This is a genomic window from Microbulbifer maximicatervae (SeqCode) (assembly GCF_052467505.1).
The window spans coordinates 2,569,648-2,627,318 of sequence record NZ_CP174313.1 but is presented as its reverse complement, the minus strand read 5'-3'; the positions used below and the strand labels follow the sequence as shown (position 1 = coordinate 2,627,318).

General features: G+C 46.4%; 47 protein-coding genes (2 of these 47 only partly in view). 21 read left to right on the top strand and 26 right to left on the bottom strand.

The features are described 5' to 3' along the window. Window positions 1-470 carry the start of a DUF3604 domain-containing protein gene (locus ACJJIN_RS11600; protein WP_444898179.1) on the bottom strand. Its footprint begins 1,447 nt before the window's first position, so only the first 470 of its 1,917 coding nucleotides appear in the window; it begins with the start codon at window positions 468-470; the stop codon falls past the left edge of the window. Between the two features lie 178 nt (window positions 471-648). Here ACJJIN_RS11600 and ACJJIN_RS11595 point away from each other — a divergent pair, with 178 nt between their 5' ends. Next, complete coding sequence (locus ACJJIN_RS11595; RefSeq protein WP_444898178.1) at window positions 649-1,698, top strand: AraC family transcriptional regulator; 1,050 nt, start codon at window positions 649-651, stop codon at window positions 1,696-1,698. Between the two features lie 212 nt (window positions 1,699-1,910). Here ACJJIN_RS11595 and ACJJIN_RS11590 read toward each other — a convergent pair whose 3' ends face one another. The 5 genes from ACJJIN_RS11590 to ACJJIN_RS11570 form a co-directional block, all read right to left on the bottom strand. Further along, window positions 1,911-4,466 (bottom strand): leucine-rich repeat domain-containing protein, encoded by a 2,556-nt coding sequence (locus tag ACJJIN_RS11590; RefSeq protein ID WP_444898177.1) that lies wholly within the window; start codon window positions 4,464-4,466, stop codon window positions 1,911-1,913. A gap of 39 nt (window positions 4,467-4,505) precedes the next feature. Then, window positions 4,506-5,609: an AAA family ATPase gene (locus ACJJIN_RS11585; protein ID WP_444898176.1), complete on the bottom strand. Its 1,104-nt coding sequence runs from the start codon at window positions 5,607-5,609 to the stop codon at window positions 4,506-4,508. Then, complete coding sequence (locus ACJJIN_RS11580; protein ID WP_444898175.1) at window positions 5,606-6,850, bottom strand: vWA domain-containing protein; 1,245 nt, start codon at window positions 6,848-6,850, stop codon at window positions 5,606-5,608. The genes ACJJIN_RS11585 and ACJJIN_RS11580 overlap by 4 nt, the downstream gene beginning before the upstream one ends. Before the next feature lie 1,481 nt (window positions 6,851-8,331). Then, window positions 8,332-8,685, bottom strand: coding sequence for a VOC family protein (locus ACJJIN_RS11575; RefSeq protein ID WP_444898174.1), 354 nt, complete (start codon window positions 8,683-8,685; stop codon window positions 8,332-8,334). 1,010 nt (window positions 8,686-9,695) lie between these two features. Further along, window positions 9,696-10,646: an IS5 family transposase gene (locus ACJJIN_RS11570; RefSeq protein ID WP_444895065.1), complete on the bottom strand. Its 951-nt coding sequence runs from the start codon at window positions 10,644-10,646 to the stop codon at window positions 9,696-9,698. 765 nt (window positions 10,647-11,411) lie between these two features. Between ACJJIN_RS11570 and csrA the strand changes: the two genes are divergently transcribed. Continuing rightward, window positions 11,412-11,600, top strand: coding sequence for a carbon storage regulator CsrA (csrA, locus tag ACJJIN_RS11565; protein ID WP_444898173.1), 189 nt, complete (start codon window positions 11,412-11,414; stop codon window positions 11,598-11,600). Window positions 11,601-12,264: 664 nt separating this feature from the next. Here csrA and ACJJIN_RS11560 read toward each other — a convergent pair. The 14 genes from ACJJIN_RS11560 to ACJJIN_RS11495 all read right to left on the bottom strand — a co-directional run bounded on the left by ACJJIN_RS11560 (window position 12,265) and on the right by ACJJIN_RS11495 (window position 26,072). Continuing rightward, on the bottom strand, window positions 12,265-12,738 hold the full coding sequence (locus tag ACJJIN_RS11560; RefSeq protein ID WP_444898172.1) for a hypothetical protein: 474 nt from the start codon (window positions 12,736-12,738) through the stop codon (window positions 12,265-12,267). Between the two features lie 456 nt (window positions 12,739-13,194). Further along, window positions 13,195-13,953, bottom strand: a complete 759-nt coding sequence (locus tag ACJJIN_RS11555; protein ID WP_444898171.1) for a hypothetical protein — start codon at window positions 13,951-13,953, stop codon at window positions 13,195-13,197. Window positions 13,954-14,043: 90 nt separating this feature from the next. After that, window positions 14,044-14,514, bottom strand: a complete 471-nt coding sequence (locus ACJJIN_RS11550; RefSeq protein WP_444898170.1) for a hypothetical protein — start codon at window positions 14,512-14,514, stop codon at window positions 14,044-14,046. A 1,056-nt stretch (window positions 14,515-15,570) separates the two neighbouring features. Then, complete coding sequence (locus tag ACJJIN_RS11545; RefSeq protein WP_444898169.1) at window positions 15,571-15,870, bottom strand: hypothetical protein; 300 nt, start codon at window positions 15,868-15,870, stop codon at window positions 15,571-15,573. 835 nt (window positions 15,871-16,705) lie between these two features. Further along, window positions 16,706-17,476 (bottom strand): alpha/beta hydrolase, encoded by a 771-nt coding sequence (locus ACJJIN_RS11540; RefSeq protein ID WP_444898168.1) that lies wholly within the window; start codon window positions 17,474-17,476, stop codon window positions 16,706-16,708. A gap of 584 nt (window positions 17,477-18,060) precedes the next feature. After that, window positions 18,061-18,306, bottom strand: a complete 246-nt coding sequence (locus ACJJIN_RS11535; RefSeq protein WP_444898167.1) for a VF530 family protein — start codon at window positions 18,304-18,306, stop codon at window positions 18,061-18,063. Between the two features lie 127 nt (window positions 18,307-18,433). Beyond that, complete coding sequence (locus tag ACJJIN_RS11530) at window positions 18,434-18,760, bottom strand: hypothetical protein (RefSeq protein ID WP_444898166.1); 327 nt, start codon at window positions 18,758-18,760, stop codon at window positions 18,434-18,436. Between the two features lie 550 nt (window positions 18,761-19,310). Then, entirely contained in the window at window positions 19,311-19,691 is a 381-nt protein-coding gene (locus ACJJIN_RS11525) for a hypothetical protein (RefSeq protein WP_444898165.1), read from the bottom strand. Between the two features lie 88 nt (window positions 19,692-19,779). Next, window positions 19,780-20,211 (bottom strand): MAPEG family protein, encoded by a 432-nt coding sequence (locus tag ACJJIN_RS11520; protein ID WP_444898164.1) that lies wholly within the window; start codon window positions 20,209-20,211, stop codon window positions 19,780-19,782. Between the two features lie 135 nt (window positions 20,212-20,346). Beyond that, window positions 20,347-20,745 (bottom strand): hypothetical protein, encoded by a 399-nt coding sequence (locus tag ACJJIN_RS11515; protein ID WP_444898163.1) that lies wholly within the window; start codon window positions 20,743-20,745, stop codon window positions 20,347-20,349. A gap of 65 nt (window positions 20,746-20,810) precedes the next feature. Next, window positions 20,811-21,176, bottom strand: a complete 366-nt coding sequence (locus ACJJIN_RS11510) for a hypothetical protein (RefSeq protein ID WP_444898162.1) — start codon at window positions 21,174-21,176, stop codon at window positions 20,811-20,813. A 425-nt stretch (window positions 21,177-21,601) separates the two neighbouring features. Further along, window positions 21,602-22,045, bottom strand: coding sequence for a hypothetical protein (locus ACJJIN_RS11505; protein ID WP_444898161.1), 444 nt, complete (start codon window positions 22,043-22,045; stop codon window positions 21,602-21,604). A 300-nt stretch (window positions 22,046-22,345) separates the two neighbouring features. Further along, a complete protein-coding gene (locus ACJJIN_RS11500; RefSeq protein WP_444898160.1) occupies window positions 22,346-25,330 on the bottom strand; it encodes an anti-phage protein in 2,985 nt (994 codons plus the stop codon). Between the two features lie 148 nt (window positions 25,331-25,478). Beyond that, complete coding sequence (locus ACJJIN_RS11495) at window positions 25,479-26,072, bottom strand: hypothetical protein (RefSeq protein WP_444898159.1); 594 nt, start codon at window positions 26,070-26,072, stop codon at window positions 25,479-25,481. Window positions 26,073-27,046: 974 nt separating this feature from the next. Between ACJJIN_RS11495 and ACJJIN_RS11490 the strand changes: the two genes are divergently transcribed. From ACJJIN_RS11490 to ACJJIN_RS11460, 7 genes are all read left to right on the top strand, one after another. Then, window positions 27,047-28,513 (top strand): AlkA N-terminal domain-containing protein, encoded by a 1,467-nt coding sequence (locus tag ACJJIN_RS11490; RefSeq protein WP_444898158.1) that lies wholly within the window; start codon window positions 27,047-27,049, stop codon window positions 28,511-28,513. Continuing rightward, complete coding sequence (locus tag ACJJIN_RS11485) at window positions 28,510-29,031, top strand: methylated-DNA--[protein]-cysteine S-methyltransferase (protein WP_444898157.1); 522 nt, start codon at window positions 28,510-28,512, stop codon at window positions 29,029-29,031. The genes ACJJIN_RS11490 and ACJJIN_RS11485 overlap by 4 nt, the downstream gene beginning before the upstream one ends. A 98-nt stretch (window positions 29,032-29,129) precedes the next feature. Next, window positions 29,130-29,666 carry a gamma carbonic anhydrase family protein gene (locus ACJJIN_RS11480; protein ID WP_252085074.1) on the top strand — a complete coding sequence of 179 codons (537 nt, stop codon included), beginning with the start codon at window positions 29,130-29,132 and terminating at the stop codon, window positions 29,664-29,666. Continuing rightward, on the top strand, window positions 29,659-29,874 hold the full coding sequence (locus ACJJIN_RS11475) for a DUF1289 domain-containing protein (protein ID WP_444898156.1): 216 nt from the start codon (window positions 29,659-29,661) through the stop codon (window positions 29,872-29,874). Before ACJJIN_RS11480 ends, ACJJIN_RS11475 begins: the two co-directional genes overlap by 8 nt. A 58-nt stretch (window positions 29,875-29,932) precedes the next feature. Beyond that, window positions 29,933-33,451, top strand: coding sequence for a DNA polymerase III subunit alpha (dnaE, locus tag ACJJIN_RS11470; protein ID WP_444894569.1), 3,519 nt, complete (start codon window positions 29,933-29,935; stop codon window positions 33,449-33,451). A 93-nt stretch (window positions 33,452-33,544) separates the two neighbouring features. Beyond that, entirely contained in the window at window positions 33,545-34,501 is a 957-nt protein-coding gene (locus tag ACJJIN_RS11465; RefSeq protein ID WP_444898155.1) for an acetyl-CoA carboxylase carboxyltransferase subunit alpha, read from the top strand. Window positions 34,502-35,029: 528 nt separating this feature from the next. After that, window positions 35,030-36,292: a sugar MFS transporter gene (locus ACJJIN_RS11460; RefSeq protein ID WP_413664876.1), complete on the top strand. Its 1,263-nt coding sequence runs from the start codon at window positions 35,030-35,032 to the stop codon at window positions 36,290-36,292. A 141-nt stretch (window positions 36,293-36,433) separates the two neighbouring features. Here ACJJIN_RS11460 and ACJJIN_RS11455 read toward each other — a convergent pair whose 3' ends face one another. Beyond that, entirely contained in the window at window positions 36,434-37,276 is an 843-nt protein-coding gene (locus ACJJIN_RS11455; protein ID WP_444898154.1) for a LytR/AlgR family response regulator transcription factor, read from the bottom strand. After that, on the bottom strand, window positions 37,273-38,445 hold the full coding sequence (locus ACJJIN_RS11450) for a sensor histidine kinase (protein WP_444898153.1): 1,173 nt from the start codon (window positions 38,443-38,445) through the stop codon (window positions 37,273-37,275). Before ACJJIN_RS11450 ends, ACJJIN_RS11455 begins: the two co-directional genes overlap by 4 nt. A 524-nt stretch (window positions 38,446-38,969) precedes the next feature. Between ACJJIN_RS11450 and ACJJIN_RS11445 the strand changes: the two genes are divergently transcribed. From ACJJIN_RS11445 to ACJJIN_RS11435, 3 genes are all read left to right on the top strand, one after another. Next, a complete protein-coding gene (locus ACJJIN_RS11445) occupies window positions 38,970-40,301 on the top strand; it encodes a sugar MFS transporter (RefSeq protein ID WP_444898152.1) in 1,332 nt (443 codons plus the stop codon). A gap of 385 nt (window positions 40,302-40,686) precedes the next feature. Next, on the top strand, window positions 40,687-43,278 hold the full coding sequence (locus tag ACJJIN_RS11440; protein WP_444898151.1) for a glycoside hydrolase family 3 protein: 2,592 nt from the start codon (window positions 40,687-40,689) through the stop codon (window positions 43,276-43,278). Between the two features lie 798 nt (window positions 43,279-44,076). Beyond that, window positions 44,077-44,826, top strand: coding sequence for an alpha/beta fold hydrolase (locus ACJJIN_RS11435; RefSeq protein ID WP_444898150.1), 750 nt, complete (start codon window positions 44,077-44,079; stop codon window positions 44,824-44,826). A 129-nt stretch (window positions 44,827-44,955) separates the two neighbouring features. On the opposite strand, the gene ACJJIN_RS11430 is transcribed toward ACJJIN_RS11435, so the two are convergent. The 4 genes from ACJJIN_RS11430 to ACJJIN_RS11415 all read right to left on the bottom strand — a co-directional run bounded on the left by ACJJIN_RS11430 (window position 44,956) and on the right by ACJJIN_RS11415 (window position 48,876). Beyond that, window positions 44,956-45,627: a DUF1349 domain-containing protein gene (locus tag ACJJIN_RS11430; protein WP_444898149.1), complete on the bottom strand. Its 672-nt coding sequence runs from the start codon at window positions 45,625-45,627 to the stop codon at window positions 44,956-44,958. After that, window positions 45,624-46,439: a sugar phosphate isomerase/epimerase family protein gene (locus ACJJIN_RS11425; protein ID WP_444898148.1), complete on the bottom strand. Its 816-nt coding sequence runs from the start codon at window positions 46,437-46,439 to the stop codon at window positions 45,624-45,626. The genes ACJJIN_RS11430 and ACJJIN_RS11425 overlap by 4 nt, the downstream gene beginning before the upstream one ends. Window positions 46,440-46,534: 95 nt before the next feature. Continuing rightward, window positions 46,535-48,271 carry a GMC oxidoreductase gene (locus ACJJIN_RS11420; protein WP_444898147.1) on the bottom strand — a complete coding sequence of 579 codons (1,737 nt, stop codon included), beginning with the start codon at window positions 48,269-48,271 and terminating at the stop codon, window positions 46,535-46,537. A gap of 11 nt (window positions 48,272-48,282) precedes the next feature. Then, on the bottom strand, window positions 48,283-48,876 hold the full coding sequence (locus ACJJIN_RS11415) for a gluconate 2-dehydrogenase subunit 3 family protein (protein WP_444898146.1): 594 nt from the start codon (window positions 48,874-48,876) through the stop codon (window positions 48,283-48,285). A gap of 317 nt (window positions 48,877-49,193) precedes the next feature. Between ACJJIN_RS11415 and ACJJIN_RS11410 the strand changes: the two genes are divergently transcribed. From ACJJIN_RS11410 to truD, 9 genes are all read left to right on the top strand, one after another. Further along, complete coding sequence (locus ACJJIN_RS11410; RefSeq protein ID WP_444898145.1) at window positions 49,194-50,423, top strand: AraC family transcriptional regulator; 1,230 nt, start codon at window positions 49,194-49,196, stop codon at window positions 50,421-50,423. A gap of 68 nt (window positions 50,424-50,491) precedes the next feature. Next, the gene (tilS, locus tag ACJJIN_RS11405) at window positions 50,492-51,802 is read left to right on the top strand and encodes a tRNA lysidine(34) synthetase TilS (RefSeq protein WP_444898144.1); all 1,311 of its coding nucleotides are present in this window, start codon (window positions 50,492-50,494) and stop codon (window positions 51,800-51,802) included. 125 nt (window positions 51,803-51,927) lie between these two features. Continuing rightward, the gene (pyrG, locus tag ACJJIN_RS11400) at window positions 51,928-53,562 is read left to right on the top strand and encodes a CTP synthase (protein ID WP_252085084.1); all 1,635 of its coding nucleotides are present in this window, start codon (window positions 51,928-51,930) and stop codon (window positions 53,560-53,562) included. A 55-nt stretch (window positions 53,563-53,617) separates the two neighbouring features. Then, window positions 53,618-54,463, top strand: a complete 846-nt coding sequence (kdsA, locus tag ACJJIN_RS11395; protein ID WP_413664888.1) for a 3-deoxy-8-phosphooctulonate synthase — start codon at window positions 53,618-53,620, stop codon at window positions 54,461-54,463. Window positions 54,464-54,605: 142 nt separating this feature from the next. Next, a complete protein-coding gene (gene eno / locus ACJJIN_RS11390) occupies window positions 54,606-55,892 on the top strand; it encodes a phosphopyruvate hydratase (protein WP_444898143.1) in 1,287 nt (428 codons plus the stop codon). 95 nt (window positions 55,893-55,987) lie between these two features. Then, a complete protein-coding gene (locus tag ACJJIN_RS11385; RefSeq protein ID WP_282931806.1) occupies window positions 55,988-56,275 on the top strand; it encodes a septum formation initiator family protein in 288 nt (95 codons plus the stop codon). After that, a complete protein-coding gene (gene ispD / locus ACJJIN_RS11380; protein WP_444898142.1) occupies window positions 56,272-56,991 on the top strand; it encodes a 2-C-methyl-D-erythritol 4-phosphate cytidylyltransferase in 720 nt (239 codons plus the stop codon). Before ACJJIN_RS11385 ends, ispD begins: the two co-directional genes overlap by 4 nt. Further along, on the top strand, window positions 56,991-57,476 hold the full coding sequence (ispF, locus tag ACJJIN_RS11375) for a 2-C-methyl-D-erythritol 2,4-cyclodiphosphate synthase (RefSeq protein ID WP_202862866.1): 486 nt from the start codon (window positions 56,991-56,993) through the stop codon (window positions 57,474-57,476). Before ispD ends, ispF begins: the two co-directional genes overlap by 1 nt. Continuing rightward, on the top strand, window positions 57,469-57,671 hold the 5' portion of the coding sequence (gene truD, locus ACJJIN_RS11370; protein ID WP_444898141.1) for a tRNA pseudouridine(13) synthase TruD. The gene runs 760 nt beyond the window's last position; only the first 203 of its 963 coding nucleotides appear in the window; the start codon lies at window positions 57,469-57,471; the stop codon falls past the right edge of the window. The genes ispF and truD overlap by 8 nt, the downstream gene beginning before the upstream one ends.

Genomic DNA, 57,671 nt, shown 5'->3' with positions numbered 1-57,671 from the left:
GGGTCGGCGGGAGCTACTGTGTCGAGAGCCTTAGCGGGCAGTAACTCATTGAAAATATCCATACCTTCATTCATAGATACTTTATATCGGATATGCTGCTTGGCAAACCAGCGCATCATCGACTGGTATAAGGACATATCGCTGTCTAGCTCATCTGTCTTATTCACCACTGCCCTCATAACACCCAGCCCTTCAGCGTGATCTGAAACCACGAGAAAATCCAGGGGGGTGTCTATACGTACTTTCGCATGAGTGTAGGGGTGAATAACCGGCTGTCCCTTGGCCCAGCGATAAGCAGTGTCTGGAGTTGCCGAATAATTTTGGCTTAAGAAGGCATCGAACGAATAGGAGGTATGAAGGTGCATATCTCCCCAGAAAACCTGAGTGGGCTCACTAGCAGTAACACTTAGGTGAGCGATGGATAATGTAACCCCTACCAGACGTGCTATTCTTTTTATGGGATTTTTCATATTTCCAATTACCAGCGTCGGCTGGCTATCTTTTAGGCGACTAGATCCTCTTAACATGTCAGGATCGTTAGGATAATCTTGGTAAATAAGGATGTGATTGATTAGATGCTAATCATTTGGCTTTTAGGTTTCTTTGCAAATAAAGCCAATCTCTTGACCAATTAGGACACATTTGTAGATGGCTGAGTATGGACACACGACCATTGCAACTTGGGTATTACCTATTGTTGAGGCCCTAAAACCATTCTGTTCCACCCAAGAAATTTTGCAGCGTGCAGAAATTGACCCCAAATGCATAGTGGATGCAAACCAGAGAATTCCTTTAGAGAATATGAAAAAACTATGGGGGCTCGCTGAATCTATATCAGATGATGATTGTATCGGCCTGCAAGTCACTAAGTATGTGAATCATACAAACCTTCACGCTCTAAGCTATGCCCACTTGGCCAGTAGCTCCATCAGGGAGAGTTTACTAAGATCTGCTCGATTCTCAGAAGTGGTTACCACCGCTATGCGAATCAATGTTCATGATGAACAGAAACAAGTAGTAGTCTCCTGGGAAAAAGTTGATAATTTTTCATATGATCCAAGTATTCATGCTATAGATGCCTTTATGGCTTTGCTAATAAAGTCCATCAGAAAGATATGCCCCGATGTGTATCATCATTTGATTTCTATTAATCTGGAGAGGTCCAGACCTACCACCCTTGAGCGGCATCAATTGATGTATAAGTGCCCAATTAACTTTTCGGCAGACATTTGTGAGATTAGATTTAAACAAGAGTTTGTTGATCGAAAGCTCTCTTCGGGAAACGATGAGCTGGTCAGGGTCAACGAGCAAGCCCTGATTGGTTACTTGGAGCGTTTGCAGAAGAATGACATAGTTAGCATGACCAGTAGAGTGCTTATTGATCTGATGTCTTCAGGTAATTTTTCACAAGAGGTCGTGGCCAAGGAGCTTGGGATTAGTTGCCGTGGTTTGCATAGAAAACTAAAAGAAAGAGGCTCCAGTTATCAGACTGTGCTAGATGAAATACGCCAGCATCAGGCTGTGCAGTATCTTAAGCAAAGTGATACCCCGATCACGTCAATCGCCTACAAATTAGGATTCGGTGATACCAGTAGTTTTTCCAGAAGCTTTAAAAAATGGACTGGGCAATCTCCGCGAGAGTTTCGGGGTAATTATATTAGGGGTAATTCTACTGAAATCCGTGTAGATAAAATTTGAATATATCAATTTATAAATAATGATTGGTTTGATTTGCGCTAATAGTTCTTAGAGTTTGCGAATTGTTGAGGGATTATGTGTTGTGCTAAGTCAAGAACGTGCGATTGCATGTTCTTGACTTAATAGGTTTCAGAGAACTCTGAACCAGGACCAATATATAATTAAGTATGAAATCAGAAAGCTCTAATTATTCGTACGTCTCAAATTGTGTCTTATACTAATATTTCGCAATCCGGTATTGCATTTTTCACCGTCTTCGGGATCGTCAACGGCTTCTGATCATAATCTATACTGCAGTGTCGCAGGTCGACTTTTCTTAGTCGAGGAAGCTTCGTGATATTGGACGGAAATTTCTTGAAATTATTAAAAGATAAATCTAATTCTTCAATTTTCTCTAGCTCCTCGATTTGAGAGCCTAGTGAAGCTAAGTAGTTTGCCGACAAGTCAAGCTTTTTAAGATCCTTAAACAATACCAATTCTTTTGGAAGTGAAGTTAATTTTGTATTATGCAAGTTAACACTTGTTACCGTATGCCACTTTAATACGTCTTTAGGAAAAGAATAGTTTGCTCGATGTGGAAATAGAGTGACATCTTCAGGTCGGGTGTTTTTCCAATTTTTATATCCTAAGCCTGTTGAAAATGCAAAATGCTCTCCTTCCATTAGGAGCGTATACATTCTTTGTAGCCAGCGTTCATTCATAGAACGTTTTTCGATAAGAAAGCGAAGCCCCTTTTTGTAACGTTTATATAGTGCAAGGGAGAGAGTTGCTGCTGAGTCGAAACCAGCCGTTTTTTCAATCTTCTTGAGTTTGTTGTTTATATCTTGCTCTTTGACAGACTCATTGAGATTTTTAAATAGTTGTTTGTCATCAATAAGCAATGCCCACTCTGAAGGCCCTTGCTCAACCAGGACCTTCTTTGCTTGTGCTCGGACTTTTGAATCTGGATTCGATTTGGCAATCATTAATACAGTTTCAAGTATGTCTGCGGGTACTCCTCCCGTCTCGAGCATTTGAAGTCCAATTTTAACATTGACAGGCTCAACATTAGAAAGCAAATCGTTTACAGCGTCCAACGCCGAGGTGTCACCCTGTTGAACTTGCTGCTCTAGAAACTTGGGATTCTGTTGTGACTCAAGGCTAAATACGTCATTCTCTGTTAAATAAACAAATCGATCCGAGTCAAAAACTTTAGGGTTACTTGGTGACTTGCCAATAATTACATGAGTAACATTTTCATCTAAATGTTTACTAAATCCATAGCCAATTGTAGACACTTTTTCTTTAAGTTTTTTGAGAGTGGTATTTGGTTTTCCTTCAATGTAAAGAACTGACTCCTTACTTAAGAGTTCAAGGCCACTATGGCTCTTAACGAAAGTTTGTACATAATCAATTAGCTTGGTTTTGATAGGTTTGAATTGAACGCTTAGTGCTAATGTTAGTAATTCTGGATCTTGTAAAAGAAGATTAATATCTGAACCGTGTTCCCAAACAAAATCTAGTAGTCTTCGTTTATTTTGCTCGCTAAGTCGTGTCTTGGCAAGCGCTGAGCAAAATCCTAGAAGATATTCTATAGATCCTTTGGCACTTGAGAATATAGAATAGCTTTGTTCTATCGGTATTTTTTTTCTATGTAGAAGCACGTAACGGTTTTCAAGTGTGTTTCCATCTATATTGAGCTTTGATAAGTTGGGTAAATCTGAAACGAATGCCAGTGAAGAGAATACCGTATTGTTATTACGAAGAGATAAGTAGCTGAGGTCTATAAGAGCTGACCAGTCAATATCTATTTGTGATATCTTATTATTGGTAAGTCTTAGTGAATTCAATTTTCGAAGTTTGCTTATACACTCTGGGAAAAAGTCTAAACCACCGTCTATCGATATAGACTTGAGGTTTTGACACTGTTCAATATAAGGGCTTATTGAACTGATTGTAGAGTTGCGAATAGACAATTCTGTAAGGTTGGAACAGTTGCCGATATCTTGGGTGATTTCTCCAGATACACCTTCGATGTGAAGTGAACGAAGTTGGGTTGCTTGGGTTAGTTCGGGTAGCTTAAGGCTGCATGTCTTTATTTTTAAGGTATCTATTGTGTCAGATATCGACCACTGAGAAAAATCTAGAGGTTGTGTGGTATAGAGGTTAAAGTATTTTACATGATCAGTTGCGTTGATATTTTTGATAGACTTCAGCTTATCACAGTCTACCGTCAGGCTGCCAACAACAATGTTACGAAAGAAGTTAAAATCGATATGGCTAAGAGCTTTACTTTTCAACTGAAAAGATTGAACACTAGAGGTTATCTCAATAGGCGGAAGCTCCAACAGGTTGTCAATTTCAATAGTGAATCGTGTGTCTCTTTCTGGTAGGCGGATTAAATCTTTACAAGTTTTTTTTAGATTTTTGCATTTGATGAGTATTCTTTTGCACGTATTCGTATAAAGAAATCCTGGCAGCTCATCTATCGAGTCACAGTTTAAAGTAAATGAGGTTATTTGGGCTGGAAGAGACAAGCCCTTTAGGCCTTCAATTTTCTTGCCGACAAGACATATTTCTTGCAAATTTTTTAGTGTGAAAATTTCATCTGGTATTTTCTCTAATTCTGATAGATCAATTCTTAGATATTTAACGTCATTTAAATCGCTTCTACAGCGATTTAGGAATTCTGTGAGTTTACTTGTTTTTAATTCTTTCCCAGAAATATCCAGTCTGCGTATCGACGTTGACTCCGATAGTGTTTTTTCTATATCTTCAAGGGTGTTCATATGTGATGGAACTCTGCTTATTTATCAGATTATCTATGATTACATATTTTTGAGTAGCATCATGCTTACTTCTGGATCAGACATGACCATTTTTAATCTTGTATTGTCTGTATTCATGATGTCTTGAAGGAGGGATAAACGAATATCATTTGGAATTACATCCATCTTGATAAAAGATTGAATATTCTCTATTTGTGGTTTAGTTGGTGCTATCTTATTTATCGTTAAGTAGTTTGACATTCGCGTTGCCAGAGTTGCTAAGATGTCTACACGTAAGACATCTTTCTTTACTATCTTCTCAATAGGCTCCGTAACTTCCTTCTTAAAACTCTTGGCATTTAAGATCTTTTCCGGTTCGATCAGCTCGGTAAGATTTTGCTGAATAAAGGTAACAAATGCAGTAACTGTTTCTTCATCTAGGCACGAAGCAGCGAGAGCTTGAACCAGTGGTAGCTCTTTCTCTAGGTCCCTGATGGAGTTGATACTATTGAAAAATTGGACCAATGAGCGGGGTGTAGTCAGCTCACCAGCTGCTATTTCGGGGTAAATCAATACAAAGTTAATCCCTCTAGGGTCAACCTTTGCTTGTTCAGCCCACTTGGCCCAGACTTTCGCATCAAATTCCATAGTGATATGCATCATGCGTGTCAGCATAGCGTCATCCATTGGCGTCACGGAATAATCACCGCCATCCGGGTTTGCTGTGAGTATAATTTGCCAATTTTTGGGCAATCGCCAACTTACTAATTCAAAATTCTGAAGTAGCTGCATGATGCCACGCAAAATCCGATCGTCCGCGCGGTTAACATCGTCAATGAGCAGAATACCGGGTCCCTCGTCCGTTGGCACCCAACTGGGTGGAACAAAAACCGTTTTATTCCCATCTACCTTGGGCATCCCCAATAGATCTCCCATTTCTTCAAATTGAGCGGGTGCGATATATGTCCATCGGTAATCTAGTTCACTAGCAATTTGTCCGACCAGCTCAGTTTTACCGATCCCATGCCTGCCCCATATGCATACTGGGGTTTTCCTCTTGCCTTCTTCCTCGGCAGTTATATTGGTTTGAAGTATATGTTCAATAAACTCTGTAGCTTCTTTTGAGGAGGATTTAAGCCCATAGGTAAGATAATTTTTACTCACGAATTAATCACCACTGTTTGGCCTGGTAGATGCGACCAGTCACTGTCGCTCATTTGTTCGGGTACGATTACCCAAAGTATTGGGCATCTAGATTTATAGCTTGGTATAGGTGCGCCACCGTCGGTAAAATAAATGATACCATCTGGATGAATTTCCTGGTTGGCTAGCTGTATAGGTGGGTTAAAGCTAGTTCCACCTCGGCCATGCACAAATTCTGGTTTAACTCCTAGATATTTGTAAGTTTTCTGAATGTTGGCATCGCACTCTGTGATAATAACTTCAGCTCCATTTTTCCATATTTGGTGTAGCTCACCAAAAAAAGTATCAAAATAATCTATGGGAACAGAAGCCGATGTATCAAGCGCGACTAGGATTCTCTGATGTCGCCTAACTTTAATTCCTGGTGTGGTTCCGTATCGTTTGGATGGACGCCGTAATGTGTTTTTTATAAAGGTGCTATTGCTAGATGCAGCAAAACGCTTGACTGTACGTTTCCAGTCCACCTGGGGTTTGTATTCTTCTAAAAAGCTCTTTAAATATTCAGTTAGACTGGAAGGCAGGTGTCCAGCTGCCTTTTGGTGGGTGGATAAACGATTCATAACATGCTTCACCTGGCCGTGAAGCTGATACTCCATAACTTTAATTTCAGATGGATTAAGTGCGGAAAATTCTTGCCAGCTTTTATGTTTTTTCTGTTCTTGGTTGTCTTCAGAAATTAAATCTGTAAGCGGAGTTATCTTACCATGTTGATTTTCATAATTAGATATTGGTTTAAAAGGCTCAGCCTTTATCGCATCCATTAACTTTTGGTAGTAGTATTTTGCCGACTTCATTGGTTCAAGTGAGATACCATAAAGAGGACGTAAATAGAAAAATTTATCGAGTGTTATTGCTCCTTTTGGTAGCTGTTCTTGTTTAATGTATTGATTGACGGCAAGATCGGCAGCTATGTTGAATACGGTCTTATTGGAATATTCTCTTTGTGCAAATAAGTGTCGAAAAACAACGTGCAATAACTCATGTTTAATCAAGCCATATTGGTGGTTTTCTGAAAGTGAAGCCCAAAATTGAGGGTTGATTGATAGTTTTATTACCTGTTTATTTATGAGTGATACGCAGGCTGTATCCACGCATTCATCCAGGCTTTTTGGCATCCCAAGCATAAAATGACCATAAAAGGGCTCATGCAATAGGATTTTTGTGCTGATTCTAGTTAATTGTTCGTATTTAGAGGTAGACATAGCGCCTAAAGTAACTAAGGTAAAATTATGGAGAAGTTGAAGCCTAGGTATTTGTCGTTTTTATTTAATGCGAAATTAAATTTTGTGACTGATCTTTGGAGTCAATGACGAAATGTATTATTTAAGCCTATATTTCCCTAACTCACGAAATGAAAACAGATTTCCTTTAGGTACTCGCAATATAAAAGTACTTTAGATTTGCTCTCTTGATCACCAGTTATGATTGCTTTTAGGGAGAAGGTTTCTCATCCTTAGACATTATGTCATTTTCATGACTTGTAACAAGATCGCTATCAATTATATCTCTATTTCTGCATAAATACTGCTATTGATTTTTGGTGCTTGATATGTTGCTGACTCTATCCTTCTTGATGCCTAGTTTACTGAGTACAGATTCATTGCAGCAAGATACTCCCCCCATCTTTTGTACAAGCTCATTGTGAGATGTGATTTCATACATGTCAGAATGATATTTTAGTACTTAAGGGGGAGCTATATGTAATTGTGAGGTTCTTCATCTTCTTTCCTTACCTAAAATGGCTGCTCGGTTGTCATTTTGGTTGGTATTATCCAGATTACCGCTTTAGAATCAATCTGACGCAACTGCTAAAGAATAGTAAACGCAATAGATCATGCGGTTCTGAAACACTCGTATCAAGTAGGAGGCTATGGCGTTAAGAGTTATCCTGGGGTACAGAAAAAATTCACATTCATTGCCTTTAGGATGCTTCCTAAATATTTCGAATATTCTGAAAGGAAGAGCTGAGTCGTTCGAATGCTATTTTCCCAAGGTTTGTATGAATAAATAAGTTTAAGTATTCGGAAATAGTCAAAACCTTCAGTTTTTTAGCAGTGTTAGGTGAAAGCTATATTTGGCAGTTGCTTTCAGTTTCAGGTTTTATTGAAAGCAATAAAAAATGTTCGGGGTGGCCTAAGATTGGAATAAATATCTATTATTTCAATAGAATCTCAGTTTTTATAAGATCACTTGATTAATAATTGTCAAAGGCGATTGGTCGTTTGAAATACTCTTGGAACCATATGTCTAGATAATTCATATTTTTATAACTCGAAGACTCCTTGCTTTCTGGTTTAAAATTCATCGAGCGAAATCTTCATTTCCGATTTCGAATAATTCCAAAACTGCCGACTTCATACTCTGATACCCAGAAATGAGAGAAAGCTATGAAGATTTATAGAGCAGTTTGCTCTACAGCGTGATTGGATAAAACAGGCGATTTGGTGAAAGCTTCTAAAGCACATTAAGGCAACGAGCATTTGTGTAATCAGAGCTAATGGCGACGTGGTGCTGTGTCACTTATGTTGGCAACTTAGGAGCAGATATGGTTGTTCTCTCCCGAATTTGACGTTGAAGCTCCCACCGCGAGCGGATAGGTTGGGCTCCGTCTTTGGAGCCCACAGATCGTTTGTTTTCTGGTCGATAGATGTCGCTACCCAACTGTACACTCAAAGTTCATATATTACTTGAATTCAAGTGTATTACCACTGGGATCTTTTATAAGAAACTTGCCTGACTCATCTTCAGCGTCTTCGTTTTTTATAAGGCTATTTGCTACAAACTCTATATCATTTGATTTACAAACTTCTAATACGGACAGCCATTCCTCTTTGCTTAGAATTGGTCCAAAATGGTCAATTTGGTAGGCCGGCATTTTGTCGGAAGCTTGATGAATTGTAATTTGATGGCCGTAAAATAAAATGTCGAACCAGGTGGAATTGTCACGACCTATAGGGCAACCCAAAATTTCTAAGTAAAAGCGCTTCGCTTCCTCTTTGTCGGGAACCACGAAAGAGAGATGAAATGGATTCAACATAAGTTTCACCTTGTTGTTCGTAAACGTGGGTAAGTCTTAGGTACAACGTCTCTATAACCATTCCTAAATGGGATGATTTTTTGGTATCTACGTAAAATTGATAGTACGCAGAGATTAGGTTAATAGCTTGGTAATGGAATTTAAACATTAATGGAAAAGTACTTTGCTTCCCATACCATACCTTTTTCTATATAGAATTTGTGAGCTTGCTAGCGTTGGACACCAGAAACAAGGCGAACTTGATTGCAGCCTTCAACTTTTGCTTGCTCCAAAATCCAGTCAAAAAGCTTTCCGCCAAAACCACTCAATCTTTTCTCTGCTGAGGTTATAAGACCTTCAATTTCTATTGTCACCCACGGTTAGTTGATTGATAGATTAGCACTTTGATTCTTCCATATGAGCTGATTCACAAGCTCAAACAGTTCAAAGATATGCACTTTCCTTGGGAGCTAATTCTAGACCAAATGGAGGGTCAATTGCAGCCTAGATTCCCACAATAACCGATTCACTTAGCGGTAGTGAAGGAAGCTAGCAGTAGTCAGCTATGCTCCCAGCCAAAAAAACCAGGAATTCCGTGGGAATTATATCAGCTCGCTGTATCTGATTGAGCGGCACCAGATTAGTGTCGTCAATTGATAGGAGTGCTAGTTCCAAACCGTTACTTTATATCTCAATTACTCTACAATCCCACCCCTAGCGAGTTCAATCGATGTGCGTATATTTCGATTTGGGTTCGCTTTCTGAGATACACTTAGAAAATTTATAATTTCACCCTTTGAGTGAAGTGAATTTTTAGGGGTTGTCGCATAAAAAAACCAAATCCCTAAAGGGTATAAAAATAACGCCATTACTATTCCTAGGGACCCTCTGATCAACGAAGCATTTTTCCAGAATTAAGCTGAGCTGCTTGAAAAATTCACTTTATTACGCACAAACGCGTAATTTGCGCGTAATAGTCCACTAATTTTTCATCTGAAACCCTCAATAGGTGGATTTCAGGCGAACCACCCCTAGGCAGCCAAGTATTTTCTCCCTATTATTAAGTTGGTAAAGCCTGCCAGTAAGCACAGCCTCTCAGTATTTTTTACCAGTCCCCGATAGCGGACCTTGTCATAACCAAATACCCGTTTGATGTAGCGGAAGGGGTGCTCGACCTTCGCTCTTATCTGCGCCTTGATCTTTTCCGCTTTACGAAGTGCATCACGCCCTGGAAGAGTTTTTAGCTTGCTCGGCTTCATTGCTATATACCAATCCGCCTCCCGCTCTTTCAACTCTTCACGTTTCTCCGCACCAATGTACCCAGAGTCTCCCCAGATTCTTTTCTCCTCCCCGTGGAGAACTCGCTCTGTAGTTGTGACATCATGCGAATTCGCTGCTGTTGTATCTATGCTATGTATTACTCCGAGCACATCATCAACCCCGATATGCATTTTCATTCCAAAATGCCACTGATTGCCTTTCTTTGTTTGATGCATTTCTGGATCACGTTTTTTCTTTTTATTCTTGGTTGAAGTTGGCGCAGAGATAATAGTGGCATCTACAATCGTACCTTCACGCAGTACCATGCCATTCTCAGCAAGATGCTTGTTGATTTCATCAAAAAGAGCTGCACCTAGCTGATTGAGCTCCAGTAAGTGGCGAAAGTTAAGAATCGTTGTTTCATCGGGAATTGGGCCGCTCAAAGTCAATCCAGCAAAACTACGCATGGATTCAATTTCATACAGTGCATCCTCCATAGCGGGATCACTGAGATTATAAAATAGCTGCATGCAATGAATACGGAGCATGACACTCAATGGATATGGCTGTCGGCCACGTTTGCCTTGTGGATAGCAAGGAGTGATCTGAGCTTCTAGTCGCTGCCATGGGATGAGGGCTTCCATTTGAGAAAGAAACTTCTCTCGGCGAGTTATACGGCGCTTTAGCTTATATTCTGCTTCGGCAAAGGTGACTTGGTGCATAATTCATCGTAGTCTTGATGGGTAGGTGAATATTACCAATATTGGCTTGGAATTATTCAGAGGTTCCCTAGTAGGATGGTTACCTAAAATCCTCAGTAATACATTAAAAATACTAAGAAATTTTGGCTCTAAGAAGTAAGGGGCTTATGGTAAGTGGTAGCACTGGTAATCTATTTTTCTGAGTTCCTTCGAGTGAGCTTAATAAAAGCACCAGGATAAATGGTTTGTTTTGTGAATAACTCAGATTATTCAAAGCATAAAGTTAAAAATATAGGCACAAAAATAATCTTATAGGATTTTATTAAGTTTGTTTTAGTGTCAAAGCTGCGTAAAATCAATGGATACTTATTGGTATTTTGGTCGGCGTTGAGCTGCCTTTTAAAATGTCAGCTACCAAAGAAGTTTAACCAAGTCAATAATTTTCTAAGAATCAGCCCGTCAAAGGAGAGCGGTATTGTGACGTAAAAGCAAGTAAAAGGCGCTGACCCGAGGTGGTGGAACACCAGGGGCCAGCTAACCAAATTGATAAGCAGACTATCAAAATGGCTATATGGATCATACGCTAGAAACCCGCTCGTCTTCAATAAACTGGAGTATATTGAGCAGTTTGGAGAGGTTCTCCAAGCTCTGGGAGCGTAGTGCCCGCCTTTTCTTCTTCTATGCCTACCGTTCTCGTGCACCACCTCATATTTCCTCAAAAAATTACTTACAAAGCCTTCCATTAAGGGTGGCCTACAAATGGTTTGAGTCTTAGAGGAAACAAATATGTTGATCTTAAAGCGCCGGACGGGTCAAAATTTAAGGATTGGAGCAAATGTCTCAATTACCGTATTGGAAGTTAAAGGTAATCAAGTGAAGATAAGCATACTTGCTCCCAAATCCCTGCCTGTTCACCGTGAAGAAATATATATACGTGCACAAAAGGAGCGGGCACTTGGAAGAGGAGATCGTTGATAGCCCCGCTGTGGCTACAGATTTCCCAAAGCATCCATATCAAAACCATGGCGGCAAAGGTTTTGATATAGGGTGCCTTTGCTAGCGCCTCCTATTTGCTGGATGTAATCAATGGGTTAGTGTTGAACTCACCTACCAATAAGCCATAGGTGCCCAATTTGTGGACGCCCAAGATTGTTCCAACTCAAATGAAGAGCTGCTCGACAGTAATGTTGAGTAGAGATTTATTGCTGATTGGGAGCTGCCCATCTCTAACCCGCACTATGGGTGGTGTGGGGGCCGGTAGCTAAAAACTACCGGCTATGTGATCTAGGTTCTGGGCCCATTGTATCTTGACTCATTAATAGACCAGATTACACCTGCCAAGAGAAACCCAACAGCCAAACTACCTATTACTGACCAAAATGTATCCATAGTGAGAATGGGTTGGTTATAGATCATCTGCCTTGATAGAAACCCATTAACAAATAGTAAACAACCGCCCCCAAATAGACCTCTAGTTAAAGTAAAATGAAACGACCCTTTAGATCGAATCTTTTTCCATCTTTCATCAGGCTTCATTATTGATCCGTATATTGTCGGTGCTTAACGCCTTTAGCATAGGCCGAAGGAAGTAAGGTCCTGCCCAGTTACTTTTTTGGCTTGCCGATGCTGGCTAAACTTGTTATGACTTTACTGGCCATATAACAGTCTCGTTGTCCGGCTCAAATAGATAGCTACACTGCATTTCTGCAAGGTAATTGTAATCAAACCAAAACATTATACCTAAACCATCATGAATTAAGCATTTATGATCTGGAAGCTCTTCGGAAGACCAGTCTTCTAGTTTTGCTATCTCTCCAGTATGTTTAGCTATTAACCTTGAAATTTCTTTGATTCCTAAACCGAATAGTTGCTGTTCAAATAATGAATATCCGGCCCCCATAACTGTTATTGTACCTAAGCGAAAGTTATCACTATCATTGAAGATAAATGTTAAGTTTCTATGCGAATACCATAATTCTCTATGCCAATCACCTTTGCCTTCAACATACTCGGATTCCTCAACTCGATCTGGCTTGCCCAAGAAAGAAATGACTTCTTTCTCTATCATGCCGTACCTAATTTTACCTATTCCAATACCCGGTAATATATTCATTTTCTATGGGTCATAACGCCTTTTTATGAGAACCTATGCATTAGGCTGTCCAAGTCGGAGGCGACAACACAAGCTTGTTAAGCATTGTGTAGGCCGAAAAACAAAGTATATGGAATTTCTATAGCCAACACCGTAACCGGAACCCATACTGAATACTTTAGTGATTTTTTTGCTGAATAGCCTAGAATCTTCTTTAAATAGATAAATGGAATAATAAAATATAAGGAATAGGCCGATAAAATAATGATCTCCGAAAAAGCATTTCCTATGACTACTAAGCTGATTATGAATATAAGAATCATAGGTACAAAAACGAAGGTAAAAGCAACCCACCAGTCAATATTTGGATCACTACTTTGTGACTTGTTTCTGTCAATTAGCTTGTAGATGCCTATCAATATCAAAGCAATTATTGCAGCCTGTAACATCTTCCCACCTATTTATACTTAAAACACTTCAATCAACTGATGCGTTAGCGGACGGTTGGATTGATTTGTTAATGTTTTCTAATTCTATTTTAAAAGTGCTTACTTTTTTCTCTAGCTCTTTCCTAATTCTCCTCTTGCCTTCAAGACAGTAGTCCACCATTAAATCAGATATTCTAACGAGTTTACCTGTTTTGCTCTCTGGCGAAGGTGACCATACCTTACCAGCGTAATTCAAGTTTCCAAATATTTTTGCTGAGAAGTGGTAAGTTTGGCCGTCTGCTCCCATAGAAAAATCTCGTGGATACCTTGTTTCATACAGCATTTCTTGCCAAACATACTGAATTTTATCTGCTAACTCTTGACGAATTTCTTTTTTACATCTTATTCGTGGAATTTCTTGGGGAGATTTAGGGTATTTGGACTCTAGTTCTTTAAGCCCTGCTTCATCTTTAACGAATTCACCCTCATCATTCATAACCTTCACAGAACCTTCTTCCATCAAAGGCATCATTTGGTATCCCCATAATTGCATTTTGGGGGACTCAAAAAATATATAATTTTCTTTATCATTTTGCTTTATACCCAAGACGTATTCAGGAGAAAAGGAAGGGAATCCAATAAGCCTTACTATTACATCTTCTTCATATGCTGAACCAAGATAACTTAAGACAAGATGCGTATATCCGCCAAAGAACTCTCTCGAAAATTGAGAGTCCTCAGGTTCAAGGTGTTCACTTGCGAAAGCAGTACTACTTATGAACCATATAATAAAAATTCTTAATTTCACTCTATGCTCCTATTGTGTGTGGTCTTGCTCACATAAAGAAAATTGTCATTCTGTTGTGCTTTGTTAGCACTGTTACCTACCGATTCTAATTTAATAGAATACTGGAATAATTGTTACTCTTTTCACCGGGCCAGTTTTAATTTCTGACTCGATATCCCCCGATTCTGACTCGATCCAGAAAGTAGCTAAACTTCCACTCCTTTTAGCTTTCAACACGTACGATTTTCCAGCCTCTGCCAATAGCTCAGTATTTGACTCAAGGACATAGTGAAATGGGGTTTGAAAACCTATTTTTTGCGCTGTGGTTTTTTCTGGTGTAAATACAACTTTTACCCCAATATCTCTCCGTCCTGGCGCAACTGGAAAGATTGCCTCAATTGGCGCCGTCCATGGTCCGGGATGAAGTTTTTTTCCATCGATTGAAGCAAAAATGAGCGAAACACCGCCATCTGTTTTTTCTCGGCTATTTATGAGTACACCGTTTTCGGTTCTATCAATTACCTTGTTACTAGAGCATCCACAAAGAACAAGTAACACCAGTAAAAGTAATGTCGTTTTCATTGGTTGTCCCAAATTAGTGCTAACGAAAGTGCAGGAAAACTCAGCCCGCTTTTCGTGTTTTCTTTTTATGTGAAAAATAGCCTACTTATCAGTGAAGGCTAAATCAGAATTCAAGTAGAATCACCATTTATGGTTGATATTCGATCCTGCCTGAGGAGGCAAAGACATACATTAGTTTTCTACAGTCTGAACGCCACAAACAATGATAAGGCTGTCCGCTTAATTGATATTGTTAAACATTTACTGCAATAGTTTCCTGGCTATATCTGCTGGCATTTCTCGACCTTCTTTTGATTTCAATATTTTCTTTATTGTTTTAAGGAGCTTCGTGCCAAATGTTTTATACCATATGCCTTTGAGGTAGACCTTTAGATCTGATTAACCTTTATCAATCACTCTTTGTCTTTCCTTTGTGCCTTCAGAGATATTTCCAAACGAGATTCAAGTTCAGCTACTTTTTCATGTGGCTCGTCCAGTCTTGACTTTAAATGACCCTCTTCACTTGGCTCAAAGTATGATTCTTAGTCTTTAGTATTTTCGTCGATCCTGCTCTGAAAATTTTCGGTTAGCTTATCGATAGTTGATCTTACACTGGCTCTAGAAGTTACAAGATCATCTCTAATACTAGAAACCCAGTCGCTCACCCGGATCATCGCGGAATTTATATCATCATGTATCCGTGATTCTTGATTCATATATTCTCCGGGCCTCTTAATAGTTCTATAAACCTCCTATTACTACTCTGATCGGTAGCAGTCAATGCTGAGTCTATTGTTCCACCAGAATGAGTTTCATCTAATACAAAATTGTACCTAGTAGAGGTTTAAAAGTTAACTTCGCCAATGTAGATGAATCATCAGGAAATTGAGTATCAAAGTCTTCTAAACAGGAATCACCATACTCTAGGTAATCGAGTATTTGAGTGATTATCGGATTTCTTAACTTTGGCATACTGTAGATACTTCCTTTAGTGTTTAGCGCCCAGAGCACGGGCGGCCGAGGTGAAGCATAGGCCATCCAGTCCGGGTAATTTGCGGGCGACCGTGCTGCTGTTTGTTATGTTTTTTCACACTTTGCTCTTTCTAGTAAAGCAAACACTTCATTTGCGATCTTTGCTAACTGGGTGTTTAGCTTATTCACCTTATCCTCATCTTCGGCTGCATATTCTGTGAGCAGTAAATCGTCAATATCACAAGTTGGCGCATATTTAATCCAAAGATCTTCTAAAAAGCTAAAGTCGTTACTCTCTATTTTTTTTATTGCCTTTAGCGCTTCAAGTTCCCATGCAGAAATACCGCGAGACCGAAAGTAACTAGCGGCTTCAAACAATGCGATCTTAAGTTCTTCTTCAACCATGATTCAAAATATAATGCCTTGCTCAGCTGATGCCTAAATGGAGCCGCTTTGTGCTAGCGTAGCGTATAGCATAAAGCGTGCGGAGTGTAGGCTGTCGAATGCAGCAACTTGGTACGCCCAGCATGGGCGTGAACTAATGAGGTGGAAGCCTCCTGTATGAGGATCACCGTTTAATGGGTTCCATTAAATGCTAACTACTAGCGAATGGCAACTGCGGACCGTGAGGTTTTGTGGGAGGAAGTCGCTATCAAATCTACGAACTGACGAACAGAAAGATCCTAAAAGGCTGAGCCTGGAGGCGGGGGATAAAGGACACCGAAGCCAGATGATCTAGCGGGCAGAGTCAATGATGTAGTTGTGTATATAAAGTTAACGTCCTTATCTGGAGAGATCTGTTTAGCTTGCTGCTATGAAGCTGTCAGCGTGGCTGCTGACTCATAAGTAGGCCCAACCCGCTAGCCGCCATCGCGGGGATAGAAAAAAGTGGTGGAACACGGCAGCGTCTCGGTCAGAAATGAATAGAGTGATTAAATAGAAGTCAGCTGACGGCATAGTAGCCAAGTGCCAAGATTTATACCTTGAACAGAGTGAAGGCCTGAACCTAAACTCCACGAATTAAAAGACCGGATTTGCCTACCGATATGCTTTCAGTCAGATAAAGTTGAGGTTGGGCACTGTCATGGCACTCAACTTAGATGAGTATCTGCTCGACGCTATCGTTGGGTAGAGATTCAGCGGATAGGGAACCGGCCATTGCGGACCGGCACGATGGGTAGCGTGGGGCAGGTAGCTAGAAACTACCGGCTACCCGATTTAACTGTATGCCACAAAATATTTAAATATTATTTGTATCGTTTACGGTTTCTTCAAGCATCTCTGAAAATTCTTTGGGCTTGGCCCGATAAATCACATGATCACCATTAAATGTACGAATTGTCCATTTCCGCTCTACTGCCCGATGCCAAGAAGGATCTTTAGCTCTATCAGCTTTCGACACCCCCTCAGGAATAAAAGCTACATAAGTGACATTGAGTTTTTTTGCCAGAGGATTCTTATACGATACAGGTTCCGTAAGTGTTTTTAATGGCTGCGTAACATCTCGTGGAAATTCGGAATTAACATCAATCCATGAGAAGTGAACTTGATCATTTACCACTTTATGTTCCGCAGGTATTGGCTGCCCCTCCATCATTGACATGCCATCCTCAGGTACTTTCGCGTCTAAAAATGTAACATGATGAATTCGCTCTGGAATACGATCGATAACTCCGGTGATTACCATGCCACCATAGCTATGACCTACAAGTACCACATTTTTCAATTTTTCAAAAATAATCAGGTTAACGATATCGTTGATATGTGTGGTTAAGTTAATATCAGGAGAGGAAAGATGATGCCTCTCACCTAACCCCGTCAGTGTTGGCCTGTAGACGGTATGACCTTTAGCGCTAAGTTGCTTACCAACCTCTTTCCAGTCCCATCCTCCGCCTGTAGCACCATGTACCAAAACAAAGGTGTGATAATCTTTTTTTGTATCAACTTCTTCAGCAATAGTTTCAAATGTCGTAAATATTAAGAATATTACTAATGAGAATATAGTTTTCAATGAAATTCCTCTTTTTGTATTTTTGACTTTCCACTTGCAAGTAAAATTGCTAATAAAGCAGTTAATGCCTCAAGCTGCGGAGCGGAGCGTCCGATAGGCTTGACTTGGTACGCTCGCCCAGCATGGGAGTGAACTAATGGGGTGAAAGCCCCATATAGGAAGATCACCACTTAATGGGCTCTATTAAATGCTAACTACTAGCGAATGGCAACTGTAACACCATGAGGTCTTGTAGGGAGGAAGTCGCTAGCAAGACTATGAGCTGACGAACAGAAAAATCATATAAGGCTTAGCCTGGAGGGGAGGCGGCCAAGGACACCGAAGCCGCGTGATCTAACCGGCAGAGTAAATTATGCAGTTGTTAAGTGAAAGTTTACGTTCTTATCTGGAGAGATCAGTTTAGCTTGCTGCTATGAAGCTGTCAGCGTGGCCGCTGACTCATAAGTAGGCCCAACCCGCTAGCCACCATTGCGAACTGGCACGATATGTGGTGTGGGGGCCGGTAGCTAAAACTACCGGCTACCCGATTTATGCGCCTGTCCCTGCCTAATCACAGCGACATCTGTGTGGTTACCAAATAGGGCTTATTTACGATTAGCCCACGGAGATTTATTTTCAAAAGTTGAGATATACAGATCCTCGACTTTATCTCGTGCCCACTGGGTTTTGCGTAAAAACTTGAGCGAAGACTTAATTGATGGGTCGCTCTTAAAGCAATTGATATTGATCCTATCTGCCAAACCATCCCAGCCATAATGCTCCTGCAAACGTGTAACAACTTTCTCAAGAGTAATACCGTGTAGCGGATTATTTGGTTGATCTTTACTCATTTTTCAATTAATACTCTATGTTTAATGACGCATAATACCGTGAACATGGGCTGATGAAGCTGGCACGTAATCGCAAATAATTTTAGGTGATAGGTTTGCCAGTCCTTTCTAAAAACTTCTTATGTGTTTAAAGCCCTTTAATAATTATAATTGATATGCTAATAAGTGTGGATATAAGTAATATAGTGATACATTGTTTGAGTCTTTGATTACTTCGTTTTGTTAACCTTTGAGTAAAGGTGGTATCTGTTTCTATAGCATCTTTTAATAGAATATTTGAGCTAGATTGCAATAGTTCACCTATCTTTTCAGCTTCCTCTGGGCTCATTTCAGCCTTCGATGATATTTCAGATATCCTCTGGTGAATCGATGAAAGCTCATTGTATTCAGCCTTGTTGATTTTACCTGACTGAAAAAACTCTTCCTGCTTTTCTCTCAGTGTAGTTACATCCACGATTCTTCCTTACGTATAACACCTTGCACAGGTGCCGCTGGAATGGAGCCGCTTTATGCTAGCGTAGCGTACAGCACAAAGCGAACGGAGTATAGGTGGTGGGATTCAGCAACTTGTTAAGAGCTTACTGGGACCAGTAACCCAATATATGGTATTTGCCAGATTCTTCAGGTTTTATACGAATGCCGAGAGCTCTAAAGCCAGGGCAGGTAAAGAGCATGATTGCTAGCGCTACCATCACCTATTGGTTGTTTGGCATCACCTTCGAGAATGCTGAGGGTGCATAACGAGCTAATGCTTTGCCGCTTGTTGAATTCTGACTTTGTGCTGTTTCCGACGTGAACAAAGCTATCTGTACTCCCTGACTCCAATAGAGATCTGACTGCTGTTGAAAGTGCCTGATATGATAAGGCACTAGAAGATAGAGCAGTCAAAATTAATGCTGCGATTATTTTCATAACTTTTACGCCTTATACACAGGCGAGTGGAACGACGTGTAGCGAGTCCAGCCTGTATCCTATGTGGGCGATTGTGCCACAATTTGCAAGTACTATTTAACAGCATTGATCTGAACTACCGTGACATTAGCAATGCGACCACCGCGCCACCAAGTCCCTTTTGTACCAATCTTAAGTCTTTTATGGTGATACTCACGGCGATCTTCACTTAATATCCACATATTGGCAAAGCCTTCATTAGGAATATTACCTGGAGTAGTATCTCTTATGACTCTGCCATCTTCATCAAGAATTTCTGGCCAGATCATGTGTATACCTTCAACTTGCGGATCATCCCCGTTATATAGAAAATCCACTCTCATTCCTTGTCCCGGCTTGGCATTTTTATTCTCTTCAGATAAGTCTATCATGTACCTGACTACAAAATCCGGCTTTCTTCCAGATCTTTCTTCATAAGGTATATGTGCTTTCATATATTGTGTTAACGCGAAGTTGTGGGGCGCCATAGGCGTCCCTGGCAGTTTGCTGCCGAACGCCGACGTCTTGTTATGCCCACTGGTTTTATTGCATGAATGTGATTCGCACAGCGTTCAATGTTAAGGCTAATAATGGAATGTTTGATAGAGCAAATATTAAAAACCTGATTTCAATTTTGTTGAAAGTTGCTTGCACAATACTATGAATTACTCGAATACCGACATATGTCCATGCCAGAATAAAATTTATGCCATCTCCTGCGCCAAGGACTGCAAGTGATATTGCCAAAGCATAGAAAATAGTTGGTTGCTCCATGAGATGATTATAATTATCAGCTTTCCAACGAACATGGGGAGGCAGGGTTGACATTTGCTCTCCGCGAGGAGCATTCGGATCAAGCTTTAATTTAGCTTTCTTCACTGCAGGCAATCGTGTTGCGTACATCCACAACCACATAACCATTGACCAAGCTATCAAGGCAATTACAGGCTGAATTATTTGGGCACTTTCAATCATCCGTTGATTCCTTTTTATTATTTACTGATGTTAGAGAGCCGAACGCGGGATAACGGCTACAAAAATGGGCTGTTGGAGCATCGCGTAGGCCATCCTGTGAAGGGCCAAAGTCCCGCAGTAATGTGTCTGTGATTGTTAAGCACTTATCTCATTGGCCTCCACCATACTCTGGCGAGGAGCTATGTCCCACAATGCCGGTAACGCTCCAAGAACAAAGCCACAAAATAGCGTTTGAATTTGTACAGGCCAAAATGCAAGCTTCACTCCTACACCGTAAATTGCATATGAATTCAAGGTAACATCTAGCACCATAACTATGGCAGCGAAAATTAAGCCAGCTCTCAATTTAGCTATAAGCAAAACCACCACAAGGAGATCAATTACAGACAATGCAGTCCAGAACACATTAAAACCGAATGGCGCGAAGGTATATGGAAAAGGGCCACCATATACGATATCTGCTACGTGATTAATGCATCCGATCATAAAGCATGCAGCAATCACATAAATATATATTTTTTTTAACCGTGGCACAGATATTTCTCTGTATGCTTAACGTCCAGCAACCAATAGAAGCGATTGCTGTGGGTTGTTAAATATCACTGCTTTAAAGGATTTGGTCCTGTTGCTATGCACTGCCTTGATTCTTTTATTATGTATTGCTGATTCAAAAAGATACAGTGTTCGCCATCCATCGCCACGCTATGCCTGCCATCCTTCTCACGATAAAGCACCATAATTGAAACGATATAGCCACCATCTGTAGCATAAGCATGAAACTCATAATCAATAGGTTGGTTTGTGCTCGTTACATTCTTTACATAATATTCCTGAGCGGCATCGAAGGCCAGGATTACTTTATCTGACGGTGTATAGTCTTTATGTGGATACCATTTAGGGGGCACAAATTCCGTGGCCATTGCTAGTGATGAAAATAAAACTATAAAAAGTGCGATTACTCTCATTAGATGCCTAACGCCCCTTGTCTATGCTTGCTATGTGTTTTACCAAGCTTTATCACTAATTTCCTCACCTTTATCGGAGATATGAAGCCACGTATATGGATTGTACTGGTTTGTTCCGTGGGAACAAACAACTTTGCAATGAAAGTGTTCATGTAGGTCGAGCGCACATTCTCGATCATTTTCCCATTTGGCAACACCTTCAAACACGAGAAAAAGGCACGAAAATTCCGTGAAATCATCTAGGCCAGTGGTGACGGTTACAGAAACACGGTCATGGTGAAATTTGCCTTGATAGATATACAAATCGTCTTCGTGGTCTACTTGTTCTACAGATTCGAAGACTGAGGATATCCAGCTCTGAATCTTATCTATATTAATTTCTTTGATGTATACAGAGACAGTCATACGTGCACACATATAATGCCTTATAGCACGCGCGCATTTTTTGCGTCGCTTTGCCTGTTATTGTTATGTGGTTTCACTGCAAAGTACCAAAATACGAGTGACACAATCAAACCACCTCCTGCATACAACGCATATCCTGCTTCTTGTAATTGAGCAGGCATCTCATCACCTAGGTATTGAATATATTGATAGCTAATCGCGACAACTATTCCAGATAATGTATAGGCCAACCAGGATGTAATATTCAGTTTTGAAAATACAAAATGAATAGGTAGCCCGACAAGCAAAACGAATACATATGATACAACTATAGAGCCAATTGCAAACAAAGTTAGAACCAAAAGTCCTTCAAATGAAACCAAACTTTGCCCGTTGAAAAGTGAATCTACAAGTATCGCAACTATTAAGACTGAGGATGCAATAGGAGATAGCAGTAAAGCTAGTAGGGTACGCTTATTGTTCATACTTAACCACATAACGCTTTTGTACACGGCGAGTGGTGCAGGAGCGAGTCCAGCGGAACACCGAAGATGGGTAACAGATCTAGATACCCACCAAACAAAAAGTATAAGTCGCCAATCCTATTGAGCATGATTCATGGGTGTCCTATTCGTGATTTTTGAGGGGGTTGGAGGTTAGATACCTCCGGCTACCCGATTATGCGTTACTTGCACCAACTTCTTGATGCCTAAATTCGGCATAAGCGGAATTTTTTTTAATTCCAACCCTTTTTTAAAAGCAAAAAAAGTAGGTTCTTATGCCTTTTAGGTTAGCCTTGGTACATTGGTAGGTTTTAAATTTATCTTAAGAGCCGCCCCTAGCTGTTGTCTTTCAGTTGCTGTAGTGTGAAACATATGGATATGGTAGAGAACTAGGCCTTGCAAAATAGTGTAGGCAATACCATTTCCTTCAAGCTCTCTTGCCAAGGACCGGATCTTATCAATAGGAAGTTTGTTGGGAGCAATGAGATAAATGGCTGCTTGGATAAGTTTGTAGGCATTGCTCCCTTCTTCCGAAACAGTAATATCAATATCTTCTTTTAGTTTCTCTGAACCGATTGATTCAGCAGCCTTACCTACCACCCCGGTGCATATGCCTCGAATCATTTCTGATACAAACCCCGCTGAGATTCTTTTGACTTCGGACTCGCTCATTTCCTTATTTCTTCGGGCGATTTCAGCTTCAATTCCTTTGGTTAGATCATCTGGAGACTCCAGTACTGCGTCTAAAATATAAGCCAGCAATCTGAGAGGGGCTTCTATGGCTTCTTTAAGGTAAATGTGTTTTTTGTCCCGAGTTATAGATCCGTAGTAGTTTTTTAAAATTTGCCCAAGAACTTCTGTAGATCTAATTAGCTTGAATAGGTCGGCGAGCGGTTCCTTATAGTCGTCGTGGCCTTTGGCCAATTCGGACTCTGAGGGCTCATATCCGATTTCCTCTTCAACCCTTCGCTTGTGCTCTTGGCTCTCTTCGATATTTAAGTCTGATATCACGATTTCTGAAACAGAGCCTATAAGATCATTTAGGTAGGCTGAATCAGATTCAAAAAGAATAGGTGGGTGTTGAGCGAAACACTGCCCGAGATTTTTTGATACGCTGTCGACAACCCAGCTGCTATTTTTATGATGTGTTAAGAATAGTATTATATTTGAATTTTCTCTTGTGCTTAGGTTTTCGCAGGCGTTTTCAATGATGCTTATTATTTCTTGGTCGTCGATATTGTCCGCAAAAAACTTACCTATAAAGAAATATTTGATATATGGGTATGAGAATCCGTAGCACATTCCGTCAAAGTTTAGTATCTTTGACTTGGTGAGGATTTTAAGCTGCTTGTCCAGATTTACTGTGGTGTATTTTTTGGAGAATTCATTGTTAAATTTCTGTATCTCACTTTTCTCTAAGTACTCTCGCCCGAGAGATCTGTAGAACCATGCTAGGTGGGCAAGGTAGGTGAAGAGTTCGTCGAATATGTCTCTGCCAACACCTGATTCATCAAGGTTTTTTGTTATAAGATACTGGTAATAATAAGACATTCCTGAGTTATGGAGTTCTTCGTTTCCTACAGAGCTGCTACTTTGCATCAAAACCAGGAGAAATAACGGCCTTGATGGAACTAGATTTTTTCCAAGGACGGTTGTTATTACCTTTTCAGTGTTGTGGCAAGCTACTTCGAGTTCTTTGGGGGTTTGGCGGTCGGTGTTGGAATGCCACTTTTTAATGAGCTGGTATCTCAGGTTGCATCCAAAGTCTTTAATTGAATATTTGGTATATTCGATCGTTCTATCATTATGCTCCTCAGATGTGATTAGTCCTGAGTTGAGAATATTGTCGCAAACTATTAGTACTGTGCCGAAGTTTTCTTCTATGTACTCGAATATGTTTGAAATTCCTTTTCTTTGTTTTCCGATATCTTCGTAGCTGTCCAGAAGAAGAACTCTTTTTGATTTTTCTGATCTCTCAATGATTTCAGGATTGATGTATTCTAATTCCACAGCTTTGGCTATGGCTTTCTTTATTCCGTCTCGAGTGTTTCGTTTAATAGTTTTTGCATCTAAATATACTGGGTATTTTCCGGTCCCATAGAGTCTCATGAATGAGTGGTGGAGAATTTTTGTTTTTCCAGACTGCTCATCTCCGAATATGATCGTTTTCTTTTCTATGAGACTGAGTTCGTCAAGAGTAGTATTCTCTGATCCGTTTTCACCTTCTAGTTCTGGACTGACGTAGATGTCTGAAAAATCAATCTCGGCCTTATCTGGGTGTACTAATGCTGCTCCTGGGTCTTGTAGAGTCTTGACGAACTCCTTGGAGAGAGAATCGTCTTCGCCAATTGTACAAATTTCCAGCGAATGATCCTTTTGGGGTTCCAGTACATATTTGTCGTCAGTTAGAGTGTACAATCTTTGACATACCTTAGTTTCTGCAATGTCGATAGAGATCACAGAGAATCCGGAGCCTTCTGTTGAGTGTGGTTGAAGTGCGTTAGATTCTATAAAGATTGTGTTGTTGCTATCTAAGCTAGATACAGAGCTAATGGTGTTTACATGTTCGTGTCCGGAAAAAACAATGCTAGAGCTAGCTAGAATTGATCTTCGAAACTCATGATAGGTTTGCTGGCAGTACCAGTTAAGAGGGTGATGTACAAAAGAAAATCTGAAGTCGCAGTCCTGTCTAAGAATTTCTGCATAGTTATTTATAGGGTATACGAGCTTTCCTGGTTCTTCGTGAATGGTGGACATCCATGATGCGTTGATCAATGATAGTCTGATCTTTTTTCCACCAACATTGATCTCAATTTCTTTCCATAGTTTGTCGGAATAGATTGGTATTTTTGGGGATAGAGCCTCTTCGAAGGTGAAGAACTCCTCTTGAGCTCGCGTGCAAAGATCAACGATATCTGGGTCATACGATTTGTCTTGATTTGCTAAGACACTCTCGATAATGGTCGAACGAATACTGTCTTCAGGTATTAACTTGCAATCGTGATTTCCGGGAACAATCACAAAGTCAATAGGAGTGTTTGATTCCTTGGATAGAGTGTCTTTTATTGTGGCTAGAAAGTCTGTAGCTAGTTTGTATTCTTCGGCCTGCCCTGAAAATGCAATATCACCCGTTATAGCAATGAGGCAATGGCTACTTTCCCGGAATTGTTCGAAAGCGCAAGATGCGATACATCTAGCTTTTTGAAGAATGAAGTCTTCAGGATGTCTAATATGTAAATCGCTAAGGTGTATAACACATATATTCATTTTTTCCGGGAGCCCTATATAGTCTTGCCACCTCGTAGCACGTTGGTATTTCGGGGGCAGTTTACTTAATTTAAAGTTCGCTAATATCCGTAATCAGAAGCCAGAGTGCGCTGGAGGGCTTTAGCCCGGAACAAACATCACCAACTTTTTAAGTACGTTTTGCTGCATACTTTACTTCTCTGATTCCGTCAGATTTACTTTTTGAATAATAATTAACGGGCACCATGAAAAGGTCGGCCACTTTGCTCAAGATTTGCTTTATTTCAGCCCGCTGCATTGCTTTATCGTTTTTGTCGAACATCAAGTGATAGAAAGATGACCAGAAAATTGTTGCATCAGAGAAGGCAACTGGCTCAGAAGGGCCGATGACAGAATAGCATTTTGAATCATCGATCAGGCTCTTGGCTAGATTTCGGTTTACCATTTCGCAAGCCGAAACAAAAACTCTACGATCATCCAAGCATGGCGAAAGTATATCTCCAAGCTCATCAAAGCTGATAGAATCTAGTGTCGTTTCCATTGAGTTTTTACTTCCGTGACAAGAGATGTGTAAATAGCGGAATTCACTTTTATAGAAAATATCTACAACCGCCTCTAGCTCGGCTTTTGTGCGAATGTAATAGTACTCTGATTCAATATCATTTAACGCTAATATCTTAGAAAGAACTTTTCCCTCATATAAGTCTTCTTTCTCATCTTCAAAGTCTAAGGACTCTATTATAAAAACATTTGGTTGTGTCACAATGTTCCCTTAGTACTTAACGCCGCCAGCAAAGGAGAGCAACTTGTTGCGAGTCCAGTGTGTATAGCGGACGATTTTGGCTGGCTTTGTTATGCATTTGCAAGCGCATGATTGATTTGTAGATTTAGAGCTTTATTAACCTCTGTAACAACCCACTCTTTGCTCTCATCGGAATCATCAATAAATTGAATAGAGTCCAACACTGATTTTTGCTCGAAAAGAGATGTAGAACTGTGGTCACTCGATATTGAAAGTAAGACTTTGGTTGAACTCTGAATCCTATAATCTATACAAACGTCGTAGATCTTTTCTTCGTCAGAATTTAACCTAATCCATATAGATCCACTATCGCTAGCAGCTGCACTCACCTCGATATTTAGTTTCACTTCAGTATTTTACATAAATTTATATAGTGATCATTCTCACCACCATTATCCTGGTTACTATCCTCGAATCAATCTTACGCCTTGCCTAAAAATGCTATTCAAACAAATAAGTTACCTGCTTTTGTGTCAATCATAACAAATGTAAAAATGATTGCTTTAGTTACATATCCCAAATGTGAACCCACCTTGTAATCAATTATATTCCAACAAATTTTCACCTGTTAAAGCTGTTCTGGAAAAATAACAGCCAAACTGATCAAAAATATCTCGGTGCACCTTTAATACTCGCCGGGGCTAACAATATAGAGCTGGTGTTGAGCAAAGCAACGGCCTGGCTGTTTGCAAAGCTAAAGAGTCATTGGATGATTTCGTGGTGCCTCTGGCTTACAGATCGATTCAATTCCGCGCTGCGACTTCTCAACCGAGGCATTCTTAGAGAGATATTTAAAGTGAGTCCAATTGGCCCCTTTCCCTCTGGGCCTCAATTTCCTGACTTATAAGTCTATCGGTCAAAATGGTCAGTTCCGTTTATGACTAGTTCCGATACCGTCCAATCCATACACTGGTAGTCAGAAACGAGAGAGACTTATGAAGATTGATGCAGCAGTTTGCTCCAGTGCGCGATTGGCCCGAGACCGGCGCTTTGATGGGCGGTTCTATACCGCAGTGAAAACAACCGGCATTTTCTGCCGCCCGATCTGTCCCGCTCGGCCTCCGCTGGAGCGTAATGTCACTTATTTTGAGACTGCGGCGGAGGCGGCCAATGCGGGCTTTAGGCCCTGCCTGCGCTGTCGCCCTGATTCTGCGCCGGGCAGTCCAGCTTGGGGATTGGTATCGACCACCGTGCAGCGCGCTTTAAAACTGATGCGCAGTGAGCGCGAGCCTCAATCTGTGGAGCGACTGGCAGAGCGGCTCGGGGTCAGCAGCCGCTATTTACGCCGTCTGTTCTCTGAGCACCTGGGGGTAAGCCCCTTAGCGGTCTGGCAAACCGAGAGGGCACTGTTTGCTTTTCGTTTACTGCGGGATACGGACCTGCCTATTGCTGAAATCGCTTACGAGTCCGGTTTTAACAGTTTGAGACGCTTTAACGGCGTATTCAAACAGATCTATCAACGCACCCCATCCGAGGTGCGCAGGGAGGGACACGCAGTGCGCGCCGAGACGGCGAGTGCCACACGGGTGCGGTTGTACCTTGATTACCGCCCGCCATTAGATTGGCAACGACTCCTGGCTTTCTTGGGAACTCGCGCTTTGGCCGGGGTAGAGCAGGTGGAGGGGGAGGTCTATTCACGTAGTTTCGAACTGGATGCCTGTCGTGGCGTGATGGAGGTTTCCCACGATCCAGAACGCAATCGCCTAGTGGTGGAAGTTTTTGGTCAGGAAGGTGGGGCAGGGTTATATCTACTGAACCAGCGCCTGCGCCGGCTGTTTGATCTGGATGCGGATATTGAGGAGATCCAGACGGTATTAAATGAAGATCCACTGCTGGCAGATCAGTTGGCGAAGAATCCGGGCCTGCGCTTGCCCGGTGCCTGGGACCCATTCGAATATGCACTGCGGGCGATTCTCGGTCAGCAGATCAGTGTTGCAGCGGCGACCACTATTGCCGGACGTATCGTGGCCCGCTACGGGGAGTCTTTTGTGGATGATGCTGGCAGAGAGCGGTTTTTATTCCCAACGGCGGAGCGTCTCGCCGAGGCAGACTTTGCCGATCTGGGCTTAACCCGGGCTCGAATGAAAACCCTACAGGAGTTTGTCGCCGCAACTTTGGAGGACCGTGTGAGTTTTGCCGATCAGTCCCTGGAGGATTGGTGCAGCCAAGCCACAGCACTGCCGGGTATTGGCGATTGGACGGCGCACTATATTGCTATGCGGGGCCTGTCGATGCCGGATGCTTTCCCCGCGTCGGATTTGGGTATTCTACAAGCCTTGGGCAGTGATGGTGAAAAGGCAAAACCCAAGCAGGCCCTGGAGCGGGCAGAGCAGTGGCGGCCCTGGCGGGCATATGGAGCCATTTTGTTGTGGCAGTCCCTGAAACCTGGAGAGAAAAAATGATTGTCTATGAGAGTTACACCACGGAATTGGGTGATGTTGCCATCGCGGCCTGTGAGCAAGAAGGGGAGGGGCTTTCCCGGGGGATAGTTGCACTCCAGTTTTATGACGATGAACGACCATTGCGTTTGGGGGCCGGTTGGCAGCGGGGCGCCTCAGAGCTGACGGATTTGGCCGCCCAGCAGTTGCGGGAATATATCGCCGGCCAGCGCAAAAGCTTCGATCTGCCTCTGGCGCCAAAGGGTACTGAATTCCAGCGCCGGGTTTGGGATGCCCTGTTGCAAATTCCCTTTGGTGAAACCCGCAGTTACAGCCAGCAAGCCCAGTGGCTGGGCCAGCCTCGGGCTATTCGCGCGGTGGCGCGGGCCAATGGTGCGAATCCGATTGCCATCGTTATTCCCTGCCATCGTGTAATCGGAGCCAATGGCAGCCTTACCGGCTACGCCGGCGGCCTGTCTTTGAAAGCGCGCTTACTCACTCTTGAGGGTGCCAACTTTGTCCAGCAGGGCGAGCTGCTCTAACGGGTAATATTGGGAAAAGCGCAATCATCTCTCCCTAGCCACGGCCTCTTTGGCGCGAGATAATAAGCGGTTCATAATCATATCGAGCCGGAGGCCAAATGCTGTACAGATTGGGGGATAAACAGCCACAACTGGAAGGTGAGGGCCACTATATTGCGCCCGGTGCCCATGTGATTGGAGATGTGCGTATGCTTGCGCACAGCTCCGTATGGTTTAACGCGGTGGTGCGCGGCGACTGTGCGCCGATCACTATCGGTGAATACAGCAACGTACAGGATGGCTCGGTTCTGCATGCCGATGTCGGTGTGCCATTAACCATCGGCACCGGTGTCACCGTAGGCCATAAAGTGATGCTGCACGGCTGTGACATTGGTGATTACAGCCTGATTGGTATCAATGCCGTGATCTTAAACCGGGCCAAAATCGGCAAGTGCTGTATCATTGGCGCCAATGCGCTGGTGACCGAGGGCACAGAAATCCCCGATTACTCTATGGTGCTGGGCTCTCCCGGCAAGGTAGTAAAATCTCTCGATCCCGCCACCTACGAGCTGCTCAAAGCCAGCAGCGATCACTATGCGGCCAACGGCAAACATTTCGCCAGTGAACTGGTCCCGCTTGAGGCTAAAGATGTCTGAACAACCGGTAAAAACCGTGGAGCCGAAAGAGCGCCCGGTGAAATCCCCCTGTATCTCCGTATGTGCCCTGAATGAGCAGGACCTGTGCGAGGGCTGTTTTCGCAGTGGTAATGAAATCAGCCGCTGGGGCGCCATGAACAATGATGAGCGCCGTGCAGTGTTAAAGCTCTGCACCGAGCGCGCGCGGCAAATGGGCCGAATCTGGTAAACAATCGATAGCGCTTTGTCGGGGCCGGGCCTCGCAGGGCCCGGAACTAAATGCGACTATGACCCAACCCTTTGTCCACCTAAGAATTCACTCAGAATTTTCCCTGATCGATGGCCTGGTAAGAATCAAGCCGGCCATCGCCCGCGCCCAGGAGTTGGAAATGCCAGCCCTGGCGATTACCGACCAGTGCAACCTCTACGGGCAGATTAAATTCTACCGGGCCTGTTTGGGCTCCGGTATCAAGCCGATTACCGCAGCGGATTTTTGGCTCAGCGAAGGCGGCGAGGGCAAGCCTACGCTGATCACGCTCTATGCGATGAACGCCGATGGCTACCGCAATATTACCGAGCTGATTTCCCGCGCCTGGATGGAGGGGCAGTATCACGGTAACGCCTATATCAAGCGCGAATGGGTTAAGGAGTACAGCGAAGGGGTGCTGATGCTGTCCGGTGCCAAGTACGGCGATGTGGGCCGTGCATTGGTAGCGGGGCGCCGCGCCCAGGCGGAGGAGCTGGCACGGGAGTGGGCGGAGTTATTCCCCGGTCGCTATTACCTGGAGTTACAGCGCACCGGGCGCGCCGGCGATGAGGACTACCTGCACTCGGCGGTGAAGTTGGCCCAGAACCTGAACTTGCCAGTGGTAGCCACTAACGACGTGCGCTTTATGGACGAGAGCGAGTTCGAGGCCCACGAGGTGCGCGTTTGTATCCACGAAGGCCGCGCCCTCGATGACCCTCGCCGCGAACGCCGCTATTCCGCGCAGCAGTATTTCCGCACACCGGAAGAGATGTGGGAGCTGTTTAGCGATATCCCCGAAGCCCTGGAAAACACTGTGGAGATCGCCAAGCGCTGCTCTGCACCGATCCAGTTGGGTAAATACTTCCTGCCGGAATATCCGATTCCCGAGGGCATGACCGAAGACCAGTTCTTCGAAAAGGTCTCCTATGAAGGTATGGAGCGGCGCCTCGCCACCATCCTCGACAAGTCCGCTGCGGACTATGCCGAGCGCCGCCAGATCTACGAAGACCGCCTGCGCTTTGAGCTGGATATCATTATCCAGATGGGATTCCCCGGTTACTTCCTGATCGTAATGGACTTTATCCAGTGGGCCAAAGACCACGATATCCCGGTGGGCCCGGGGCGGGGTTCCGGTGCCGGTTCCCTTGTGGCCTACTCGCTGGACATTACCGATCTGGACCCACTGCAATACGATCTGCTGTTCGAACGATTCCTGAACCCGGAGCGGGTGTCGATGCCCGACTTCGATATCGACTTCTGTATGGAGAAGCGCGACCGGGTAATTGGCTACGTTGCGGATAACTATGGCCGCCAAGCGGTTAGTCAGATTATTACCTTCGGAACCATGGCCGCGAAGGCGGTGGTGCGGGACGTGGCGCGGGTACAGGGCAAGTCCTACGGCCTCGCCGACAAGCTGTCCAAAATGATTCCCCCCGATGTGGGCATGACCCTGCAAAAGGCCTTCGACCAGGAAGAGATCCTGCGGGAATTTCTCGACCACGACGATGAGGGCCAGGAAATCTGGGAGATGGCCCTGCAACTCGAAGGGGTCTCCCGTAACGTGGGTAAGCACGCCGGTGGTGTGGTTATTGCCCCCACCAAGCTCACCGATTTTGCGCCGCTCTACTGTGACGAGACTGGCGCGGGTCTGGTAACCCAGTTTGATAAAAACGATGTGGAAGATGCGGGTCTGGTGAAGTTCGACTTCCTCGGCCTGCGGACGCTGACCATCATCGACTGGGCCAAGCGCATGGTGGACGAGACCCGTGCGCGAGAGGGTGAGGAACCCCTGGATATTGCCGCGCTGCCGCTGGACGATGAAGAAACCTTCAAAATGCTCAAAAGGGCAGAGACCACGGCGGTATTCCAGCTGGAATCCCGGGGTATGAAGGACCTGATCAAGCGCCTACAGCCGGACAACCTGGAAGATATGATCGCCCTGGTGGCCCTGTTCCGTCCGGGCCCGCTGCAATCGGGCATGGTTGATGACTTTATTAACCGTAAGCACGGTCGCGCCCAGGTGGCCTATCCGGATGCCAAATACCAGCATGAAAAACTGCAACCGATCCTGGAGCCCACTTACGGGGTTATTGTTTACCAGGAACAGGTGATGCAGATCGCCCAGGAGTTGGCGGGCTATACCCTCGGTGGCGCCGACCTGTTGCGCCGGGCGATGGGTAAAAAGAAACCGGAGGAAATGGCCAAACAGAGGGCCACTTTTGAAAATGGGGCAAAAGAGCAAGGAATTGACCCCGAACTTGCGATTAAGATCTTCGACCTGGTAGAGAAGTTCGCAGGCTATGGTTTTAACAAGTCGCACTCTGCGGCTTACGCACTGGTGTCATACCAAACCGCTTGGCTGAAAGCGCACTATCCCGCCCAGTTTATGGCGGCGACCATGTCTTCGGATATGGATAAGACCGATAAGGTGGTGACCTTTATCGAAGAGTGCCGAGCCATGGAGCTGGTGCTGGTGCCGCCGGACGTGAATCTGGGCAGCTTCCAGTTCTCGGTGGATATCGACAATCGCATTATCTACGGTCTCGGTGCGATTAAGGGCCTGGGTGAAGGTCCGATTGAAAATATTATTGCGGCGCGGGAAGAGGGCGGTCCCTTTACCGACCTGTTCGACTTCTGCTCGCGGGTTGACCCACGCAAGGTGAACAAGCGCGCACTGGAGGCACTGGTGCGCTCCGGAGCACTGGACAGCATAGGCCCGGATACCAATGGTGCCGACGGTTTGGATTATTCCCGTGCAGTGCTGTTTAACGCGCTGGATGAAGCGGTAAAAGCGGCGGAACAGCAAAAGGCCAATGCCAATGCGGGCATGATGGACCTGTTTGGCGAAGTGGTGCCCCAGGCATCGGAAGGCGATGTGTACGAGGATTTCCGTCGCACACGCTGCTGGAGTATCCGCGAGCGCCTGGAAGGCGAAAAGAATACCCTGGGTCTGTATCTCACTGGGCACCCGATTGACGAGTATGCCGGTGAGTTACAACACCTGGTGAAGGCGCGAATCGCCGATTTGAAACCCGGCCGGGAATCGCAAAAAGTTGCGGGTCTGGTTGTGGCGATGCGGGTAATGAAAACAAAACGCGGTGATTCCATGGCTATTGTTACCCTGGATGACCGCAGTGGCCGTATTGAAGCGGCCATGTTCAGCGAGGCCTTTGGCGAACATAGAGACAAGTTGGCCAAGGATGCTCTGCTGGTATTGGATGGACCGGTTGCCACTGACGATTACAGCGGCGGCCTGAAGATGACAGTAAACAGCGTTTCCACGCTCGATGAGCTGCGCCAGAGCCGGGTGACCGGGGTGCGCTTGCGAGTGGATAGCGGCAGTGTGGCACCGGGGCTGGCCAAGCGGCTGGCCGCTTGCCTGCAACCCTATACCGGTGGTCAGTGCGGGGTGAGCCTTGAGGTTTCCCGCCACGATGCCCGGGGCTTGTACCGACTGCCGCCGCAGTGGAACGTAGAACCAAACGACCAGATGGTCCAGTCCCTCAGGGAACTGTTGGGACGTGAGCAGGTGGCGCTTCAATACGCACAACGGCGTTAAAATCTACCGGGCTCGACTGGCTGGTTCTGTACAGTTAAGCTATGCCGCTGTGATAGCCCGGTGGTAACAAAAAGAGTTAAAGGCGCAGATTTCATGAATTTTAATTTTCTCGAGTTTGAGCAGCCAATTGCAGAGCTGGAAGGCAAGATAAAAGAGCTGCAGCTTGTGGGTGATGACAACGAGCTGAATATCGCCGATGAAGTTACCCGGTTGCGGGAGAAGAGTAGAACTTTGACCGAGTCCATCTACTCCGACCTGAGCCCATGGCAGGTCGTACAGGTAGCCCGCCATCCGCAACGTCCCTATTCAAAGGACTATATCGAGCGCTTGTTTAGCGATTGGGATGAGCTGCACGGCGACCGTCACTTTGGTGATGACAAGGCGATTATCGCCGGTATCGCGCGCTTAAATGGCAAGCCGGTAGCGGTGATTGGTGAAGAGAAAGGCCGTTCTGTAAACGAGAAGGTTGCACGCAACTTTGGTATGCCGAAGCCGGAGGGTTACCGCAAAGCCCTGCGTGTTATGGAAATGGCCGAGCGCTTTAAAATGCCGGTGCTGACCCTGATCGACACTCCGGGAGCTTATCCGGGTATCGACAGTGAAGAGCGCGGTATCAGTGAAGCCATCGCCCAGAACCTGGCAGTGATGTCCCGCCTGCGCACGCCGATTATTTGTACCGTGATTGGTGAAGGTTCCTCCGGTGGTGCACTGGCGATCGGTGTGGGTGACCAGCTGAACATGCTGCAGTACTCCACCTACTTTGTGATTTCCCCTGAGGGTTGCGCCAACATTATCTGGAAAACGGTCGAGAAAGCGCCTTTGGCCGCTGAGGCGATGGGGGTGACCTCCAGCGTGTTGGAAGAGTTGGGTATTGTGGATGAAACCATCCCCGAACCTCTCGGTGGCGCTCACCGTGACCCGGATGCAATGGCCAATAACCTTAAAGACCGTCTCAGCGAGCAGCTGGACCAGCTGAGCAGCATCCCCATTGATGAGCTGCTGGAGAAGCGCTATCAGCGCCTGATGAGCTACGGCAATATCGTTTCCTAAGCTTGATTCCTTTCCCGCCGCGCCAAGGGTATAAATTTATTACCCTTGTGCGCGGTTGGTGTTTCCTTCCTGGCCCCTTCTTTCCCCCTTCTTTCCCTACTCATAGACACTTGCGGTTACGTGTCATTTTCCACGCGATTGAGTTTCCATTTCGCTGTCCCTCTGCCTGAAAAGAGCACTATTTACAGGGCCGCCTTGTGGTCAGGCTTGTCAATGTAGGTAGGTTATTGGACTCCCGGAAAGTCTTAGAGGGAAATAAAGTACTCAAACAGGTTGATCTACTCTTTCGAGGGAGGCCGTTGAGAAAGCGGTTCAGCTGGTCCGATAGCAGACAGTCTGGAGCTTGGCGGCCGCTGAATGTCCACGCTGCCCCCATTTTGAACCCCCTTATCGAAAAGCCCTCTGAGGCGGCGCTACCTCCATGATAGAAAGTACCAACAATAAAGATTGGTGCAATAGGCACAGGTTTGCCCGGATAAAAATATCGACCGGAGAGACCTGTGAGCTGAAGTCTCAGGATTAATAATTATGGCAATAATGCAGAGTAATACAGCAACGGATGCTGCGCAGATACCGACGGGTGACCAGTCGGGGCACAGGTTTGCCCTGGTGGCGCTGACCTCACTATTTTTTATGTGGGGCTTTATCACCTGCCTGAATGATATTTTGATTCCCTACTTGAAAGGAATTTTCGAGCTGAACTATGCCCAGGCAATGCTGGTGCAGTTCTGCTTTTTTGGTGCTTATTTCCTCGTTTCCCTGCCTGCCGGTGCCCTGGTCAGTAAAATTGGTTATCAGAAAGGGATTGTGACCGGCTTAAGTATTTCGGTGGTTGGCTGTTTGCTGTTTATCCCCGCTGAAAGAATGGAAGTCTATGCACTGTTCCTCGGTGCACTGTTTATTCTGGCTTCCGGTATTACTATTTTACAGGTTTCCGCCAACCCTTATGTGACAGCACTGGGCGATGAGCGCACTGCGCCCAGCCGCCTGACCCTGACCCAAGGCTTTAACTCCCTGGGCACCACTATCGCCCCTCAATTTGGTGCATTGCTGATTTTACCCGCTGCCGGTGTTGCAGCGGGTGCTGCCAGCGCTGCTGTTATTGAAGTTCCCTACCTGATCCTGGCGTCCGCGCTGGCGATCCTGGCTATCGTCTTTGCATTTTTGAATTTGCCGGCGATTGTCAGTAGTGCAACTTCTGAGTCTGTTTCCAATACTGAAGCCGCTTCCGCCTGGAGCTACCGTCACTTGGTGTTGGGCGCGATCGCTATTTTTGTCTACGTGGGTGCTGAAGTCTCTATCGGCAGCTTCCTGGTGAACTTTATCGCTGAGGATTCCATCGCCGGTTTGGAAGAATCTGAAGCCGCCTTCTATATCTCCCTGTATTGGGGTGGCGCTATGGTTGGTCGCTTTGCCGGCGCTTTAATTATGCGCTTTATCTCTGCTGGCAAAGTGCTCGCAATATGCTCTATCGGCTCCTGTGTACTGCTGTTGATTACTGTTACGGGTAGCGGCTATCTGGCGATGTGGGCGGTACTGGCTGTGGGTCTGTGCAACTCTATTATGTTCCCGACTATCTTTAGTTTGGCGCTGGCCAAGCTGGGCCCATCGACCAGTCAGGGCTCCGGAATCTTATGCCTGGCCATTGTAGGCGGTGCTATTGTGCCGTTGTTACAGGGGCTTCTGGCTGACCAAATTGGTATCCAATTGGCGTTCGTTCTGCCGATCTTCTGTTACCTCTATATTCTCTACTACGGTCTCTCAGGACACCGTACAGATAAACGCGCTTAAGTTTTCTTTTCTTCTCTTCTGAGCTCGTTTGCCGGCATTTTTATGCCGGCTTTTTTGTGTCCGGAATAAATGGCCAATTTGAAATGTATTGGATTGTGGGGGGGTACCGGCGATCCCTGCCAGTTTTAGAGAGGTTGGGGGTTAGGAAGCTTGGGGGGCAGTTAGATCAGACTGTTTGTTGGAATCGAGAAACTCTTTAATCGGTAAGCGATAGTTGCGACTTACTTTCAGCTTTGCACCGCTGCTCAGGGTGAGAAAGTACTCGCCTTTGGTTAAAACCTTGATATGTACAATAAAGTTCAGGTTAACCAGTGTGGATCTGTGAATGCGTTTAAAAGTGTCCGGGCAGAGTTGTTTTTGCAGGTCTTTAATAGTGCTGCGCATTACATGGGTTTCCCCTTTGGCATGCACACACATATAGTCCCCAGCCGCATCGATCCACTCGATATCCGGTTGGCTAACCATAGTAATACTGCCCCGGTCTTTAATGGCAATACGCTGGGTTGCAGCCGCAGCAGTACTCTCACCACTTGAGGGCTTGCTGGGACTGCTTTCGAAGGATCGCATCAGGCGGTTTTTCTCTTCCTGATGGCCATCCTCCCCTTTGGATATCATCTGTGCCTGGCGCTGTCGGGCCCGATCGAGGGCTGTTTCCAGTCGGCGCGGGTCCAGTGGCTTGAGCACATAATCAACTGCGTGGACTTCAAAAGCCTTAAGGGCGTATTGGTCGTAGGCTGTGGCAAAGATGACCAAGGGCATGGTGTCAGCCTGCAGGTTGCGCACTACATCAAAGCCGTTCATTCCGGGCATCTGCACATCGAGAATGAGTAGGTCCGGGTTGTGCTCTGAAACTGCTTGGACAGCTTCCCGGCCATTGCGACAACAGGCGAGAATATCCAGGTCCTTGCGTTCTTCGAGCATACTTTTCAGTAGTCGTAAAGCCAGGGGCTCGTCGTCCACCAGTACGACGCTGAGCTTGCTCATTGAACTTCTCCCTGTGTCAGGTGGGTTGATGGGTTGGAAATTTCCAGTGGAATATTGATGAGTACTTGCATACCGCCATCAGAATTTTTGTTTTGTTCTATTTTGAAATCTTGTGGGTAAAGCGTCGATAGCCGTTCGCGTACGTTTTTGAGGCCCACTCCCGTTGAGGAGGATTCCGGGTCACATTCGCTGGCAAAGTGATCTGGGCAACCGGTATCGTAGACTTCCAGCACTAGGCGATCATCGGTGTTGTGCGCGTGGATACCGATAGTGCCCCCCATTTCGTTGGGGGCTATGGCATATTTTACCGAGTTTTCTACCAGTGGTTGCAGCAACATGCTGGGCACTTGTGCGCGGCGTACGGTTTCATCGATCGACAGGTCTACGGACAACCTGTCGGCAAAGCGGGTTTTTTCAATCTCCAAGTAGAGCAATACCGCCTCGATCTCTCGTTCAAGCTCAACTTTCTGCATCGGGTCTTCTTTTAGGGAGAGCCTTAAAAAATCACTGAGACGCACAACCATTTCCCGCGCTTCATCAGCTTGCTGGAATCGAATTAGGGCGTTAATGGAGTTGAGCGTATTGAAGAGAAAGTGGGGGTTAAGCTGGTAGCGCAACATTTTTAGTTGCGCTTCATTGGCAATGGCCTCTGCTTGAAGTCTGCGGAGCTGCTCCCGTTCATGTACTGCTGCAACCTCCAGCATTTTCTTGTGCTCTTCATTGAGTAGGAAGTGATATTTTACCCCGCAGTACAGGGCGCTCCAGAATAAAAATACAAATAAAGAAGCGTAATACCAGCCGCCGAACTCAGACCAGATCGAGTGTTCACCACTGAGGCGTATATAGGCCTCCATTCGAACCAGGGTCCATATTCCCGAAATAACAGCGACAGCCAGAAGGTAGATCACGGTGCGGAAAGCGAGCTCTGATTCCCAGGCGACATCAAAAATCGGTTTTAGAAACAGGGATAATAAAAATGCAATAGCGCACTGGAATACTGTATTGACAGGCTCGAAGTGAGGCCACTCTGTAGGGGAGTGCCACAGGGTCAGGGAGAGAAAAGTTACCAGTAATATACCAACCCAGCTGACCAGCTGCAGCTTCCAAAACCAGCGGGTCGACTGAATTTCAGTGTTCGGTCTCGTTTCCAGACGGGTCGAGTACTGCATGATTTCCCGCATATTTAGTATTGTGAAAAGGACGGGATAGACGCTCATCGTCGCGTTCATTATTATCCGCGAAATATTACCTTGCAGAAACGTGACCCGCCAGAGGGGATAGCGCCACGCTTCCTACTCATCCCCGAGAAAGTCCTTTCTATCTGATTTCGGGGTGAATAGTCGAGTAATTTTCGGCAATCTCGATTCAGAAGACAACTCCTCTCTATTTTTGAATCCGAGTAAATCGGTCAGGGCTTCTTTGATAGCAAGGTTCCGTGGTCTTTCTGTTTATCCAGTTTGACACTATTAGATTGTCTATCTGGTCAAAAACGGTAATTTGAAATTTGGTTGAGTAGATAGGTAGTTGCCAGTAATTGTGGTAAAAATGTGCAGGGCCTCTAACGGCTTGAATGAATCCACAGTCGCAGAGGTGATACTAACTTTTGCGCAAAATCATGTGGTGGCGGAAAAAATTCCGGGTGAATGGACCAACCGCTAGAAAGAAATAGTTTAGATTTGGGGATCGGTTTCCGATGAGCCAGATGTTGCCCGAATCGGGGTTCTCCTCGAGCGAGATGGCTAAATATGACACTGATGCCCGTGCCGAAGTAGCGGCCGGTGTTGCCCCGCGTTATATCAATTTAATTGCACTTACGTCCCTATTTCTAATTTGGGGATTTATTACCGGCCTGAACGATGTGCTGGTGCCGCACTTAAAAAATGTTTTTGAGTTGAGTTACACCAAGGCTGTCTTGGTGCAGTTTTACTTTTTTGCTGCCTATTTCCTGGTATCTGTGCCGGCAGGCATGTTGTTGAGGCGGGTTGGTTATCAGCTTGGTCTGGTGCTCGGGCTTTTGGTGGCTTGTGCGGGCTGCCTGGTCTTTATTCCCGCTGCCCGCCTGCAAATCTACGAAGTCTTTTTGCTGGGGCTGTTTGTTCTGGCTTCCGGAATTACCCTGCTGCAGGTTTCCGCAAACCCCTATGTTATCGCACTGGGCAGTGCTCGCACGGCGCCCAGTCGACTGAATCTGACCCAGGCTTTTAACTCCCTGGGAACCACCTTGGCACCGGTGATTGGCGGCGCAGTTTTCTTTGCGGGACTTACTATTACCGCTGACCCGGATACAGCGGCGAGTATTATTGAGTTCAGGGCCCGCGAAGCGGCTTTGGTGGAGACCCCTTATTTCTGGTTAGCGGTTCTACTACTGGTGATGGTCGCTTTCTTTTCCTGGATCAGGTTGCCGGCTATTCCCGAGCACCAACAGGGTGGCGGAGCGGATGGTCACGATGTGTTTTCTCTGTGGCGTTTCCCCCGCTTGACCCTGGGGGCTGTAGGTATTTTTGCCTATGTAGGTGCAGAGGTGGCTATTGGCAGTTTTCTGGTGAGTTTCTTTGGTGAACCATCAGTGGCAAAGATGGCTCCTTTTGAAGCGTCAAAGTATGTCTCTTATTATTGGGGCGGAGCGATGATAGGGCGTTTTGCCGGGGCCTTTTTGCTGCGCTTTGTCTCTGCTGGAAAAACCCTGGCGGTTTGTGGCCTGGGTTCGGTGGTACTTATAGCAATCGCGATGATGACGTCAGGCCCGATCGCGGTCTGGTCCATAGTTGCAGTGGGCCTGTGCAACTCGATCATGTTCCCGACTATATTCAGCCTGGCCTTGCGCGGGCTGGGCAAACATACCAGCCAGGGTAGCGGTATCTTATGCATGGCAATTGTAGGCGGTGCAATTATTCCTCTTTTCCAGGGAATGCTGGCTGATAGCGCCGGTATACAGTATTCATTTTTGGTGCCTCTGGTGTGTTACTGCTACATCGTTTATTACGGGGCTTTTTCACGAACCCTGCGCGGTAGCGCGGTGGAGTAGAACCTTCATTTATCCTTTCCGCCTTGTCTGCAATTTGGACCAGCCCATCGGATTTCTATTGGCCTGTAGAGACAAGTACTGCAATTTGTTGTCATTGCGAACTATGCCCACAGGGTAGCCATGACTTAGTTTTATGGCCGTTCGGTGCATACGGCATTCGCAGAACATGATTCCGACGAGAGCTGGATCTGGAGTTATCTCTAATATTTCAGCTCGGTGGAGGCAGACCGTGCACAACTGCCGGGGCAGGTGATGTGCGGCATAATAAATATGGCGATAGTAGGTCGCGCTGTGCGTAAGGCTTTGGAGATATTTCCTCTGAAGTTTGTCTGAGCGCAACTCGTAGAGCCAGTTAACAAGCGTGGAATAATTTTGGGAGTTATTCGTGAATTTTAGTAAGCGATTTTCGCTGGGCTTTGTGCTCTGTGCTTCTGTGCTCGCCGGGTGTCATTCCGAGAGCCAACAAACTGAGCCAAAAGCCGATAAAGCGCAGGCCGATACTGGCACCAGTGCCGCCGAGGGCATCGACAACTGGCCTGAACTCAAGCCAGCCTTACCACGCGATGAAAAGCTGGAAGCCCAAATCACTGAAATCATGTCCCGCATGTCTCTGGAAGAGAAAGTGGGTCAGATGATCCAGGCGGAAATCCGCAGCGTTACTCCTGAAGATGTGAAGACCTATCACCTGGGTTCCGTATTGAATGGTGGTGGCGCCTTCCCGAACAACGATAAGTTTGCCACGCCGCAAGACTGGTTGGCCCTTTCTGACGCCTTCTTTAAGGCTTCTATGGACACTTCCGATGGCGGTGTTGCGATTCCCCTGATCTGGGGTTCCGATGCGGTTCACGGCCACAACAATGTGATCGGTGCGACCCTGTTCCCGCATAATATTGGTCTGGGTGCCGCCCAAGACCCGGAGCTGATTGAGCGTATTGGCAGCGCCACCGCCCGCGAAGTAGCAGTGACCGGTATCGATTGGACTTTCGCTCCTACCGTCGCGGTAGTCCGCGATGACCGCTGGGGCAGAACTTACGAGAGCTATTCCGAAGATCCCAAGATTGTTGCGGATTATGCCGAGGCAATGGTGAAGGGGCTCCAGGGCGAAAAATCCAGCGCTGAATTCCTGCGCGGCGAAAACCTGGTTGCCACTGCCAAGCACTTTGTCGGTGACGGTGGTACGAATCGAGGAATTGACCGAGGTGATAACGCGGTTCCGGAAAAAGAACTGGCAGAGGTCCATGCGGCGGGTTACCTGACGTCTCTGCCGGCTGGCGTACAGACCGTGATGGCTTCATTCAATAGCTGGAACGGTGAAAAACTCCACGGCCACAAATACCTTCTGACCACCGTTCTGAAAGAGCGCCTCAGTTTTGATGGCTTTGTTGTGGGCGACTGGAATGGCCACGGTTTCGTGCCCGGTTGCACCGTAGAGAGCTGTGCAGCGGCGATTAATGCCGGCCTCGATATGTTTATGGTGCCGGCGGACTGGAAAGCCCTGTACAACAACACCCTGGCCCAGGCCAAGAGCGGTGAAATCGGTGCAGAGCGTATCGATGATGCTGTTCGCCGTATCCTGCGAGTGAAGATCCGTGCAGGTCTGTTTGACCGCAATATGCCGCTGGCAGGCAAAGACGGCATCCTGGGCAATCCGGAGCACCGCGCAATCGCTCGTGAAGCGGTACGCAAATCCCTGGTATTGCTGAAAAATAACGACAAGCTGCTGCCATTGGCTGCGGATCAGAATATTCTGGTTGCCGGCGATGGTGCGGATAACCTGTCCAAGCAGAGTGGTGGTTGGACGATTTCCTGGCAGGGTACCGGCAACACGCGCGCAGATTTCCCCGGTGCCACTTCAATCTTTGAAGGCATTTCATCGGCGGTTAAAGCCGCTGGCGGTGAAGCTGTATTGAGTGCTGATGGCAGTTTCTCAGATGCCACTTTTGCCAATGGCAAGGCGCCCAAGGTTGCTATTGTTGTATTTGGCGAAGAGCCCTATGCAGAGTGGCACGGCGATATTACCAACTTGGAGTATCAACGCGGTAATAAGAAGGACTTGGCACTGCTGAAAAAACTACGTGAGCAGGGTGTTCAGGTAGTCAGTGTGTTCCTTTCAGGCCGTCCTCTCTGGATTAACAGTGAATTGAATGCATCCGATGCCTTTGTTGCCGCCTGGCTGCCTGGCTCTGAAGGTGCTGGTGTTGCGGATGTGCTGATTAAAGACGCCAATGGGGAAGCCCGTTACGACTTTACCGGCAAGCTGCCATTTAGCTGGCCAATGCACAGCTATCAGAATGTCCTGAATCCATACCACGACAATTACGAGCCACTGTTTGAGTTGGGCTATGGCCTGGCTGCTGAACAGGAATCCCTGGTGAGTAACGAATTGCCGGAGACCAGTGAATCCAGTGCCGGTGGCGGTTTGGAAGAAGCCTGGCTGTTGGTATCCCGCCCGCAAGCTCCCTGGGTGTTGAATATCGCTGAAGCTGGGGCAGAGGTTGTACCTGTACACGGTAACTTCGCGGTTAGCGGAGACGATAAAAACATCACTGTCAGCTCCATCGATATGTCTTCCCAGGAAGATGCTCGACTGATTACCTGGAAAGGCCTGCGTCCTGGTGCAGTTCAGTTGTCTGCTGAATATATGCAGGACCTGAATGTCTACCTGGAAGAGAAATCTGCGCTGACACTGAATATCCGTGTCGATCAGCCAATTGAAAAGCCGGTGGTGGCTACCATGAACTGTGGTGATGGCTGTTCTGCCAAGGTACCGCTGGAGTCTGCGCTGAAATCCATGGAGCAGAAAAGCTGGACTCGGGTTTCTGTAGATCTGCAGTGCTTTGTAAAAGCCGGTGCGGACTTCGGCAAGGTGTTTAGTGCCTTTGGCTTGGAGAGTGAAGCTCCGATGGCTATTGCGGTTGCCAACGTTAAGTTGACCCCGGAAGCTGGAGTATCTGCTGATATTCGTTGTGACGGTTAAGTTACAACACACTTAAAGGGCTAATTACCCTCAGTTCTAACCGGAGCCTGTTTTTTGGTTCCGGTTAGCGGCTGAAACAATTTGTTCTCACAGGAACGGTGCCAGTGTGATGTTCTATCCTCTTGGCACTTTTTTACCCGCCAATCTCTTCTTTCCAGATATTACTATTTCTTTTATCCCATAGATTTACTACTGGGGTGGAAGGAAAGAATACACTTCACTCGAGACACGCTGTGAATACATCCCTGTAAGCTCCTAATCGGCATCCATGCCTCATAGGGTCCTATTTCCTTCTCCATTTTTAGTATATTGGATAGCGTTACCCCACGATAAATCTACCTCTCCTGATTTTTGTTATTTCACGCCTTCATAGTATTACTTGTCACAAAATTATTGCCGCTATTGGTGCTGTATTGAGTTGTCAGGCACTGCAAACGTGCAGGCAAATAGATAATTCAATAAATTTTATTTTCTAATCTTATTTAAATTTTGGAGTGGGGTAGGCTTTGCGCAGGTTCCATTTTCTCGGGAACAGAAAGGTAATTGATTTGAAATGAAGCTGCCATTCCTCTCAGGTTAGTATGACTTCGCTCTCAAAATTAGGGCTCTTGGATAGTTGGCATTCTTATTGCTGGTTATTTTTCGAGTGTTTGTTTTTCAGACCTGGCCTTCCATTGAATTATGGCGGTTATGGTGGGTTGGTTCCCTATTTGATTTTTGTGCATTTTGAGGTCCTCGGCCATGGTGGTGCCGGGGATGGTGCGGATAAATTAACTTGAAATGGAATTGGAGGAACTAATGGCACCTTGTCATATCGTTTTTTTACCAGGACTTTTCGCGCGTGGATGGATCTGGAACCAAGTTGCAGACGCTTGCCGGCAGCAGGGGCATAAAATAACTGTTTTCGAGCCATCTATCCCTGAGGTTTTTATGGGTAAGTTGGATTCGGCGCACGAAATGATTAGAGAGTGTCTCCAGTTAAATGGAGATATGGATAATAATATTTTGGTCGGCAACTCGATGAGTGGGCTTATTACGTTAGATTTTGCCGCAAAATATCCTGAACTGGTAGCTGGGGTGGTTATCAGTGGAGCCCCGGGGCTTGAGGAGTTGGAGGCAGGAGTTTCCCTTTCTGATTTACGCGGGTCGGTACCTGGAGCAGCAAATATACTTTGTGAGCGGGTCTTCCGAGATATTAACCGCCTGCCGAAACCGGACTACGAAAAGGGCGTCGCCGATATCAATACTATTTTCTCCACCAACGAAACGTTTAAGTCGGTAGTTAAATGGCTGAATATAAGTAGGAAGTATGATGTTCATGGCAGTTTGAAGAAAGTGAGATGCCCGATCAAGTTAATATGGGGAGACTTCGATCAAATAACACCGGCTGAATCCTGGCGGTCGCTGGCCTCCCAGAATGATAATTTGGATTATTGTGAAGTGTATGATTGTGGGCACAGTCCTATGCTGGAAAAGCCTGAAGAATTTTATCAGCTTCTTTCTGGGTATCTTCTTGGTATAAACAGGCCCTTGGCGCGGACTGCTTGATAACAAGCATTTCCTGGGTGGCTCGAGATGCATAGCTATGACAGAAATTGCGCTTGTCATAGCTATGTATCTCGAAGGCTGTTATTAATGTTCTCTCGAAGTTTTTTCTTCGAGACGATAGTCGGGTCGTTAGGTTCCCTGCATATAGTCTGTAATTGTTTTTTCCTCAAAGTTAATATCAGAAAACAAAGCTTGTACTTTGGGGCCTGTAGGTGATTGGGCGAGAAAACCAATCCTGGTGGACTTGGAGGTCTGCAGGGAAAATGATCGAAGGTATGACCAGTGTCTGCTATCTTCTGAGTGATAAAAGAAGTATGTAGTTCCTTTCCTTGCAATTTTTAGATGGCTGTATTCCCTCTGGGTTTCTATATGGTAGGCATCGTCACCACCTTTATAAACGACGGTAGACGCTATGCCATTTTTGCCAGAGTTAAACCTCTCAAGTAGAAGTTTTGCCCAGTTTCCCTCGTCTGCATAAACAATTAAAGCGGCTCCATCAAAGCTTTTCTCAAGGTTTACAGAGACTTTTGCGGAAAAAATAAAGTCAGCTTTCGGTGCGAAAATTAATCTTGGGGCATTGTCTACTTGATAAGAGCTGTCGGCATTGGTGAATAAATCACTGCCTTTTGTGGCGGTGATGGTGATTTTTGAAGGGGCGATGCTTGGTTCTTGAATGGTGTGCTGTTTTTCCAGCGGATAGGGAATTAGTAAATAGTTGTAAGTTTCTGGGGCGGCTGTCATTGCTATGCAATTGCTGGTTTGAAGTATCAAAGTCAATAGAGCGGGGAATAGGTATTTCATGATTTTATATCCTTTCTAGTGGACATATACGATGAAAGGTATTGCTGAAGATTTGCTTTTGATTTTATAAGTGCCTCTATTGTTTCCATACCCTTTGGTGCAGTCTCCTGCTCAAGAATAATCCACTGGCTGCCGCCGACTTCGATACTGGCCTCAATAATTGAAGGCCAATCTATTAGATCCATGCCGACTATAGCTTTATTGTTAATATTCTCATCAGGAACCCAGGATTTAAAATGAGTGGTATAGGTTCGCCCCGGATATCGTTTTAGATAGTTGATAGGATCTTTGCCTGCCGCAGAAGCCCAGCCGATGTCTAACTGCAAAATGAAATTGTCATCAGTAGACTGGGATATATAGTCCCAGAAAGTTGTGTTTTGATAGGTGGAAAATTCTTTATCGTGATTATGAAATCCCATTTTCAAACCGTACTTGGAAAGAGCGGATTGCGCACTGCGAAGCTGCGATATTAACTTGTCTACCCCGTTAGGGTTCCAGCTTCTCGGGTCCCAGCCAACGATTAGGTATTCGGCACCCAGGGTCTGGTAATAAGTGGCCGTTGTATCTATTAATTCCGGGAGCAGCTGGGTAATAGAAACGTGTGCACCGCTCACTTTTAGCTTTAATTGCTCCAGTAGAGAGCGGAGTTCCTTTGGCTTTTCTTTGTACGGACCTAGTTCCGTAGCCAGTTCTATCGCATTAAAACCTGCTGCTTCTAGTCTTTTTAGTGTGCCTGAAAAGTCCCGGTTTAACTCATGGCGAACAGACCATAGTTGAACCCCGAGTTGGGGTTCAATTTTCTCAGTAGTCATATTCACTTCTATTGCGACTGATTTTACGACAGGTAAAGTTGTCAAGAGAATAGCTGTAAACAGATTGCGAGATAAATTTCGTAGGCTTATCACTTTTATAATCTCCCCGCAGAAAGTTCGCTGGCTGCATAGTTTGCGGCTCGAGCAGTTAATGCCATAAAAGTTAGAGAGGGGTTTTGAACTGCTGAAGAGGCGAAGCAGGAGCCATCGGTTACAAAAAGGTTGGGTATGTCGTGCGATTGGTTGTACCCATTTAAAACTGAGTCGGTTTTATCACTACCCATTCGTGCTGTGCCTACCTCATGGATGGCACTTCCAGGGGGATATTTATCACTAGTGACTTGTCCACTAACTTCATTTAGCCCCAAATTCTTAAGCATAGCTTGCATGGCCTCACAGGCATCCTCCATCATTAGGCGCTCATTTTTAGACCATTGACAATTGATATGTAGTTGCGGGATTCCCCACTTATCTTTTTTGGTGGAGTGGAGCCTGACCTGGTTTTCGTGTCTCGGTAACATCTCTCCCTGTGCACCAATCCAAAATCCCCAGCGCCCAGGTTGTTGCAGTTTTTCTTTGAAAGATTTTCCAATCCCCTCGGAAGCAGCCATTGTCCGCCAGTCCTGCCGATAGGCGCTTCCTGAAATCTGGTAGCCGCGCTTGTAGTGCTTTCGGTAAAGTTCGGGGCGATATTGGAAATTGGGAATCAGGATGCCGGTTGGTCTCCACCCGGAGAAGTACTCATCTTCATAACCATCAATAAAGCCGTGGGCTGAGGCATTGTAATTGTGGTCCATTAGGTAGTGGCCCAGTACACCAGAGCTGTTGGCGAGCCCCTTGGGGAAATGCTTGTTGGCTGAGTTGAGGAGTATTTGGGTTGAGCCCAATGTGGATGCGCAGAGGAAAACGATTCGGCCAAAATACTCTCGTTGTTGCAGGGTTTCGCTGTCGATTACCCTTACGCCAGCTACTCGGTTCTTTTGCGAGTTGTAAATAAGGCTGTGTACCACGCTATTACTGGCAATTTGTAGTTTGCCGGTTCTCATTGCGGCTGGCATGGTGGCGCTTTGTGTAAAAAAGTAGCCGCCGAATGAGCAGCCTCGTTGGCACTGGTTACGAGCCTGGCAGTTGTATCGGCCTAGGGCTACCTGTTCCCGGTTTGGCTTGGTCAGGTGAGCAGCTCTTCCAATAATGAAATGCTTATCACGATACTGCTTTTCAAACCTGGACTTGATGTCTTGTTCACACTGGTACATCTCAAATGGTGGTTGGTATTCGGAGTCTGGCAGTTGCTCAATATTGTCCGTATTGCCACTGATTCCGGCAAAGCGTTCGACTTTGCTGTACCAGGGTGCAATATCCTTGTAGCGAATGGGCCAATCAACTCCTACGCCATCACGTTTGTTTGCGAGAAAGTCGTGGTTACTAAATCTATATGACTGCCGGAACCAGAGAAGGCTTTTGCCCCCTACTTGATTGCCGCGAATCCAGGTAAAGTCTGAGCCGGGCTCTGTGGAGTAGGGTTGGTCGCTGTCATTACAGAAAAAATGCTTGGTGCTTTCATTGAGAAAAATACTACGACTTTGTATTGGGTAGATTTCTTTTTTCTCTTTCAGATTCATTTTAGTACGGAGTGGGAATTCCCAAGGTCCCTTGTTTTCTGTGGGGTAGTCCTGACCGTGTTTTACCATCCGGCCCCGATCTATCATCAGGGTATTTAATCCCCGTTCGGTTAGTTCTTTTGCTGCCCAGCCGCCGCTAATGCCTGACCCTATAACGATTGCGTCAAATACCTGGCTTTCTTTTTGGATCAATAATTCATCATTTTGCATAGTACTTTCCTTTAAATACGTGGCAGTGAACCCCAGGCCTTCCCGGTTTGATCCAAGGGAACTGAACCTTTGAACCCACCGGGAATTGCTTGGTAAGCAAGCTCACGGGTGGCTCCGGTAAAGCTGGTGTAGTAGCCAAGGCACACCAGGAATTTAAGATTCCTGAAATCTTGCTGTAAGTCTGGGTTAAAGGGGGCTATTCCGGTGTCGAGTGATTCGAGTAGAGCAACCGATTGTTCTGGGGCAAGATGAATAAAGGGGTGTCCATACCGGGTGGTGGCACGCTCATCCAACTCATGTAAGAGCTTTTTGGTTTTTAGCTGGGTCTGCTCTTCTATGCAGCCGGTTAAATAGTGATCGACAAATAAATGGCACTCTGTTTCAGCTGCGCCGGGAGTATCCGTTGCGGGTATCAGGTAGGAGCAGATTTTGTGCAGGGTGGTGAGTTGTTCAATAGAGAAAAGCCGTGCCCGGTAGGCGTCAGTTCTTCGCGATTTGAAAAAATTATCTGCTGCCGCAAGAGCTTGCTGCTCTGTGCAGGTTAGGGCCAGAGAGGTCCCGCCCACAGTGGCCAGTCCTTGAATAAATTTCCGACGGTTTATCATCCCGGTCTCCTCTTGTTGCTTGAAGAGTTAGTTCTTTTCTAGTGAATCGATACTGGTAGGGAGATTTTGTCTTTGGGGCTTAAACTCGTCGTCTTGAATTGTGGTAATACCCAAATCTGGACGTACAAATTCAGGTATTACCTAAAGCTTTACCCCTTATTTGGGCGGGCCGATGGTGGTTTAGTGGTAATATCTTTCTAGGGAGCCTCTGAATAACTCCGTGATACTTCTGGCATGCAGAGCGGTTCACAATCAAGGCGCGACTTCGCAGGAATGTCTAGACCTTTCAAGAAGGTAGAAGGGCTATCTGAGTATCAATGGACGCTTTACTATTCAATTTCCACGATATTGTTCTGATAATGACCAGTTATCAGTGCGCTCTTTTTGCACTGTTGTTGTTAGTGATTCGTCGTGAGCGGCGTTTCAGCAACACCTTGTTGGCGCTATTTCTGTTCTCACAAGCCGCTATTCCCCTGGATATCCTGATTAATTTTGGTGAGGGTTTCCGCAGTTGGTCCATTGAGACTTCCCCGAACTTGTTTTTTGTATTTGGCGCAGCCTACTGGTTAGAAGGCCCCCTGTTACTTTGGTATACCCGCTCCTTAACTCGCGAGGGGTTTAGGATTTCCAGGCGGGACCTTTGGTACTTGCTGCCTTTTTTTCTGGCAGTCGTGTTTGAATATTTCTCCTACTGGCAATTTGATAGCGAAACCAAGACAGCCATGCTGCGTGGGGAGAATTTAACTACTGGCTCAATGTTCGATCACTTGTTGGGATTGGCTCGTGAATCGCTTCGGGTACTTTTCGGTGTTTTGTGTCTTTTTGAGGTGCGTCGATGCCGCAGGCAGATTCGAGATAATCATTCCAGTATTGAGAAAATTGACCTGACTTGGCTGCTGGTGTTGATCTGGGGCTTCTTGCTGGTTCGTATTTGGGCTCTGATGATTAACCTGGCGGTAGGGTTGGCGCAGGAGTGGCAGCTCCAGTTGGATATTGGAGCGATGGGGCTGTTTAGTAACTACGCCGTATTTGTTTTGGTTAGTGCCATGATCTTCTTCAGTCTCAGTTACTCCTCAATGTTTGAGGGCGATGGGCATAAAGTGGAGAAGTCCGGGGAAGATGTAGGTTCTGACCAGGAACAGGATGCTAATGGGGAGCCTGAGATTGATCTGGAGTTGGCAGCCCAAATTGAAAATTATATGCGGGAAGAAAAGCCTTACTTGGTTCCAGCCCTTACCCTAGAGCAGTTGTCAGGGCAGTTACAGGTATCACGCAGGTTGCTTTCACAGACGATTAATCGTCATTTTCAGTGCAACTTCTTCGAGTTTGTAAACCGTTACCGTATAGATGAGGCAAAACGGATGTTGCGGGAGCCGCAAAATGCGGGGCTCACCGTGATGGAGGTAATGTTGTCCTCGGGCTTTAATACCAAGGCTACATTTAACTCCTTTTTTAAGAAAATGGTTGGTATGACGCCGACCGAGTACCGCCGGCTTTATTGCGAAGCCAGGGCTGGCAGTGAGAAGGGTGCTATAGAGCCCAGCTAAAGGGCTCTAGCCGCCTTTGCTGGGTTTGGCGGTATACTTTTGAAAATTTGATTCTGGCTCGATCCCTTGTGAAACCCGTAGACCTCCCTAAAAAACTCCCAACTCTGATAAAGGGGTTACTAAAGTCCCACCCTGCCAGCGGCCAGTTGTGGGTGGGGTTTTCTGGTGGTCTGGACTCCACTGTTCTCCTGCACCTTCTGGTAACTTGCCAGGTTCCCGTGCGTGCGCTTCATATTCACCATGGCCTAAATACAAATGCGGACATTTGGCTGGCTCACTGTAAAGAGTTTGCTGAAAGTCTGGCGGTACCCTTTACAGCCATTCAGGTTACTGTTGATTACAAAGATGGCGGATTGGAGCAGGGGGCTCGCCGGGCGAGATATGAGGCCTTCAATCAGGTGATGTCCGAAGGTGATCAAATTCTGCTCGGTCACCACGCGGATGACCAAGCTGAGACTTTCCTGCTGCGCTTAATGCGGGGCGCGGGCGTGTTGGGATTGGCCAGCATGTCCGAGAGTCGAACGATCGGAGATAATAAGTACTTACTGCGCCCTCTACTCAGGGCGGGGCGAAAAGAACTAGAGCAGTGGGCTGAGGCTCACGGATTGAGCTGGATTGAAGATGACAGCAATGCGGATGAGGCCCTGGAGCGGAATTTTTTGCGGCATCGAGTTGTGCCACTGCTCAACCAGCGTTGGGGAGTGAGTCGCCAGATCGCTCGGGCAGCGGAGAACCTGAGGGAGTCTGCGGACTTGCTGTCTGAGTTGGCACTTGCTGACCTGGAGGAGGTTGATTTAAAGGTGGAGCGATTTGGCGAAAGCCTGGCCCTGCCTCGCTTCTTCAGCCTTAGCGAGGGGCGCCGTAAAAACCTTATGCGGCATTGGGTGTTGCGCCAAGGGGGGCAGCCGCCAGAGTCGGCCCTATTAAATCAGGCGCTTTCCCAGGTGACTCATGCGGCAGAGGATGCACAGCTTAAAGTTAATTTGGGTGGGCGAGTGGTGCGGCGTTTTCGGAATCGCCTTTACCTGACCCCTGAGCTGGCGCCAATTGCCAATAACTCCGATAAAGGTTGGCACTGGGATGGCCGCTCTAATCTGGCTCTGCCAGCGGGTGGCATTCTTCGGCCCTCTTCGGATTGGCCAGTGGACGACTATAGAGTGTGTTATCGCAGGGGGGGGGAGCGTGCGCACCCGGTAAATCGCTCCAGGTCACAAACGCTTAAGAAGCTCTTGCAGGAGTGGGCCCTTGAGCCCTGGCTCAGGGATCGTGTCCCATTGGTATTTTTGGGGGATGATCTGGTGGCTGTCGCGGGGCTCTTTTCATGCAAAGCAGGCTGCGCCATCCCGGATGAACCACCCGGCTGGCGGTTTTTCGATTGAGTGTTAAGGGGGTTTCTGCTACCCTGGCGCCCCGTCTAAAAGGCACCGGGAGAAGCTGGATTATCCGCCCGGGCCAGCCCTGTAAGCTCGACATTCATCGAGCGCTCAACTGACCAAGGTTTTGCATGACGCGCTATATTTTTGTAACTGGTGGCGTGGTTTCCTCGTTGGGGAAAGGTATCGCCTCCGCCTCTTTGGCCGCCATTCTCGAGGCCCGTGGCCTCAAGGTTACCATCCTCAAACTGGACCCCTACATCAACGTAGACCCGGGTACCATGAGTCCCTTCCAGCACGGCGAGGTGTATGTCACCGAGGATGGTGCCGAGACTGACCTGGACCTGGGTCACTACGAACGCTTTATCCGTACCCGGATGTCCAAGCGTAACAACTTCACCACCGGCCGCGTGTACGAAACCGTACTGCGCAAAGAGCGCCGTGGTGACTACTTGGGTGGCACCGTACAGGTGATCCCCCATATTACCGACGAGATCAAGCGCCGCGTTGTAGAAGGTGGCCGCGATGTCGATGTCGCAATTGTTGAAATCGGTGGCACCGTAGGTGATATCGAATCCCAACCGTTCCTGGAATCTGTGCGTCAGCTGCGTGTGGAAATGGGCACCAATCGCGCCCTGTTGATCCACCTGAGCTATGTGCCTTTCCTTGCCACTGCTGGTGAAACCAAGACCAAGCCGACCCAGCACTCTGTTAAAGAGTTGCGTTCTATCGGCTTGCAGCCGGATATTCTGCTGTGCCGTTCCGAGCGCGAGATCGATGAGGACTCCCGCCGCAAGATCGCACTGTTCACCAATGTGGAAGAGCGCGCTGTTGTACCGCTGCCCGATGCCAAGACCATCTACGGCGTACCGCGTCTTCTGCACAGTTACGGCCTCGACGATATCGTTGTGGAAAAACTGCAGCTGGAATGCCAGGCACCAGACCTTTCCGAGTGGGACGAAGTGGTCGATGGCAAGCTGAACCCGCAGCACGAAGTGAAAATTGCCATGGTTGGCAAATACATGGAGTTGCTGGATGCCTATAAGTCCCTGATCGAGTCCCTGACCCATGCGGGTATCAAGCATCGCTGCAAAGTGGATATCGACTTTATCAACGCTGAAGACGTTGAGGGTGAGAACGGCATTGACCTGATCAAGGATGCCGATGCAATCCTGGTTCCAGGTGGGTTTGGTGAGCGCGGTTTAGAGGGCAAGCTTGAATCTGTTCGCTACGCTCGTGAAAACAATATTCCTTACCTGGGCATCTGCCTCGGTTTACAGTCTGTGGTTATCGAGTTCGCGCGCAATGTGCTCGGCCTCGAAGGTGCCAACAGTACTGAATTCAATACTAAAACCCCGCACCCGGTTATTGGCCTGATCACAGAGTGGATCGATAGCGAAGGCAATATCGAGAAGCGCGACGAGCAGTCCGACCTGGGTGGCACCATGCGCTTGGGTGGCCAGGAATGTCGCTTGGCTAAAGACACCAAGGCTCGCGATATCTACGGCGCTGACGTCATTGTAGAGCGCCACCGCCACCGCTATGAAGTGAACAACAACTACGTTGATCGCCTGCAGCAAGCTGGTTTGAAAATTGGCGGCTGGTCTGCAGACGATACCCTGGTAGAAATGGTTGAATTGCCGAACCATCCCTGGTTCGTTGCTTGCCAGTTCCACCCGGAATTTACTTCAACCCCGCGCGACGGCCATCCGCTGTTCGAAAGCTTTGTTGCCGCCGCAATGAAGCAGCGTGAAAACCAGGGTTAATCAGTAATCCGCCCCCGGTCTCTGTGACTGGGGGTGAGATGACAGGGAGCTGACAGTGAAAACAATTGAAGTCGGAAATATTCAGGTCGCCAACGATAAGCCCTTTGCGCTGTTCGGCGGTATGAATGTACTGGAATCCCGCGACCTGGCGATGCAGGTGGCTGAGCACTATGTAAAAGTCACTGAAAAACTGGGTATTCCCTATGTTTTTAAAGCGTCTTTTGACAAGGCCAATCGCTCTTCCATCAATTCCTATCGCGGACCGGGAATGGAAGAAGGCCTGAAGATTTTTCAGGAAATCAAAGATACCTTTAAGGTTCCCTTGATTACCGATGTCCACGAAGTACACCAGGCTGCTCCGGTTGCCGAAGTCGTGGATATTATCCAGCTGCCGGCCTTCCTGGCCCGCCAGACTGATCTTGTCGCCGCTATGGCAGCGACTGGTGCAGTGATCAATGTCAAAAAGCCCCAGTTTATGAGCCCGCCGCAAGTTAAAAATGTAGTGGAGAAATTTGCTGAGTGTGGCAACGAAAATATTCTTTTGTGTGAGCGCGGTGCCTGCTTTGGCTACGACAACCTGGTTGTCGATATGCTGGGCTTTAGCACCATGATCAATGCCTCCGGCGGTGCGCCGCTGATTTTTGACGTCACCCACTCACTGCAAATGCGCGATCCTTCCGGTGCAGCTTCTGGTGGTCGCCGCGCACAGGTCACTGAGCTGGGCCGCGCAGGTTTGGCCATCGGTATTGCCGGCCTGTTCCTGGAAGCACACCCGAACCCAGACAAAGCATTGTGTGATGGCCCCAGTGCATTGCCACTGGAAAAGCTGGAGCCATTCCTGGCGCAGATGAAAGCGGTAGATGACCTGATTAAAGGTTTTGAGCCGCTGGATACGAAATAAAAAGAGATATTTTTGCGCGCCCTGATTGGGCGCGCGGCACTTTCCCCTCTGCTATTTGGCCTGAGCGCTGTAGCAAAAAGTGCGTAAAGTCTGATTTACGAAAACCTATTTTCAGTAAGTACCAATACGGAGCCCATTGTAAATGAGCAAGATTGTCGCTGTTAAAGCCTTTGAAGTAATGGATTCTCGCGGTAACCCTACCGTTGAAGCCGATGTAATCCTGGAGGATGGTTCTATTGGCTCCGCCTGCGCCCCCTCCGGTGCCTCTACAGGCTCCCGTGAAGCGCTGGAACTTCGCGATGGCGATAAAAGCCGTTACTTGGGCAAGGGTGTCCTGAAAGCGGTTGAAAATATCAACACTACTATCGCCGACCTGCTCAAGGGTATGGATGCTACTGATCAGCGCGCCCTGGACAAGGCGATGATCGATGCCGACGGCACTGAAAATAAGGCGAACTTCGGCGCCAACGCTATTTTGGCGGTTTCCCTGGCTGCCGCTAAAGCAGCTGCCGCTTCCAAAAAAATCCCCTTGTACCAGCACATTGCTGAGGTAAACGGCACCCCGGGCGAGTACTCCATGCCGGTACCGATGATGAATATCCTCAATGGCGGCGAACACGCTGACAACAATGTGGATATCCAGGAATTTATGGTTCAGCCCGTTAAGGCTGAATCTTTTGCCGAAGCTCTGCGCCAAGGTGCTGAGATCTTCCACTCCCTGAAGAAAGTACTGTCCAGCAACAGCCTGAACACTGCAGTTGGCGATGAAGGAGGCTTTGCTCCGAACCTGCCTTCCAACGAAGCAGCGCTGAAAGTGATTGCTGAAGCGGTAGAAAAGGCCGGTTACACCCTGGGCGATGACATTACCCTGGCTCTGGACTGCGCTTCTTCCGAGTTCTACAAAGATGGCAAGTACGATCTGGCTGGCGAAGGCAAGCAGTTCGATAGCGAAGGTTTTGCCAGCTACTTGGCCGATCTGTCCGCCAACTATCCGATCCTGTCTATCGAAGACGGTATGGACGAGAGTGATTGGGACGGTTGGAAAGTTCTCACCGACAAAATTGGTGAAAAAGTACAGCTGGTAGGCGACGACTTGTTCGTAACCAACACCAAGATCCTGAAAGAAGGTATCGAGAAAGGTGTCGGTAACTCTATCTTGATCAAGTTCAACCAGATCGGCTCCCTGTCCGAGACTCTGGATGCGATCAAAATGGCTAAAGATGCGGGCTATACCGCTGTGATCTCTCACCGCTCCGGTGAGACCGAAGATACCACTATTGCGGATCTGGCGGTTGCAACTGCTGCTGGTCAAATCAAGACCGGTTCCCTTTGCCGTTCAGACCGCGTAGCCAAGTACAACCGTCTGCTGCGCATCGAAGCTGAGCTGAATGGCTCCGCTCCTTATCGCGGCCGCGCTGAATTCAAGTAATCCATTACTTGAATTAGCGTGCAAGTACTACAAAGAGGGGCCAGCCCCTCTTTGTAGTACTATAAATACGAACAAGCGAAATATCGTAATCTCGTATGAAATGGCTGCTGGCAATACTCACCATTATGCTCCTCGCCACCCAGTACCGACTTTGGGTTGGTGAAGGTAGTCTCGCCGAAGTTACCCGTCTCAAGCGTCAATTAGCCCAACAGCAAGAAAAAAATATCGCGCTGGTGCGGGAAAACCGTCAACTGTTTAGGGAAGTCCGCAGTTTGAAAGTTGGCACTGATGGTGTGGAAGCGAAAGCCCGTTATGACCTGGGACTGATCAAGGAAGGGGAAACACTGTTTATCTTCCTGGATAAGGAAGAGGCTGAAAATTGATTAAGGATTATTGGGTCATTGTACCCGCTGCCGGCGTTGGCAAACGTATGGGGGCTGATCGCCCGAAACAGTACCTGCCATTGCTCGGGCGACCACTGCTATCCCTGACTTTAAAAAATATTCTTGGGTGGCCAGGTTTGGCTGGCGTTGTAGTATCGCTATCGGAGCAGGATACCTACTTCCCTCACCTGAAAGAAGCAAACCACCCCTTGGTACACACCGTCATTGGTGGAGCTGAGAGAGCAGACTCTGTTCAGTCCGCCCTGGATTTCCTGGCGGAGCGAGAAAGCGGCGATACTCCGGTTTTAGTCCACGATGCTGCACGACCCTGTGTGTCTGAGCGCGATATTTGCGCTTTACTCAGTGACGAAGTCTCACCGATGGCACTTTTGGCGCGCCCCGCAAGCGACACATTAAAGCGCAGTCATATGACTGGCGGTGTAGCCTGTGTGGAAGAAACGGTTGACCGCGAAAGTATTTGGTTGGCGCAAACCCCACAGCGGGCCCCTCTCAGTACTCTGCACTCATGCCTTGGTAAAGCCCTGGAACAAGGGGTTGCTGTAACCGATGAAGCCAGTGCACTGGAGTTTTTTGGCCATTCACCGCAATTGGTTGCGGGTGAAAGTGACAATATTAAAGTGACGCACCCCGCCGATATCATAATTGCAGAAACTATTTTACGTCTGCGCTACTCCCCGACCGAGGATAAGCGATAGTGAGTTTTCGAATAGGCCAGGGCTTTGATGTGCACGCATTTGGCCCAGGTGATCATGTAGTGCTCGGAGGAGTACAAATCCCCTATGGGTATGGTTTGGTAGCTCATTCTGATGGGGATGTTTTACTGCACGCCCTATCGGATGCCTTACTGGGTGCTCTGGCCCTGGGAGATATCGGTAAACACTTTCCCGATAACGATGAACAATTTGCCGGAGCGGATAGTAGAAACCTGCTTCGACATGTTGTTGGATTAATCGATAGTAAAGGGTATCGCCTGGTTAATGCGGATATGACGTTGATTGCCCAGGCCCCCAAAATGGCTCCGCATATCGATGGAATGCGAGTCAATATTGCCGCTGACTGTGGTGTTGATTGCGATGCGATCAGTGTCAAAGCAACCACTACAGAAAAGCTTGGATTTACTGGTCGCGGTGAGGGTATCGCCGCGCAAGCTACTGTTTTATTAGAGCGCAAAGATGTCTGAAGTTTGGAACCTGGATTGGCCCCGAGCGCTTGGGGGTGCGGTAATTTCTGGTGATTTTCGCACAGAACCAGAAGATTTTATTGTCGATGAGTTGGCTATGCCACCGGCTGATAAAGATGGTGAGCATGTTTACTTACAGGTTGAAAAGCGCGGGGCAAATACCGCCTGGGTTGCCAAGGAATTGGCGAAGTTAGC

Bases quoted from the DNA above. Each gene is read 5' to 3' on its own strand.
- ACJJIN_RS11595 (WP_444898178.1), top strand. From the start codon at position 649: ATGGCTGAGTATGGACACACGACCATTGCAACTTGGGTATTACCTATT.
- ACJJIN_RS11590 (WP_444898177.1), bottom strand. From the start codon at position 4,466: ATGAACACCCTTGAAGATATAGAAAAAACACTATCGGAGTCAACGTCG.
- ACJJIN_RS11580 (WP_444898175.1), bottom strand. From the start codon at position 6,850: ATGTCTACCTCTAAATACGAACAATTAACTAGAATCAGCACAAAAATC.
- ACJJIN_RS11575 (WP_444898174.1), bottom strand. From the start codon at position 8,685: ATGTTGAATCCATTTCATCTCTCTTTCGTGGTTCCCGACAAAGAGGAA.
- ACJJIN_RS11570 (WP_444895065.1), bottom strand. From the start codon at position 10,646: ATGCACCAAGTCACCTTTGCCGAAGCAGAATATAAGCTAAAGCGCCGT.
- csrA (WP_444898173.1), top strand. From the start codon at position 11,412: ATGTTGATCTTAAAGCGCCGGACGGGTCAAAATTTAAGGATTGGAGCA.
- ACJJIN_RS11560 (WP_444898172.1), bottom strand. From the start codon at position 12,738: ATGAATATATTACCGGGTATTGGAATAGGTAAAATTAGGTACGGCATG.
- ACJJIN_RS11550 (WP_444898170.1), bottom strand. From the start codon at position 14,514: ATGAAAACGACATTACTTTTACTGGTGTTACTTGTTCTTTGTGGATGC.
- ACJJIN_RS11545 (WP_444898169.1), bottom strand. From the start codon at position 15,870: ATGGTTGAAGAAGAACTTAAGATCGCATTGTTTGAAGCCGCTAGTTAC.
- ACJJIN_RS11535 (WP_444898167.1), bottom strand. From the start codon at position 18,306: ATGAGTAAAGATCAACCAAATAATCCGCTACACGGTATTACTCTTGAG.
- ACJJIN_RS11525 (WP_444898165.1), bottom strand. From the start codon at position 19,691: ATGAAAGCACATATACCTTATGAAGAAAGATCTGGAAGAAAGCCGGAT.
- ACJJIN_RS11520 (WP_444898164.1), bottom strand. From the start codon at position 20,211: ATGATTGAAAGTGCCCAAATAATTCAGCCTGTAATTGCCTTGATAGCT.
- ACJJIN_RS11510 (WP_444898162.1), bottom strand. From the start codon at position 21,176: ATGAGAGTAATCGCACTTTTTATAGTTTTATTTTCATCACTAGCAATG.
- ACJJIN_RS11505 (WP_444898161.1), bottom strand. From the start codon at position 22,045: ATGAACAATAAGCGTACCCTACTAGCTTTACTGCTATCTCCTATTGCA.
- ACJJIN_RS11500 (WP_444898160.1), bottom strand. From the start codon at position 25,330: ATGAATATATGTGTTATACACCTTAGCGATTTACATATTAGACATCCT.
- ACJJIN_RS11490 (WP_444898158.1), top strand. From the start codon at position 27,047: ATGAAGATTGATGCAGCAGTTTGCTCCAGTGCGCGATTGGCCCGAGAC.
- ACJJIN_RS11485 (WP_444898157.1), top strand. From the start codon at position 28,510: ATGATTGTCTATGAGAGTTACACCACGGAATTGGGTGATGTTGCCATC.
- ACJJIN_RS11480 (WP_252085074.1), top strand. From the start codon at position 29,130: ATGCTGTACAGATTGGGGGATAAACAGCCACAACTGGAAGGTGAGGGC.
- ACJJIN_RS11475 (WP_444898156.1), top strand. From the start codon at position 29,659: ATGTCTGAACAACCGGTAAAAACCGTGGAGCCGAAAGAGCGCCCGGTG.
- dnaE (WP_444894569.1), top strand. From the start codon at position 29,933: ATGACCCAACCCTTTGTCCACCTAAGAATTCACTCAGAATTTTCCCTG.
- ACJJIN_RS11465 (WP_444898155.1), top strand. From the start codon at position 33,545: ATGAATTTTAATTTTCTCGAGTTTGAGCAGCCAATTGCAGAGCTGGAA.
- ACJJIN_RS11460 (WP_413664876.1), top strand. From the start codon at position 35,030: ATGGCAATAATGCAGAGTAATACAGCAACGGATGCTGCGCAGATACCG.
- ACJJIN_RS11455 (WP_444898154.1), bottom strand. From the start codon at position 37,276: ATGAGCAAGCTCAGCGTCGTACTGGTGGACGACGAGCCCCTGGCTTTA.
- ACJJIN_RS11450 (WP_444898153.1), bottom strand. From the start codon at position 38,445: ATGCAGTACTCGACCCGTCTGGAAACGAGACCGAACACTGAAATTCAG.
- ACJJIN_RS11445 (WP_444898152.1), top strand. From the start codon at position 38,970: ATGAGCCAGATGTTGCCCGAATCGGGGTTCTCCTCGAGCGAGATGGCT.
- ACJJIN_RS11435 (WP_444898150.1), top strand. From the start codon at position 44,077: ATGGCACCTTGTCATATCGTTTTTTTACCAGGACTTTTCGCGCGTGGA.
- ACJJIN_RS11430 (WP_444898149.1), bottom strand. From the start codon at position 45,627: ATGAAATACCTATTCCCCGCTCTATTGACTTTGATACTTCAAACCAGC.
- ACJJIN_RS11425 (WP_444898148.1), bottom strand. From the start codon at position 46,439: ATGACTACTGAGAAAATTGAACCCCAACTCGGGGTTCAACTATGGTCT.
- ACJJIN_RS11420 (WP_444898147.1), bottom strand. From the start codon at position 48,271: ATGCAAAATGATGAATTATTGATCCAAAAAGAAAGCCAGGTATTTGAC.
- ACJJIN_RS11415 (WP_444898146.1), bottom strand. From the start codon at position 48,876: ATGATAAACCGTCGGAAATTTATTCAAGGACTGGCCACTGTGGGCGGG.
- ACJJIN_RS11410 (WP_444898145.1), top strand. From the start codon at position 49,194: ATGGACGCTTTACTATTCAATTTCCACGATATTGTTCTGATAATGACC.
- pyrG (WP_252085084.1), top strand. From the start codon at position 51,928: ATGACGCGCTATATTTTTGTAACTGGTGGCGTGGTTTCCTCGTTGGGG.
- eno (WP_444898143.1), top strand. From the start codon at position 54,606: ATGAGCAAGATTGTCGCTGTTAAAGCCTTTGAAGTAATGGATTCTCGC.
- ACJJIN_RS11385 (WP_282931806.1), top strand. From the start codon at position 55,988: ATGAAATGGCTGCTGGCAATACTCACCATTATGCTCCTCGCCACCCAG.